Here is a 57671-nt window from a genome sequence, read left to right as displayed (position 1 = left end):
TTTAGTAACTGTTCGCAACGATATAAAGAGATTGTTAAAATCTAATACGCAAAGGTCTAAAAAAATTTCTGTTTTAGATGTTGGTGGTCGTAAATCGCCATATACTATTAATTTACCTGCAGAAATAACTTTATTAGATGTGCCTCAAGAAGAAGGCACACGTGAGGAATTAAATTTAGGGTTTACGTCAGAAATACTTACTAATATTCAGAAAAAACGTAGCAATATTAAAGATGTAATTATAGAAGACATGACTAAATCTACCTTGGCAGATGGTTCATACGATGCGGTTGTTTGTATTGAAGTTATAGAACATGTAGAAGCAGATGACGTTTTTGTTAAAAATATAGCGAATGTTATAGAAGAAGGTGGTTGGGCTTATTTTACAACGCCAAATGGTGATTATATTAAAAACGAAGGTCCAAATAAAAATCCTGATCACGTTAGGCATTATACAAGATTAGAGTTGCAAACCTTATTAGAGAAGTATTTTGATAATGTAGATGTACATTACGCCGTGAAAACAGGAAAATACAGAGTTATGGGATTAAAAAGTTTTAAACTGAGCAATCCTTTTGGTATTTTAAAAACCATATTTGCTAATATAGTTAATAGGTTTCAGTCTAAAGGTGTAGAAAATACGTCTCAAGAAACAGCACATTTAGTTGCAATAGGTTATAAATAAATTGATTAAATAAGTCATTAAAATGCAAATAAAAAAAGCACTGAAAAGATTGTATTATTCAATCAATCCGCCAAAAACTAAGTTTTTAAGTGCAAAAATATGTGATGTTTCACTGAATGTCCTTCCAGGTACATTAAGAAAACATGTCGATCAAGATGATGCCTGGTGGTTTTATTTAACTAAACATCATTCTAATATTTTTGATATTGGTTGTAATATAGGTTATACAGCATTATTAGGTCTAATTCAGAATCCTAATAAGCAATTTCTTTTGGTAGATCCAAACCCTGAAGCATTACAGCAAGCTGCGACAAATTTAATTCAGAATGGTATGGCTAATAAAGCAAACTTTATGTCTGCTTTTGTAAGTGATTCTGTGGATGAAACCATACAATTTTATACTATTGGTTCTGGTGCAGCTGGCAGTATGTATGCTTCACATGCAGAAACGGCCGCGTCTATGGATTCATTTATGGATGTAAAAACTGTGACCTTAGATTATTTATCTGAGTATTATAATTCGCAACCAGATCTAGTAAAGATTGATGTAGAAGGTGCAGAAACTTTAGTAATGCGAGGTGCTAAGAAAATGACTAATGCATCTAAGTGTACTTTCTTTATTGAAATGCATAATGTGGAAAACCTAGGAATGGAAGCCGCTGGTCAAAAAATGATTGATTGGTGTAATGAAATGGATTATAGAGCTTGGTATTTAAAAACAGGCGAATTATTACAAAATGCCGAAGAAATTAAAAACAGAGGAAAATGCCATTTGTTATTATTACCAAAGGAAAAAGATTATCCAGATTATCTAAAAGGAGTTGAGCAAAAGGCTGAACTTCCAAAATCAATTTAATGTTATTTAGATTTTTAACATATTTACAACCCACTCATTATTTTCAGAAGTTTTCAAATAAAAAAACTTCGGTATTTCCTAAAGTTGAAAATTTATCAGAAACTATTTTACAACAATTAACTTTAGATAAAAACTATCAATCAAAAACCGCTCAAAACTACGATTTATCATGGCAGGCTGTGCAAAAAGGGTACATTGGTAATGTAGAAACATATTCAAGTTTTGATGATGTTTCAATACAAGATAACTATCATTTTATCCGAAAATACTTCAATAGAGCATGGGTTTTATATATACTGATTTTTCGTCTTTTCTCATTACATAATCCATTTAAGGAAATCAATGCTTGGTTTAAAACCAAAGGAACAAAACGAGAATTGGTTGGCAAAAATCCAATAATTCATAATGATTGGGAAATCTTTAAATCTGAATTAATTCAAAAAAATGATAAGGTAAGTGTTGTAATACCAACGCTTAATAGATATAAGTATTTAAAAGATGTTTTAAAGGATTTAGAACAACAAGATTATTCTAATTTTGAAGTTATTGTCGTGGACCAGTCAGAACCTTTTGATGCATCGTTTTATGATGGTTTTAATTTAGACATCAACCTTATACGTCATGAAGAAAAGGCATTGTGGTTGGCTAGAAATACAGCAATTAAAAATGCAAAAGGGAATTTTATAGCCTTATCAGAAGATGATGTGCGTATAGAACCTAATTGGATTAGCTTACATTTAAAATGTTTAGATTTTTTTAACGCCAAAGTATCTGCTGGCGTCTTTTATCCTGAAGGAAAAGACATACCAAAAGAACGCTCTTTTTTTGCAATAGCTTCTCAGTTTGCCACTGGTAATGCCATGTTATATAAAACGGTATTTAAAACAGTAGGTTTGTTTGATAGGCAGTTTGAAAAACAGAGAATGGGTGATGGCGAATTTGGTATGAGAGTTTATCTTGATGGTATAAAAAGTGTTTCTAATCCTTTTGCTTCTTGCATAGATATAAAAGCGGGAACTGGTGGTTTGCGCGAGATGGGAAGTTGGGATGCATTTAGACCTTCAAATTTTTTCGCACCAAGACCTATACCAAGTGTTCTATATTACTTTAGACGATATTTTGGTAAAAAAGCATCGCGTTTGGCGATGTTAAGAATGGTACCATTATCGATCTTTCCATATCAATTCAAAAAAAATAAGCCATTATTAATTTTGGGTGCGTTTCTCACTATTTTAATATTACCAATTGTTTTTTATCAGGTATTTAAATCTTGGGGTTTAGCAAGTAAAAAAATAAAAGAAGGCCCTTTAATAGATACGATATAATGCCTTCAGAAAAACAACACATTTTAATTGTAACATCAGAATTTCCACCGCAACCAGGAGGTATAGGTAATCACGCCTATCAGTTAGCATTAGAGTTGTCTAATCATGGTTATTTGGTAAAAGTTATTGCAGATCAACGTTCTTTATATGGTAATGAGGAAAGAGAGTTCGATGCTGAATTACCATTCTCTGTGATTAGAATAAAGCGAGAAGGTTTTAGATTAAAAATGTATCTTAATAGAATTATTAAAACGAATAAACATTTTTCAAATTCTAGCCATGTCATTGCTACAGGTAAATTTTCACTTTGGAATATTGCTTTTATTAGTTTATTTAAGAAAGTAAAAACTATAGCAGTGATACATGGCACTGAAGTTAACTTTAAACCATTTCTTTTAAAGAAATCAATTGCCATAGCTTTAAAGAAAATGGATACCATCGTAGCTGTTTCTAATTACACTAAGGATTTAGTAAATCATTTAAAGAAAAAAGTAGTTGTGATTCCTAATGGTATTAGAACCTCAGATTGGAAGTTGAATACCTTAACTGGTTTTGAATTGGAAGGAAATCCTACGTTAACAACGGTAGGTAGAGTTAGTGCAAGAAAAGGACAGTTAAATGTCATAAAACTGCTACCAGAATTAGTTAAACACTATCCTGAATTACATTATCATTGTGTTGGTATACCTTCAGAGGCAGATCATTTTACTTCTATTGCAGCCAACTTGCAAGTGGAATCTCATATTACATTTCATGGTGCCTTAGATGATAATCAATTGAAACAAACCCTGAGTGAAACAGACTTGTTTGTAATGCTAAGTAGCGAGAGTGCAACAGGTGATGTAGAAGGTTTTGGTATAGCAATATTAGAAGCAAATGCAATGGGTATTCCTGCAATTGGTTCTTTAAATTGTGGTATTGAGGATGCTGTTCAAAATGGAATATCAGGAGTTTTAATAAATTCTAATAATGCTATGGAGTTTAAAGAGGCTGTTGATACAATCATGAATAAAAAAGAAAGCTTTTCTGAAGGAGCTAAAGAATGGGCAAACCATCACAATTGGTCTATAGTTATAAAACGATATATTAAGTTGTTATCATGAGTATATTAACTATAATATCGCATACGGAGCATTACAAGACACCAGATGGAACAATTGTTGGGCTTGGATCAACGGTTACAGAAATTAACAATTTGGTAGACGTTTTTGATTCTATTGTTCATGTGGCAATGCTTCATGATGTTTCTGCGCCCTCTAGTGCGTTGCCTTACACCTCTAATAAAATTACGTTTGTCCCTTTGCCAGCAGTTGGTGGTACTAATGTAATATCTAAACTAGATATTATTTGGAAGGCACCTAAAATGATCGGCATTATAAAGAAGGCATTAGATGCATCAGATTACTTTCAATTTAGAGCACCTACAGGAATTGGTGTTTTTGTTATTCCGTATTTAGTGCTTTTTAATAAAAATAAAGGTTGGTTTAAATACGCAGGAAACTGGAAACAAGAAAATGCGCCTTTAGCTTACAGCTTTCAACGTTGGTTATTAAAAAAACAGAAACGACGTGTGACTATAAATGGGAAATGGCAAGATCAGCAAAATCATTGTCTAACATTTGAAAACCCTTGCCTTACAGAAGCAGAAGTAAAAGCAGGACGAGGTGTTGTAAGTAATAAAAAGTTTGATAATAATTCTGTAGATTTTTGCTTTGTAGGACGATTAGAAGAGGAAAAGGGAATAGGTTTATTGGTAAATGCATTTAAAAACCTGAGTGTAGATTTTCAAAAACAAGTAGGTACAATACATATTGTAGGAGATGGAAAATTACGTGAGTATTTCCAAAATCAGACTAAAGATATTGGTTTGAATTTTGAGTTTTATGGTTATTTATCAAGAAAGGATGTGCATCATATTTATAAAATATCACATGCTATTATTTTACCATCAGCATCAGAAGGATTTCCTAAGGTAATTTCAGAGGCTATGAATTATGGTTGTCTACCAATAGTTTCAAATGTATCTTCTATTTCTAATTATGTTATTGACTCTAAAAATGGATTTTTACTGTCTGAAATAACAGAAGAAGGATTGAAAGATAAAATTCAAAAAATGTTAAATCTATCTGAGGTAATTTATTTGCGTATGATTGCTTCAAACGATTCAAATATTTATAAGTTTACCTACTCATATTATAATGATAGAATAAAAACAGAATTATTATCAATTTAGAATTATAATTAACAATATGTAAGTGGTTGATAATAGTTTGGTTAAATCTATTTTTTTTATGACAAGTACACAAAAAATAATTACATTTATCGAGAGTTTAAAAATGAGCAATTCTAAATGATTTTAAAGAAAATGTTTTGGGTGCTAAAGCGTCATCCATTTTTATATACTACGCGTTTTAAATTGCTGTCAAAGAATGTAAGTGTTGATGATATAGGTAGTTGTACTTATAATGACACTAATAAAAAGGAAGATATTTCTAATTATTATTCTGAGATTAATAACACCATTTTTAAAGACTTTACACCACAGACTGATGTTTTACGTGTTCAAAATTTAAGTGTATGGTTACAAAATAACATAAAAGGTGGACCAGGTTTAAGTGAACCATCTGATAAAGCTCTAAAGATTATGCTCGCGGGTAAAGGCGGTGTTTGTAGTGATATGGCTCAAGTTTTTAATAACTTTTGTGTTATAAACGAAATAAGGGTAAGAGAATGGGGAACTACAAGAGCACCTTTTAATACAGCTTTTGGAGGTCACTCATTTAATGAGTTTTTTAGTAAAGAATTAAACAAGTGGATACTTATAGATCCTTCTAATAGTTTGTTCTTTTATAATAGTGGAGAAGAAACGCCTTTGTCAGTTGTTGAATTATTTCAATTGATCAGAAAGGAGAAGGATATTAGTTATAAATCTTTTAACGATAAGAAAAAGTTAGAAGTTAAAAGTATTCAAAGGAATTATTTAAATCCTAATACAATTCCGTTTTTGATTTGTAATTATTCCAATAAAACGTATGATAAATTCCTAAGGCATACTAGGCCTTATATACCAGTATTTGTAACCCATTTTGCATTATATCTACTAAGGAAAAGCTACCATTATCGTTTCCCATTAGACGATTATAAGATTATTTTTAGTGAAGATTAAAGATTAATCTCGGAAATGTAAGTTGCCTTTTTATGGTATCTTGCGTTAAAATTGAATCAATAATATAGATACTTCCATTTGAAAACTAATATTACTTATATAAGTGCCATTGCTTTTCATTCCGTATTGGGTTTGTTACTTTATTTAAACGAAAGTCTTGGGAAACCTTACTTTTTTATTGCCTTATTTTATTTTTTATACAGAATTATAACTGCTTCAGATAAAAGTAGAACTCTTGAAGTATTAAAGGCATGTGCTTATTTTGTTGGTGCTGAGGTTTTGCTGAGAACTACTAAAGGTTCTATATCATACGAAGCAGGTAAATATTTAGTTATACTATTTGTATTAATGGGTATGTTTTATAAAGGAATCTCTGGTAAAGGTTATCCCTATTTTATTTATCTCTTGTTTTTAATTCCGTCCATTTTTGTGGCTTCAACAACATTGAGCTTCGATGCTAATTTTAGAACTAATATTGCATTTGTTTTAAGTGGACCAGTGTGTTTGGGTTTGTCGGCTTTATTTTGCTATGATAAGCGTATAAGTTACAATCAAATTTCTCAGATAATGCTTTTTATGGTATTACCAATCATTGCACATACAGCATATATTTATTTTTACACACCAAACCTGAAAGATGTTATATCTAGTACAGCATCCAATAGAGCAGCAGCAGGAGGTTGGGGAGCTAACCAGGTATCTGCAATTTTAGGACTTGGTATGTTTTTAATGGCCATACGATTATTTACTAAATCGGCTACATTACCTCTTAAAATTTTAAATGCCTCAATACTTGGTTTAATTACGCTAAGAGCAATTACTACAATGAGTCGTGGAGGTGTAATTACTGCAATTGCAGCTATTGTGATTTACCTCTTTTACTATTATCGTCATTCTAAGGTTAGAAAACGTAATGAAATAATATCTATTTTCGGTTTATTGTGCGTTAGTTTAATGTTAACCTGGTTTGTTAGTGTATCTCAAACAGGAGGTTTAGTAGGGCTGCGTTATGCAAATAAAGACCATTTAGGTAGGGAAAAAGAAAGTTTAACGACTGGTAGAAGTGAGTTATTTGAAGGTGAACTCGAAGGATTTATTTCTAGCCCATTTTTTGGCATTGGATCTAGTAGAGCTAAAGACGAAAGAATTGAGCAAGAGGGACAAGGCGTGACTTCACACAGTGAGTTTAGCAGAACTTTGGCTGAACACGGAATTTTTGGCGTCATAATTTTATTAATACTTATTTTTAAACCACTTGAAATACGCGGTAGAAATAGAGGTAATTATTATTTTTATCCGTTGATGGCTTTCTGGTTTTTAACCATAAACCATATGTCCATGAGACTTGCTATGCCAGCTTTTATATATGCATTAGCCTTATTAAATGTAAAAAATGAAAAACGTCCTTTATATAGGAAACAACTTAAAGAACAAAAAGTCTAATACTTCAAGTATTCAAACATTGGGTGCTTTACTAGAAGGTGAAGGTTATTCATTATACTACGCATCTTCTAAAAGTAATAAAGTTTTTAGGCTGTTAGATATGTTAAAGAGCGTAGTGAAGTTAAGAAACACTGCAGATGTTGTCCTTATTGACACCTATAGTACTCTGAATTTTTATTTTGCTTTAATTGTGAGCCAATTATGTCGATTTTTAGATTTAGAATATATTCCAATTTTACATGGTGGAAATCTACCATCTCGTTTAAAATCTAACCCTAAGTTAAGTGCGCTTATCTTTGAAAATGCTAAACATAATATTGCGCCATCTTTATATTTAAAGAGTGAATTTGAATTGTTCGGTTTTCATAATATTACATATTTGCCTAATGCTATTAAAATTGAAGAATATCCTTTTAAAAACTATAGGTTTGATAACCCAAGATTATTATGGGTGCGTTCATTTTCAGAGATTTATAATCCTAAATTAGCAGTTAAGATTTTGTCTGAATTAAAAAAAATAGAACCAAATGCTACTTTGTGTATGGTTGGTCCTGATACTGACGGCTCATTAAAAACAGTGAAGCAATTGGCTGGAGATCTCAATTTAGATGTAGAATTTACAGGGAAGTTAACGAAACAAGATTGGATTTCCCTTTCTAAGAAATACAATATATTTATTAATACAACCAATGTAGACAATACACCTATCAGTGTTATAGAGGCTATGGCATTAGGCTTGCCAGTGGTTTCTACTAATGTTGGCGGATTACCGTTTTTAATTTCTGAGAATAAAGATGGGTTATTAGTTGCGCCTAATAATGTTGAAGCATTTGTAGAGGCTATTATTAAGATAAAATTTGATAATCAACTTAGAGATCAACTAACAAAAAATGCGAGACAAAAGGTTGAATTTTTTTCATGGCAAACGGTAAAAGTACAATGGGATGCTGTTTTGTTGTAAATAAATGTTAGAAATCAGATCATCTTATTATCTTTATCGCTTATTTATCCCTCAGAATGTCTAAAAAAAAAGGTATCCATTTCGAAGTATCCGAACGTAAAGTTCTTCTCAGAATTTTAGATTTGGTAATGGTTTATTTAGGTGTTTATTGTCTAAGTTTAAATTTCGATTTTGTTTACATTGAAGTAAGTAAGGACAACAGTGTAGCCTTGATTTTATTAGGTGTATACGTTTCAATATTTGCTACCATATTTGAGCTCTATGATTTGCAAAAAGCAAGTAGGCTTGATACGACCTTTCAGAATGTAGTGATTACTGCTTCAATTGTGGTTTTATTTTATCTTTTAACACCTGTGCTCTCTCCTTTTCTACCTTTAGAGAGGATGCAAATTGTTTACCTCTATTTAACCATAATTGTTTCCATACTTTTATGGCGATTTTTATACATTAACTTAATTGAGACTCCGCGCTTTTACAAGCGTGTTCTATTAGTAGGAGAGATTTCTAATATAGATGGATTGATAAATGCTTTAGATACAAAAGATCCAAATTATAAAATAATAGGGTTTATAAATAGTGAGGTATCATCAGATGAATCTGTGAAATTTAAAGGAAGAAGAGAGTTTGACTCAAAAGACTTTCTTAATGTGATTGAAAAGGAAAAAATTTCAGAGATTTTAGTAGCTAGTTTTAATACGGAAGCTATAATTTCAGAAGTTTACCATGACTTGATGCTACTTTTAGAGAGAGGATTTAAGATTAGAGATTATACTCAGGTCTACGAAGAATTACTTCAAAAAGTTCCTGTACAGTTCGTAGGTAAGGATTTTTATAAACATTTTCCTTTTAGTAGAAGTAATGAAAATAAACTGTACATCTTTTTTCAGCGTGCTTTTGATGTTGTTTTTTCGTCTATAGGTTTATTAATTGGGTTACTTATTTCGCCAATCATTTTAATTGGAAATTTATTAGGAAATAAAGGTCCATTGTTTTACACTCAAGAAAGAGTAGGTCGCAATGGAAAACCATTTGAAATCATTAAGCTTAGAACTATGATTGTTAATGCTGAAAAGGATGGCATGAAATGGGCTATAAAAAACGATGCTAGAATTACTGCGTTCGGAATGTTTTTACGCCGTTCTCGATTAGATGAAATCCCTCAATTTTATAATGTTCTAAAAGGCGATATGAGTATTATTGGCCCTAGACCAGAACGTCCATTTTTTGTAAATGAACTAGCCAGAATTATTCCTTTTTACGAAACAAGACATATTATAAAACCAGGACTTACAGGTTGGGCACAAGTGAGTACAAGATACGGTTCTACTGTAGATGACAGCTTAACTAAGTTACAATATGATTTATATTATATAAAGCACAGAAGTATCTTCTTAGACTTGAGTATAGCAATTAAAACCTTAAGTACAATTCTGTACTATAGAGGTCAGTAATTATTTTAGTGAATTGAATTTAATCAGGTAGATGTATCTTATTAATAGCACAGCTAGCAACGGAATTAATCCAATTGCAAACACTTGGATACCACTAATCCAATGAAAAGTCATTAATACTAACATTATAACTAAGAATTTTATATAACGTTGAAACCAACTAGTTAGTTTTGGTTTTAAAACTTGACCTATAACTAATAAATTAAGTGGCATAGCCCATAGTAAGTTATAATTGTATGCCGTAGCAGTATGATCTGTAGCAAACCAAAGTAATAAAATTACAATACCAACGATTCCGGTAATTAAAAATAAAACAACATCTAACCATTTAGTTCTGGTCTTATTTCTGTAATCTTTATATGTAATAAACAAAATCCCTAGCCCAATAAGTCCCATAATTAATAGTGGGCTAAAAATTAAACCCAGCACAAAATTATTGGTCTTATTTCTTTCATTTAGAGTTTTAGAACTTTTAACCAATTTTTCAGAGCCATTTAATGTTGCACTATCAAAAAAGTGCTGAATATAATATGGTAAAAACATATGTTCTGAAACAGAAGCAGTGTTATCAATCACAGAGCCTAAGGCAATATCAATTCCAAAACTTCCCCAAGTATTTAATCCAACGTGGTCATGTATTAATGATCTAAAAGTTTTTGGTTTAAAATCTGGAGGTGTATTAAATTCTAGTTTTCTATTTGTTGCTTTAAGTGTAACATCTCTTATTTTTGTCGCACAATTATCAAAAAAGAAATCATATAAATAACCTCTGTTTTCTGGTTTGTAATTGTTTTCTAAATAATTAAAAAGTCTTTGTTCTTCACTTGCAGAGAGATTTAATACTTGCTCTTCAATTGAGCGATTATATCTTGAATAATGAAGATAAACATCGGCAAAATTGTGTTTGCTAATGAGATAGTTTAATTTCCCTTGAGCGAATTTTAAATAGAAATTTGGTGCACCAAAGTCGTATTCACCATAGCCAAAAACAGCATCAATACCTAAATTTCTATCTTTAATTCTAAACGCGTTATGTCCAAAAGCATCATTTAGAGATTCTCCTGGACCAAAAGTTAATACTGATATTTCTGCATTCTGAGAGAGCTGTAACTGTTGGGAGAAACCTACAGTAAGTAAAAAGAGATTAAATAAAATGGATAGTTTTAATTTCATATAGTAAGTTCTATCTAAAGACACCAAAATCTATTTTTAAAGAGAATACGTTAGAATAGAGCGCAGCACTTTGGTCACCAATATCGGTAAAGGCATAATCTATCTGTATTCCTTTGTATTTAAAACCCACACCGAAGTTGGGTTGAAATGAAACCTGCTCCGAATCGTCAATTTGAATTTCATTTTGAAAATTACCAACACCACCTCTTAAAAATACTAAGTCAGTATAACCAAATTCAAATCCTAATGCAGGATTTATACTGGCAAAAGAGGTTGAAATAATATCATTGTTTTCTGCAAATCGTACATTTAAGTTTGCAGCAGCTTGTAAAGTGTAATCGTAATGAAATATCCACATTTTAGATAGTCCTATTTCTAATTTAGGAATTGTGATTTCTGTTGTTTCGGGTAGTTCTTGGTTTTCTCCATCGATGGCACCACTAATTTGTTCAAATTTTTCTTCATCTATAGACCATGCATTAAATGTGGTGGTAATATCTCTGGCCATTATACCAAACTTCCAGTCATTATTCCCTTCAAATTGAATGCCTGCATCTAAGCCAAAACCCCAAGAAGAGGCGAAATCTCCAATGATTCTTCTAATTATTTTAGCATTTACACCAAAATTTAATCCATCTAAAGGCAATTTTCTTGCGTATGAGAATGTAAGTCCGTAATCTGCTGTGGAGAATGTGCTTATTCTATCATAATTAATATTTCCTTGATCATCAATTAATTGTGTTGTGTCTAAAATATCATCAACACCAAACCTAATAAGTGAAATGCCTAATGCACTTTTATCATCTAATGGCATTCCGTAACCAATATAATTGTAATTAGCTATGTTAGCAAAATAACTAGAATGCATTAATGCGAGTTGTTTGTCTTCGAGATGCACTAATCCTGCCGGATTCCAATATCCGGAATTTACATCAGCAGTATGCGATACAACTGCGTTACTCATACCTAATGCAGCAGCATCTACACCAATACTCATAAATTCATTTGAATATTTTCTTGTAGTTTGAGCCGTAGCTATAAGTGTAGTAAGTGTTAAGAGAATTACAGCGTAATTTTTCAACAGCAATATTTTTTTACAAAGATGCACATTATTTTTCTATCTATTTAACTGTAAATTGCCGTTGTTATTGTTTTCTTTAGGTTCAATTTTAAAAAAAGTAAGTTTACACTAAAATACTTTTATATTTTTACACAAATTATAGTTTATGAGTTTTAAAAGACATATACCAAATATAGTAACGTTACTCAATTTGTTTTCGGGCTGTATTGCGGTAATTTTTGCAGTCTATGGTAATTTTGTTGCTGCTGCTATATTTGTTTTTTTAGGCATATTTTTCGATTTTTTTGATGGACTTTTAGCACGAAAATTAAATGTTCAGAGTCCTTTGGGGATTCAATTAGATTCTCTCGCTGATTTAGTGACAAGTGGTGTTGTTCCAGGCGTAATAATGTTTAAGCTTATTTCTTTAGCTATAAATGCTCCAGAATTTAACGGTAATAAAAATAGTTGGAATTCTGGTTTTGAATTAGAGATGTTAGAGGTTCCTATTTTGCCACTGTTTGGTTTGTTAATTGCGTTAGCTTCTGCTTACAGACTTGCTAAATTTAATTTAGACGAAGATCAGCAAACCTATTTTAAAGGATTGCCAGTGCCAGCAAATACCTTGGTCATTTTATCATTGCCTTTGATTTTAGAATATCAAAATAGCGATGTTATGAATGCTATAATTATTAATAAATGGTTTTTAATAGGGTTAACATTATTAAGTTGCTACCTTTTGAATTCTAATATAAAACTGTTTGCATTAAAATTTAAAAACTGGAAATTTAGAGATAATGCTGTTAGGTATATTTTTTTAATACTGAGCGTTGTACTGTTGATAGTACTCCAATTTGCTGCAATTCCTCTAATAATTGCATTGTATCTAATATTGTCGATAGTTGATAGAAAAAATATTAATTAATAACAAATAACCAATTACATTTACCTTCAATAGTTTATAACTTATGGCAGAAATTCTTTTTACACTTTTAATGCTTGTAATGCTGCAAGCAGTTTTAGGTTTTGATAATTTACTTTATATTTCATTAGAATCTAAAAAAGCACCTTTAGAGGAACAAAAACGAGTTAGGAAAATTGGAATTCTCATAGCCATAGTGTTAAGGATTGTATTGCTTTTTGTTTTAGTAAAGGTTATTGGATTCTTTCAAGAACCATTTTCCTTTTTAACAGGTCATATAGAAAATGTAATAGATTTTGCATTTAATGGTCATAGTATTATCGTTTTAATTGGTGGTGGATTTATAATCTATACAGCTATTAAGGAAATATGGCATATGATTGCCACACCAGATTTAAGTCACGATGTAGAAGGAGGAAACGATAAAAGATCTAAAACTGCGAATGCTGTTATTGTTAGCATAGTTATAATGAACTTAGTGTTTTCTTTCGATTCAATTTTAGCCGCAATAGGCCTTACAAGTGAGATTGAAGATTCTACAACAGCATTTATTGTTATGGCAATTGCTATTGTTGCGAGTGGTTTATTAATGTTGTTTTTGGCTGATAGAATTTCTACATTCTTGGCTAAGAATAGAATGTATGAAGTATTAGGTCTATTCATTTTATTTATCGTTGGAATTATGCTAATTACAGAAGGAGGTCATTTAGCGCACTTAAAAATATTTGGAAATGAAATTGTACCAATGAGTAAAACAACCTTCTATTTTGTAATAGTTGTTTTAGTAATTGTGGATGTTGTACAAGGCCGTTATCAAAAGAATTTGATTAAAGAGAAAGAGCAAGAAACAGCAAATAAATAACAAAATCACTTAGTCGCATGCAAAAGTATAAGCTTAAATATTTAATCTATATTTTCGTTACCATAATGGCCATTCAAATTATAATTGGGTTGGCAGATATATTATTATCAAAAGCGGATAGTGATTTAACGTCTATAACTTCGATATTAATTTCAATTTGCAGTATACCTTTAAGCTTAATAAATAGTAATTTGCCATTTTTTGTGTCGGAAAATCTATTTATGGTTCTTATATATTGGGCAATTAACCTCGTGATACAATCTGTATTTGTTTATGGCGTGTTGTTGGTAATACAAAAATTAAAGAATAGCAATAAATAGATTAGAATGCTATTTTAGTTTTACGTAGTTCAAAATTCTGTCCTAAATATACTTTACGCACCATTTCATCACTAGCTAATTCTTCTGGCTTACCAGCTTTAAGAATTTTACCTTCAAACATTAAATAAGTTCTGTCTGTAATGGCTAGAGTTTCTTGTACGTTGTGATCAGTTATTAGAATCCCGATATTTTTCTTTGTAAGTTTTGCAATGATGCGCTGAATGTCTTCTACAGCAACAGGGTCTACACCAGCAAAAGGCTCATCTAATAGAATAAAACTTGGATCTGTTGCTAGAGCTCTCGCTATTTCGGTTCGTCGTCTTTCTCCACCAGATAATAAATCGCCTCTATTAGTTCTAATATGTCCTAAACCAAACTCTTCAATTAAAGATTCCATTTTTTCATGCTGTTCTTTCTTACTTAATTTAGTAAGCTGTAACACACTTAAAATATTATCTTCTATACTAAGTTTTCTAAATACTGAAGCTTCTTGAGCAAGGTAGCCAATACCATTTTGAGCACGCTTGTACATAGGGTATTTAGTTATATTAGTATCATCTAAATAGATATTACCTCCATTGGGTTTTATGATGCCAACAATCATATAAAAAGAGGTTGTTTTACCTGCACCATTAGGACCAAGTAAACCAACAATTTCGCCTTGATTTACTTCTAGCGAAACGTCTTTTACAACTTTTCGTCCACTATAGGACTTCATTAAATGTTCTGCTCGTAACTTCATAGTATGTGTTAGAACGTTAAAATTAATAAATTCATATGTAATGCGTTGGCTTTAGGTATCATTTATTATAAGTTTAACCATCTTAAGAAATAGTTAGAACTTAAAAAAACAATTAGGCTTTTTTAGTTTTTCTATTTTGCTTTCTAATCACTATCGCAGAGATATAGATACTTACTTGGTATAATAATAAAATAGGAATTGCTACAATAACCTGACTAGCAATGTCTGGAGGTGTAATAATTGCTGAAAGAATAAGTACAACGACAAGCGCATATTTTCTATACTTTCTTAATATTTGTGGCGTTACTAATCCTACTTTAGTTAAGAAATATATAATTATAGGAAGTTCAAAAACAAAACCAGCAGCTAATGAAGATGATCTTACAATAGAATTGTAAGAGCTTAAATCAAAGGCATTAGAAACCTCTTCTGCAAACTCATAATTAGTTAAAAAGTTGAGTGATAATGGCGTAATAACATAGTAACCAAATGCAACTCCTAAAAAGAATAGTAAGGAAGCAATTAAAATAAATCCTCTAGAGCTTTTACGTTCATTATCTTGTAAACCTGGACTAATAAAAGACCATAATTGGTAAAGAACATAAGGGAATGCGATAACCAAACCAGCATAAATTGATGTCCATATATGTGCAGAAAATTGGCCACCAACAGATCTTACTTCAATTTGAAACGGTAATTCATTAGCGCAAAAAGACATGTCCATACCAAAAAAAGTAGATAAGTCACAAAGTGCAACATAGGTAGGGAAATCCATATGTTTAGGTGCCATAATGATACCTACTACAAAATCTTTAAAAATAAAAGCTAATGTTGCGGCTATAACAATACTTGCAACCGCTTTTACTAAATGCCACCTTAATTCTTCAAGATGATCTAAAAAAGACATCTCATCTACTTGCTTTCTCGCCATTATATAATGCCTTCTTTTATTAAATCGTGCAAGTGAACAACACCTGCATATTTACCATTTTGCTCTACTAATAATTGAGAGATATTAAACTCTTCCATAACTTCTTTAGCGTCTATAGCCATGGCATCTTCCGTTATTCGCCTAGGATTGTTGCTCATAATGTCTTTAGCTGTTAACCCTGAAATATCATCACTCTTACTTAACATTCGTCTTAAGTCGCCATCTGTAATAATTCCGACAATTTTTCCGTTTTCTACAACCGCAGTAACACCTAACATTTTTTCTGTAATTTCTACAATAACTTCTTTTAAAGAAGCGTCTAAGCGAACTAAAGGTTTTTGGTTTTGTGAAGATAAATCGTTTACTCTTAAATATAAGCGCTTACCTAATGCGCCTCCTGGATGATATTTTGCAAAATCCTTACTAGAGAATCCTCGTAATTCTAGCAAACAAACCGCTACGGCGTCTCCCATAACCAATTGAGCAGTAGTACTCGTTGTAGGAGCTAAATTATTTGGGCAAGCTTCTTGAGCAACAAACGTATTTAAAATAAAATCTGCTTGCTGTCCTAAAAATGAGTCTTTATTACCAGTAATTGCAATCATTTTATTATTAGCATTCTTAATAAGTGGCACCAAAACTTTAATTTCTGGTGTATTTCCACTTTTAGAAATACAGATTACAACATCATCTTTCAGTATTAATCCAAGATCGCCATGTATGGCATCTGCTGCATGCATAAAAACCGACGGTGTCCCAGTAGAGTTTAAGGTTGCTACAATTTTATTAGCAATAATGGCACTTTTACCAATACCAGTAATTATAACCCTTCCTTTAGACTTATAGATGAGTTCTACCGCATCAGCAAAATCATCAGTTAGTAAATCCGATAAATTATTTATAGCTTTACTTTCTAATTGTATTGTTGTCTTTGCAGTTTTTAAGATAGATTGCTTAGTGTTCAAAACTTATTTTTTAAAGAGTTTTTTAGATATAAAGAATTTGTTATCTTTAAAGTTGTTGCAAATGTATATAAAATACCAATAGGGATTAATGAGTATTGCAGAAATTGACTTACACTCCGCATTAAAAAAGTACTTTGGATTTTCAGGATTCAAAGGTCTTCAAGAAGAAGTTATAAAGAACGTCGTAGCTGGCAATAACACCTTTGTTATTATGCCAACAGGAGGCGGTAAATCTTTATGTTATCAATTACCAGCGCTAATAAAAGAAGGAACAGCCATCGTTGTTTCTCCACTTATTGCACTTATGAAAAATCAAGTAGATGCTATTAGAGCTGTGTCTGAACACGAAGGTGTAGCGCATGTTTTAAACTCTTCTTTGAATAAAACAGAAGTAAAACGCGTTAAGGATGATATTACAAATGGGATCACAAAATTGCTTTATGTTGCGCCAGAATCGTTAACAAAAGAAGAATATGTAGATTTTCTTCGTACGGTTAAGATTTCATTTATGGCCGTTGATGAAGCCCATTGTATCAGTGAATGGGGACACGATTTTAGACCAGAATACAGAAATTTAAAAACAATAATTAAGCGAATAGGTGATGATATTCCTATTGTAGGTCTTACTGCAACAGCGACACCTAAAGTTCAAGAAGATATTTTGAAAAGTTTAGGAATGCCTAAAGCTGTAACTTTTAAAGCATCATTTAATAGACCAAATCTTTATTATGAAGTGCGTCCTAAAACAAAAAATGTTGATGCTGATATTATACGTTTTGTAAAACAGAATGAAGGAAAATCTGGTATTGTTTATTGTTTAAGTAGAAAACGAGTTGAAGAATTAGCTCAAGTTCTGCAAGTAAATGGTGTAAAGGCAGTTCCTTATCATGCAGGTTTAGATGCTAAAACAAGAGTGAAACATCAAGATATGTTCTTAATGGAAGATACAGACGTTGTAGTAGCGACTATTGCATTTGGGATGGGAATTGATAAACCAGACGTGCGTTTTGTTATACATCATGATATTCCTAAAAGTATAGAAAGTTATTACCAAGAAACTGGTAGAGCAGGACGAGATGGAGGAGAAGGACATTGTTTAGCCTACTATGCATACAAAGATATTGAGAAGCTAGAAAAATTTATGGCAGGTAAACCTGTAGCAGAGCAAGAAATTGGGCACGCACTGTTACAAGAAGTTGTTGCTTTTGCTGAGACTTCGGTATCTAGAAGAAAATTTATACTACATTATTTTGGCGAAGAATTTGATAATGCAACTGGCGAAGGAGGCGATATGGATGATAATGTTCGCCATCCTAAAAAGCAAGTTGAATCCAAAGATGAGGTTAAAGTATTATTAGAAACAGTTAAAAAAACCAATGAAAAATATAAGTCTAAGGATTTAGTACAAGTTCTAGTTGGTAATGCAAATGCTCTAATTTCTTCTCATAAAACAGACACACAACCATTTTTTGGAATAGGAAAAGATAAAGATAAAAGATTTTGGATGGCACTAATACGTCAAGTATTAGTTGCTGGTTATCTAAAGAAAGATATTGAAACTTATGGCGTTTTAAGATTAAGTGATGATGGTTTAGCATTTATTTCTAAACCAGAATCTTTTTTAATGGCAGAAGACCATGTTTTTGATGATGAATCTAATGATGGTATTGTAACTAACTCTAAAGGAGGAGGTGTAACAGCAGACGAAAAGTTAATGAAAATGCTTAAAGATCTGCGTAAACGAAATGCAAAACGATTAGGCGTACCTCCATTTGTTATTTTCCAGGATCCTTCTTTAGAAGATATGGCTTTAAAATACCCAATTACAATAGAGGAGTTATCTAATGTTCATGGCGTAGGAGAGAGTAAAGCTAAAAAATATGGAAAGGATTTTGTTGGTCTAATCGCAGATTATGTTGAAGAAAATGATGTGATGCGACCAGACGATATGGTCGTTAAATCGACAGGTACAAATTCTGCAATAAAATTATATATTATACAGAATGTAGATAGAAAATTGCCGCTAAGTGATATCGCGTCTTCTAAAGGTATGGAAATGCCGCAGTTTATAAAAGAGATGGAATCTATAGTTTTCTCTGGCACAAAATTGAATATCAATTACTGGATAGATGATATTTTAGATGAAGATCAGCAAGAAGAGATTCATGATTATTTTATGGAATCTGAAAGTGATAAAATAGACGATGCTATCGAAGAATTCGATGGTGATTATGATGATGAAGAATTACGTCTTTATCGAATTAAATTTATGAGTGAGGTTGCAAACTAAGCCTTAACTTTATATAAATACATTAATCAGTCCGATTGAGTTTAGAAAGGTATTATTCTGAATTTAATCGGATTTTTTTTTTTTTTTACTCCTCCTCGTCAGTTGTGTTCTCAATCACTACTTTTTCAAACAAAAGCTTGTGATTTTTAACTATGATAAGTACACTGTTGAGTGTCGCATTTTCTAGTTTTTTAACGTCACTTTCTTCAACTTGAAAATCTATTTTTGTAATATTTCTACCTTTTATACTAGAGCGGTCAGATTCAAACTCAGGCATATCAGAATCTAATTGTAATTCAAAATTTTCGCCGCTAAAAGTAAGTGTAGCACCAGTTTTACATTTTACATTAAGCTGACCAACAATTACAGTTTGAAAAAAGTAGTAACCACCTAACTCATTTAAACCTGCAAAAAGTACATTATGCTCTGCCACACCATAAGGTTGGTTTTCCACATCTCTTATTATAGCTTCAACGCCGTCGTTAGTTTTAGATTGCGATGATTTATTGCCAAATATTTTAGATATAGAAAATGCCATATTATTTATTTTTTCTCAAAACTAACCTTATTAAGTTAAATCTCAAATTTTATTATAGTCATCAGTCATCAGTCATCAGTCATCAGTCATCAGTCATCAGTCATCAGTCATCTTTTTATCATATTCGCAAAACTTTCATCTAAATTCGGAATTCATAAATCATTGCCTATCTTTGCAACTTCAAACAAAAGAAAACACAATGCAAGACGGTTTATACGCAAAATTTAACACTACAAAAGGTGCTATTTTAGTAAATCTAGAGTTCGAAAAAGCTCCAGGTACAGTTGGTAATTTTGTGGCTTTAGCAGAAGGTAATTTAGAGAATTCGGCTAAACCACAAGGAACACCATATTATGATGGATTAAAATTTCACAGAGTTATTCCAGATTTTATGATTCAAGGAGGTTGTCCTCAAGGAACAGGTACTGGTAATCCTGGTTATAAGTTTGACGATGAGTTTCATCCAGATTTAAAGCATTCTGGTCCTGGTGTATTAGCGATGGCAAACTCTGGTCCTGGTACAAACGGTAGCCAGTTTTATATAACACATGTCGCTACTGATTGGTTAGATGGTAAACATACTGTTTTTGGTAATGTTGTTGAAGGACAAGATATTGTAGATTCTATTGCGCAAGGTGATGCTATAGAAAGTATAGAAATAGTAAAGCAAGGTGAGGCGGCAGAAAATTTTAATGCCATTGAGGCTTTTAGAACTTTTGAAGGTTCTCGTGAAAAACGAATAGCTGCAGAACGCGAAGCTGCAAAAGCAGAATTAGATAAACTAGCTACTGGTTTTGATGTAACAGATTCTGGTTTACGTTATAAAGTGATTCAAAAAGGAGACGGTAAAAAAGCAGAAAAAGGAAATATGGTTTCTGTTCATTATAAAGGGCAATTAGCTGACGGAACTGTTTTTGATTCGTCTTATAAGAGAAATTCGCCTTTAGATTTTCAAGTAGGTATTGGTCAAGTAATTCCTGGTTGGGATGAAGGCATTTGCTTATTAAACGTTGGCGATAAAGCGCGTTTAGTAATTCCTAGTGATTTAGGTTATGGTGCTGCAGGTGCAGGAGGTGTTATTCCACCAAATGCAACTTTAGTTTTTGATGTAGAACTTATGGAGGTTAAAGGATAAAACAATCGTTTTAACGTAACAAAATTTATATAAAATCGTCTCACTTATAGTGAGACTTTTTTTTTGCTTAATATTTAATCAAACCAATCCTTATGAAAACGAAATCACTTTTATTTTTGTCAATAATAGCCTTGTTATTTGTTAGTTGTTCGGGCAACATAGATTATTCTGAAACCTTTAAAAAGGAAACGTCTGGTGGCTATCTTTATAATCAAGATGATTTAATAATGGTTTATTATGAAAATGATAAACTCTTTCTAAATTGGAGAGGAGGTAAAATACAACCTGTTGCTATATCACAAAACGAATTTTTTGTAGCAGATATGTATAAGAAATTTAGGTTTGTACAGCACGCTAAAACTAAAGAGCGTTATTTGTCTATTATACCAGAAGATGGAACTAGTGAAATCACTTACGATTATCTAAAAGTACCAAACGGTTATAAAACACCAAGTGCTTACTTAAACGAAGGAAATTATGATAAAGCATTGGAAGGCTATTTGAAGATTAAACAGCAAGATTCAACAAGCAGTTTTATTGATGAATGGGACTTTAATAGTTTAGGGTATAGTTTTATTAGAAAGCACGAGTATCCCAAGGCTATAGAAATTCTAAAGATTAATGCAGTGCTTCATCCTAACAGTGCAAATGTTTATGACAGTTTAGGAGAAGCTTATATGTTAAATGGTAACGAACGTGAAGCTTATGTGAATTTTAAAAAGACTCTTGAGATTTATCCAGAAAACAAGAAAGCAAAAAGATTTATTGAAGCGAATAAAGAAAAATTCGAAAAATAAACATCTTGTTTTTTAAACTTAAATAATTGCATTAAATTGGTAGTCAACCAAACCAAAACTTATGAAGCAAAAATTACTCAATTTATTATTCGTTATTGGAAATGTAGTTGGTTTAACAGCCCAAGCATACATTACTCCAAATACAGGTTTAACATATACGTTAGATGACCTTGTGGCTGCCAGTCCCTCAACTATTTCTGTTTCTGGTACAACCTATACGTTAACCGATAATCTTACGATTTCTGCATCAGATATTTTTAGTATTGACACAGAAGCAACTTTAGAAATAGGAGCAGATGTTAGAATTACTATTTTTGGAAACATGACGGTAAATGCATCTAATTTTACTTTTACTGCCATAGATTCAAATGCACCTTACGAGGGTTTTAGATTTGAAGAATTCTCTGTTATAGATATTCAAAATTCAACGATTGAATATGGTGGAGGATTACGTGTTCTTACCGAAACATTTACTATTAATAACTGTTTAGTAAGTAATAATGTTTCTGGTATATCTACAGGTGCAGTGATTTCTCTATCTAGAGGAATGGCCCAAATTACCAATAACACTATAAGTTTTAATGATACACCAGCCATTAGCTCTGGCGCAACCAATATGGTTTCTGCTTATATTTTTAATAATTATATAGAAGGCAATAATCAAGAAAATTCTAATAGACCACAAATCAATATAGGAACAACTTTAGCTTCTGAGCCGCTTCAAATTGTACAGAATACTATCATAGGTGATCGTAGCTTAGATATGGTTGGTGGTATTGCTGTTTCTAATTTTGTTGGTGGAACTATTAATGCAATTGTAGATAATAATATTATTAGAGATAACCGTTATGGACTAACAATTCTTGGTAATAATGCTTTTGCATTTATTAGAAATAATGTCATTGAAGATAATGATACACAAGGTATTCCTTTGCAAGGAGGAAGCGGAATTTCATTAAATACATCGTCTGTTGGGTTAGAAGTCGTTGCAAGCGGAAACGAAATACGAAGAAATTTATGGGGAATTACAGTAATTGGAGAAGCAACAATTAATTTGGGTGATGATGTAGATAATGTTGGCCAAAATGTATTTGATGATAACGGAAATGGAGGTATAACCTATGCGCTTTATAATAATACAAGCAATGCCTTAACGGCAATGCATAATTGTTGGGATGAAACTAATACGCCAAACACACTTGCAGATGCAGAGGCTGTTATTGTACATGCTAATGATGATAATTCATTGGGCTTAGTAACTTTTGATCCTGTTGATTGTGCGTTTTTAAGTGTAGAAGATTTAGTTTTCAATAATCTGAAAATTTATCCTAATCCTAACAATGGTAAATTGAATGTCGAAAACAACTCTACATATAAACAAATGCATATTTACGGAATTGCAGGGAAATTAATAACAACAGAGAGTATTCAATTCGGTACTAGCGAAATGCATATTAACTTAAAAACTGGGATTTATATTTTAGAATTTGAAGGCGATAATACTAAAGAAATAAAGAAGCTTGTAGTAGAATAATAAGTTTGAAACCGTATTTATATCAAAACGATTTAAAGATTACCCTTTATAATATCTAGTTTAGCGAAGTACTAATTTTTTAACGATGTCTTTTTTAACGGATTCATTAAGCATCTTTATGATTTTTTCTGTGCCATAACTTAATTCTTCCCGCAAAACACTAGAACTTAATTGTACGTATAGCGTTTCATGTTTAAGCTCAATTGCTGTTGTGTAGTTATTAACGCCATTTCCCATAAGATTAGCCCAAGCTTCACGAACATCTACTTTGTCTAAACCAGACTGCAAATTGTTGGTCTGAACAAATTCTTTTAGAATATCTTGTATAGGTTGGTTATCGTTATTTCGTTTTGCCATAATGCAAAGTTACTTAATTATTAAGTAAATGAATTATTTGGTTAGAATACTGTTGTATTAAACAGCCTGAATTTTAGTGTTAATTTAATCTTGTAAATCTAATTTTATAGATTCGTACCTTTTATATAGGTATATGTCTTCATCGTCATTCATTATTCGTAACTCCTTTTTATCTGCATTTAAAACGGTCTCGCTCCATTTCGCATAAGGTGTAGCATAAAGAATGATTAATTTATTACCATCAATTTTTAACTCAATGTTTTCAGCATCTCCAGAGGTAAAATAAGTATCGTTAATTCCTGGTTTTAGTTTTTTTCTAAAACCTTTTAAACTGTCATTAACAGATAAGTAATCTATAGTTTCGTTGAATTTGTACTCTTTCTTACTGCCATCAGCTAAAGTTGCTACTTGTATTTCCCAATAACCTTCAATGTGCTCAATATAACTTTCAGGGTTTTTAGAACAACTAAAGACTAATAAACTTAAAAGGATAAGAATACTAGTTCTGATATTTATTAGGTTTCTGAAATTTTCAACACGATATTGTTTAGTAACGACAGTTGGGTTTTTCTCTATCATAACTTAAAAATTTTATAAGATTGATGTGTTTGTTTTATAACATCTTCAGTTCGTTCTGCATGCGTATCACTGATGAAGATCTGACCGAAATGTTCGTCATCTACCAGGTTTATTATTTGAGATACTCTATTTTCATCTAGTTTATCAAAAATATCATCTAACAATAGAATAGGAGAGACACCACTTTGTTGTTTTATAAAATCGAATTGAGCCAATTTTAAAGCAATTAAAAATGATTTTTGCTGCCCTTGACTTCCAAATTTTTTAATGGGATAATCATCAATTAAAAATACTAGATCATCCTTGTGAGTACCAACACTTGTGTATTGTAAAGCCTTGTCTTTATTGATGTTTTTGTTTAATAACTCTAGTAAATCGGCATTAAATAAATCACTTTTATATTTTAAATCGATTTGTTCTTTACTTTGACTAATCGCTTCGTATCGCGATTTAAAAATAGGAATAAACGTTTGTAAAAAAGCATCTCGTTTTTTAAAAATCTCACTTCCAAATGTTTGGAGTTGTTCATTATAAATTGCAAGTGTATCCGCATTAAAAGTAGTATTAAGCGCAAAATATTTTAACAAAGCATTTCTCTGAGATAATACCTTATTGTAGCTAATAAGTTCTGTTAAATAACTTTTATCACTTTGTGAAATTACGCTATCAATAAACTTACGTCGTGTATCGCTTCCTTCGATAATAAGATCGCGATCTGCTGGCGAAATTATGACTAAAGGAATAAAACCAATGTGCTCGCTAAATTTATCATAAGCCTTTCCGTTTCGCTTTATTATCTTTTTTTGCCCTTTTTTTAAAGACACTATTATTTTTTCGTCACGATCATTTTTAGTAAATCTGCCATCCACAGCAAAAAAATCAGCATTGTGATTTATATTCTGAACAGCTATAGGATTAAAATAACTTTTTCCAAAAGCTAAGTGGTAAATAGCATCGAGCGCATTAGTTTTTCCGATACCATTTGCACCAACAAAACAGTTGATTTTGACGTCGAAATCGAAAACCTGACTTTCAAAATTTTTATAATTAACTAGTGATAGTGTGTTTAGATTCATGAAAAACGAACGATTTCCTTGATTTTAGTGATGTAGAAAAGCTTTAAGCCTTGAAATTAATTATTCAAAAATAACAAATAAATAGGCTTTTAAATCCCAATAAAAATTTTATTTTTGCGCACGCACAAAATGACAAGTTATGGCAACGTATAATAAAAGAGGCTACAAACCAAAAACTCAAAAAGAGAAGGTAGAGATTGTTGAAGAAGAATCAACAACGGCTGAGGTATTTAATTCTTTAGATGAAGGGGCTTCTAAAGCAGAGGAGTGGGCAGTAAGAAACCAAAAGTATATTATTGGTGCTGTTGCAATAATCGCATTAATTGTTTTGGCAGTTATGGCTTACAATAAATTTGTAGCTGAACCAAAGGAAAAAGATGCAATGAACGAAATGTACACTGCTAAAAAATATTTTAACGATGCTGTTAGTGGTGTGTCTTCAGATTCACTTTACCAAATGTCTTTAGATGGAGGTGAAGGTAAATATGGAATGTTAGATATTATTAATAATTATGGTGGAACACCTGCTGCTAATTTGGCAAATTATTATGCTGGTATGGCGTATTTAAACTTAAAGAATTACGAAAAAGCAATCTCACATTTAGATGATTTTTCTAGTGATGATAAAATGTTAAATCCTATTGCTAAAGGAGGAATTGGTGATGCATTTGTACAGTTAAACCAATCAGATAAAGCATTAGAGTATTACGAAAAAGCTTTTCAAGCTAATGTAAATGATTATACTACACCTTTATATTTATTGAAAGCGGCAAAAGTTGCTATTAGTTTAGGTGATAACAGTAAAGCTTTAGGTTTCTTAGAGCGTATTCAATCTGAGTTCTCTACATCTAACGAAATGAAAGATGCAGAAATTTTAATAGGAAAAGTAGAAGCAAGCTTATAGTATATGGCAACTGCAAATCATAATTTATCGAATTACGATAAAGCAACAATCCCAAGCGCGAAAGATTTTCGGTTTGGGATTGTTGTTTCAGAATGGAATGATAAAATTACCGAAGGTCTTTGGCAAGGTGCTTTTGATGCCTTAACAGATTGCGGAGCACTTAAAGAAAATATTGTACGTTGGAATGTTCCTGGAACGTTTGAACTTACATATGGTGCTGCAAGAATGAGCAAAAGTATTTATGCAGATTCTGGCATGTTAGATGCAATTATTGTTATTGGTTGTGTAATACAAGGTGAAACCAAACATTTTGACTTTGTTTGTGAAGGTGTAACTCAAGGTATAAAAGACTTAAATCTTAAAGGTGATATTCCCGTTATTTTCTGTGTACTCACAGATAATAATATGCAACAATCTATTGATCGTTCTGGAGGAAAACATGGTAACAAAGGTGCAGAAGCTGCTATTGCTGCTATAAAAATGGCAGATTTACGTGGACAATCTTTGTAGTTTTTAGTCTTAGTCTTAGTCTTAGTCTCAGTTTACAGTTTACAGTCTGCAGTCTCAATCCGTAGTAAAAAGTTATAAGTGTAAAGTGAGCAGTTAAATGATACTTGTGTTTTGTAAACAGTTTAGTGTTTGTTGACATATGTTTAATAAAAAAGAAGATTAAAGTTATTTCACTACAATCTTCTTTTATTTTTTTACCAAACTGCTTCCCAACTCTGGCATTCTTTTTGTTAATAATTTTAAGGAATCCTTAAGGGTTAATTCCTTGTATTTTCAGTACTTTTGAGATTAATCAAGTTTAATTTACAAGTCATTTGTTTAATCAAAGAAAAAATAAACGATTTACTTATAAATCTCGACTTCAGGATTCCAATATTGATCAGTCGAAAGTCGACTTTGAAACGAAGTGGAACGAAGCTAATGGTAAGAGTAAACGCAAAGGAAATGTGTTTACATCGCTACCAGTTTTAGTTGTTATCTTAGTTTTAATTTTTGTATTACTTTATATTCTAGAAGGATATATAAAATAAGAGAATTATGGGAATAATGAAATTGAAGAAAAATCGAAAGTATAACTACAAGCCTCGTTTTTACAAAGGTGAAGGAAGTCCTTTTGAACTTAAACACAAATTTGATGATAAAAGAACAACCGTAAATCCGGCAAAGGGTATTAAAGGTAAGTTCAATGCAGCCATTGATGATTATAAACATAATCAAGATTCTAACGTTAATAAACGCGTTCTTATCATTATTGCTGTGTTAGTTATGTTGTTTTTATTTATAATCGGTTTTGATCTATCTATATTCCTCCCAAATAGCTAATGTCAGATATTATTCAACTTTTACCAGACCATGTTGCTAACCAAATTGCAGCTGGTGAAGTGGTACAGCGTCCTGCTTCAGTAGTTAAAGAACTATTAGAAAATGCAATTGATGCCAATGCAACAGAAATAAAACTCATTGTTAAAGATGCTGGTAAAACCTTGGTTCAAGTTATAGATAATGGTAAAGGTATGAGTGTTACTGATGCTCGCCTAAGTTTTGAGCGTCATGCAACATCTAAAATTAGAGCGGCTGAAGACTTGTTTCAACTCAACACTAAAGGGTTTAGAGGAGAGGCACTTGCAAGTATTGCAGCCATTGCTCATGTAGAATTAAAGACTAAATTAGATCGCGATGATTTAGGAACTGTCCTTGTTATTGAAGGTAGTGAAGTGAAATCTCAAGATGTTTCTGTTACACCAACTGGTACTTCGGTTTCAGTAAAACATCTGTTTTTTAATATTCCTGCAAGACGAAATTTTTTAAAATCAGATACAGTAGAATTACGCCACATTACAGATGAATTTCATCGCGTGGCTTTAGCACATCCAAATATTGCATTTGCATTTTATCATAATGGAAGCGACTTGTTTAATGTGCCTCAGGAAAATTACAGACAGCGAGTTGTGCACATTTTCGGAACAAAAACCAATGAAAAATTAGTACCAGTTGAAGAAGAAACAGAAGTACTAAAAATTTCAGGATTTGTTGGTAAACCTGAATATTCTAAGAAAACAAAGTCAGAGCAGTACTTTTTTGTAAATCAGCGTTTTATAAAAAGTCCTTATTTAAATCATGCTATTAAATCGGCTTTTGAAGGTTTGCTAAAAGATGGCTATCATCCTAGCTATTTTTTAAATCTTACAGTAGATCCAAAGTCTATTGATATAAACATTCATCCTACAAAAACTGAAATTAAGTTTGATGATGAACACACGTTGTACGCTATTTTACGTTCAGCAGTAAAACATAGTTTAGGGCAATTTAATATTGCACCAATATTAGATTTTGAACAACAAAGTAGTTTTGATACACCTTACGATTATAAAGATAAGTCAGCTGCTGCACCTTCTATAGAGGTAGATAGAAGTTTTAATCCATTTTCTAATGATTCTCCAGAGCGAAGTGCAAAGCCATCGTATAATAATGGCGGGTTTAAATCGGCACCTGCAGCATCATGGGAAAGTTTGTACGTTGGTTTAGAGTCTAAAGGAAACAATTCGCCATCTGATTTTAGTGAAGTTACTTTTGAGAGTGATCCTAAAAATGAATCTATATTTAGTGATTCAACAATAGAAACCACTAAAACTACTTTTCAACTTCAACAAAAGTATATTGTAAGTACTATAAAATCTGGGATGTTAGTTATTGATCAAAATAGAGCACATCAACGTATTTTGTATGAGAATTTCTTGAAGCATATAACAATACAAGAAGCTACAAGTCAGCAATTATTATTTCCGTTGCAATTGCATTATACGCCTAGTGAAACTAAAATAATAGAAGACTTGAAAGCGAACTTAGAGCATACTGGTTTTGTGTTTTCAGAATTAAATACCGATGGTATAGTGATTACAGGCGTTCCGGTTGGTGTGCCAGAAAGTGAAGTCTCTATTATTTTAGAACAATTAATTAGTGATGTGGAAAACGATGTGCCAGACACTAATTTTAGTGCGTCAGATTTATTAGCAAAATCTATGGCTAAGAGCTTGGCAATAAAAAATGGACAATCGTTAAATAGCACAGAGCAAGAACATATGGTAAATAGTTTATTTGCTTGTAAGGAACCTAATGTATCACCAACCAATAGACCAACGTTTATTACAATGGCAGTTGATGATATTGAGAAAAAATTTATGTAGTATATGAGATTTAGTATTACTGATGCGGTAAAGCATTTAATTATTATAAATGTTGTAATGTTTGTTGGAAAACTCACACTTGGTGATGGTCATTTATTTGATGAATTGTTTACCATGTATTTCCCAACAAATGATTTGTTTAAACCATGGCAAGTTATAACGCACATGTTCATGCATGGGAGTCCTGCACATTTACTTTTTAATATGTTTGCTCTTTGGATGTTTGGTACTCCAGTAGAAGAGCGTTTGGGTACTGCGAAGTTTTTATTTATATACTTTTCAGCTGGTTTTGGTGCTTTGTTGTTTCAGTTAGGTTATTATTACTTTGACTATTATTCTGCAATGCAAACTTTAGGAAATTTGAATATGAGTACAAGTTTGTTGCATGAAATAATGAATATTAATGCAATAGATGGTGATATGATAAGAGGAGAGATTTTGCAAGAAAAAATGATTCCACTATTAAATGACGCCAATTTCTCTACGTCTATTTCTGCAGCTCAATTTAGTGCTTTATTTGATTTAAATGTTCTGAATTTAAGTGCAATGGTTGGAGCATCTGGTTGTATTATGGGAATTATGGCGGCCTTTGGGATGATGAATCCTAATGCTAAGTTAATGATGATATTTTTACCAATTCCTGTTAAAGCAAAGTATTTTATTCCAGGATTAATTATTTTAGATATCATCTCAGCATTTACTGGTCAATCGTTTTTTAGTCCAAGTAATACAGCATATATGGCTCACGTTGGTGGCGCTGTATTAGGTTTTATTGTAATGTGGTATTGGAAAAAAAGTGACAAGGATAAATACCGTTGGAATTAAATATGAGTACAGTTGAAAATTTAAAATACAAGTTTAAGAACTTAGATGTATTTGGCAAAATCATTGCCATTAACGTACTTGTGTTTTTAATTGGCTTGGTATTTAAATCGTTATTGCGATTTAATGTTTATTTCTATTTTGAATTACCATCTGGCTTTATGAATTATTTATTTCAGCCATGGTCATTAATAACGTATGGTTTTTTGCATAGCGGTCCTTTTCACTTGCTATTAAATATGTTGTTTCTTTTTTATTTAAGTAGAGTGACTACCAATCTATTTAGATCAAAAATGATTCTTAATATTTACTTTTTAGGAATTATTTTTGGAGGTTTAGCGTATTTGGCCGTTGCCAATCTTTTACCAGTAAACTTTATAGGTGAAAATGATGTGCTAGTTGGTGCATCTGCAGGTGTTAGTGCGCTATTGCTATTTGTGGCAGTCTATATTCCTAACACTGAGATAAGGTTATTTAATGCCTTCAATGTAAAATGGAAGCATATTGCAATGGTTATTGTTGGATTGGATTTGTTTAGAATGCTGTCTGGTCTTAATCAAGGTGGTTATGTAGCGCATTTTGGAGGCTATTTGTTAGGATATATCTATGCTACTAGATTATTGAAAGGTACAGATATTGGCCTAGGTTTTGAGCGCTCTATGGATAGTTTTATGAGTTTGTTTAAACCAAAATCTAATCTAAAAACAGTACATCGTAAAAAGAACAAAAAGGAATACGCTGGTAAGACTAAAGATGAGTTTAATTCGTTTAATAATCAGAAGAAAATAGATTTAATTCTCGACAAGATTAGTAAAAGTGGATATGAGAGCCTCACAAGCGAGGAGAAGGAATTTCTGTTTAAAGCAGGTAAATAATTAAATAGTGAAAGGTTTAAAATTTGGTAGTAAAATATTGTTTTTCATCAATTCGTTGGTGGCATTTTTACTGCTTATTTCTTACATTTTACCTTACATACCTCCTAAAAGTTTTGCAACTTTATCAGTACTGAGTTTAGGTGTTCCGTTACTTATTATACTTAATGTAGTTTTCTTTGTATTTTGGCTATTACGAGTAAAAAAACAAATGCTATTATCGCTTGTAGTTCTGCTTCTCGGCTGGAATTATATTGGTTCTATGTATAAATTCTCAGCGTCTTCTGCAATAGAGGATGAAGATAATTTTACAGTCATGTCTTTTAATGTAAGATTGTTAAATCGGTACGGTTGGCTACCGAGTGAAACAATAAAAGAAGAGGTTATTAAATTAGTAACCACTGAAAGTCCTGATATAATGTGTTTTCAAGAATACCGTCGTGGAAACGCCATTAAGTTAGATGGTTACTATAGTTTTAATGCTACGTATACCTCAGGAATTAAAGGCGGACAATCTATTTTTTCTAAATATCCTATTATCAATTCCGGATCATTAGAATTTCCTAATACATATAACAACGCCATTTTTGTTGATGTCGTAAAACAAAAAGATACTTTAAGAGTGTATACGTTGCATTTACAATCTTCTGGCATTGATACTGATGTGGATAAATTAAAGAATGAAACATCAGGTCATTTATTTAAGCAAGTGGGATCTACATTTAAGGCGCAACAAGATCAGGTTGATTTATTTTTAGCTCACAAAGCTAAATCTCATTATAAAACTATAGTTACAGGAGACTTTAATAACACAGCCTATTCTTACATCTACAGAAAGGTTAAAGGAGATGACTTAAAAGATACGTTTGAAGAAGCTGGAAATGGTTTTGGTAGAACTTATGATTTTAAATTCTTCCCAATGCGTATTGATTTTATTTTGGCGCACGACGATTTTACAGTAAATGGTTTTAAAACCTTTGAAGAAAAACTCTCAGACCATTATCCCATAAAAGCAACCTTAAAACTACATTAAGCTGCAGTCTGTAATATCTGCAATAATGTGAATCACTAATCCTAAGCCTAGTAATCTCGTCTTTTTAGGTATGAGCATCAATAAATAAATTACAATGACATAGTAGGAGTGGAGCGGATGAAAATTAATACTACAGCGGTTTGGCTCAAATATTGGATTCGCTAAGAGATGATCTAAATCTATGAGCATTCCTAAAATCATAATACCATAAGCCTTTAACCAATAGGTTTTATAAAAAAGTAATGCTATAACTAATGGTAAACCAAAATGTATTCCATAATGTACAATTGGCTGAAGCATAATTAGTTATTTGATTGTGATTACCTGTTGTTGTAAATACATTTCTGTATTTGGCCCTTCGTTAAACAAAAGATCTAAAATGCTAAGATTAGAAATAAATCCATGTTTTTCTGTAAACACTTGTGTGTATGGCTGCAGTGAGTGTATTTGTGTATTGCGTTTTACTAAATTTCTATAATCAACTTTGCCAGTAGGTTCTTTTTCAAAGAATGTAGTGTGATTTGGTGCTAGGCCAAGTTGAAGGCAATTTTTAATAACATCAAAGCATTCTAAATTAAAATCTAAGATAAAATCAAATTTCTGCTCAAAGAGAAGCATTAAATCATCAATATAAAACTCGAAAAAAGGTGACATGCTATACGCAGACTGTAACGACTTTAAATGAAGAATTTGCCAGTGTTCCTCATTCGCAATTTTTACATCCTTATATAATTGTCTGTTCTTTTGAGAATAACTAACCGGAACCGTCAGTGCTAATTTTCCATTTGCGCCATAGATTTCCATTCGGTTTCTATAAGATTGCTTTTGGTAATTATCACTTACTTCAAAATAAACAGAATCAGAATTTACCATTGCCCAAAAATTAGCAATATTTGGAAAATAACTTGGATATATTAGAGTATTCAAATCTTAGCTTTCCTTTGCCTTTTTCTTTTTACGCCATTTATTAAAGAATGTGATTCCTAAAATAAGAATTATAAAAGGAATTAAATAAGATGTACGAGCGCCACTTCCGCTTACAGTAGTAAAAATTCTATCCCAACGTGGTCTCCAATTCTTTATTCCTTTATTGATGCCGTCTAAACTCATCCAAATAAATACAGGCTTACCAAAAACATGATCGTAAGGTACAAATCCCCAAAATCTACTGTCAATAGAATTGTGTCTGTTGTCACCCATCATCCAATAATAATCTTGATTAAAAGTATAAGATGTCGCAACTTGGTCATCAATAAAAATTTGATTACCTCTCGTCACAACTTTATGACCTTCATATTCTCCAATGGCACGCTTGTAGATAGAAATATTTTCAGTATTAAGTTGAACTGTAGCTCCAGCTTTCGGGATCCACATTGGTCCAAAATTGTCAATATTCCATTTATAATTAGGATCTCTTGGGAAAATTTCTCCATCGACACCAGCAGGTGTTTTTATTGCAGTTATAGTTTCAACTTCAGGATGCGATTTTAACCTTGAAATAGCTTCTGCTGTTGCAGCTGGAATTCTATATGATCCTTCTGTTGTGCCGTAGCCTAAACCATCTGTTATATCGTGTTTTTCTAATATGTCTATAATTCGAGCGGGTTGTAATTGTCTTTTAAAAACAATATCATAAGAAAATTGTATATGCGCTCTTGGTGGCAATTTATTCTGTTTGCCATTAATAAATACATAGCCATTTCTAATCTCTAACGTATCACCAGCAACACCTACGCATCGTTTTACTAAATTGGTTTTTTTGTCAATTGGTTTATAGTAATTTCGGTCTGGATTAAAGTCATCCATAGTCAACAACGTATCTGCTGGTTGATTGAAAACTACAATATCATTACGTTCTATGCTCTGAAAACCAGGTAATCTAAAATAAGGTAACTGAAGTTTGTTTTTCCAAGAGGTGTTACGTTCTTCATAATTATCATCAAATAAATACGATTTGGTGTTTAATTTTGGAATAGTATCGTGTACCATTGGAGCTCCAACAGTTGTCATTGGTACTCTTGGTCCATAATGCAATTTACTTACAATTAGAAAGTCGCCAACAAGTAATGACTTTTCTAATGAAGATGAAGGAATTACAAAAGGTTGAAAGAAATAGGTATGAACGATGGTAGCCGCTACAATAGCAAATAGGATAGAGGTAATCCATTCACCTGTCGATGTTTTAGGCGTAAGTGTTCTATCTTTAACGTAGTCAACATCTGCAACATAATTTAAATAATAGAGGTAAAATCCTAGGGTAACGATACATAATAAAGCATCTAACTTGGTATCTTTTCCAAATGCGCGTGCTGTTTCCACCCATGCAGCAGGAATCATTATTAGGTTCACAATAGGAAGAAACATTAAAATTACCCACCACCAAGGACGTGTAATTATCTTCATTAATATAACTGCGTTATAAACAGGTATAAATGCTTCCCAAGCTTTTCTGCCTGCTTTCACATATAATTTCCATGTGCCTAAACCATGAATGATTTGTAATACGAGTAAAAAGATAAACCACTGTGTCCAGTTCATAATGCAATATTTAATCTAGTAGGTTGAAAATTATTTCAATTTGTTTCAAAACTTTGGTAAATTAACCAATGTTTAACACATCTTTCATAGTAAAGACGCCTTTTTTGTCTTTAATCCATTCAGCAGCAATTACAGCTCCCATCGCAAACCCTTGTCTACTATGTGCTGTGTGTGTAATGTTTATAGAATCAATTTCTGAGTTGTAGGTAACCTCGTGCGTGCCAGGAATGTTTTCAATGCGTTTAGCATCAATAAAAATCTCGTTAGGTTCTGGTGACTCTAATGTCCAGTTGGTATAGTGAGAATTTTTTATAACTTCTTCAGCTAAAGTTATTGCAGTACCACTTGGAGCATCAAGTTTTTGAGTATGATGAATTTCTACCATCTCGGTAGAATACTCATTAAATCCAGACATTAATTCACTTAGTCTTCTGTTAATTTCGAAAAAGATATTTACACCTAAACTAAAGTTAGAGGCATATAGAAATGTACCATCATTGTCCTTACAATACGTAACAATATCATCATAGTGTTCAAGCCAACCTGTCGTGCCTGAAATTACAGGAATTCCTGCGTCTAAGGCTTTCTTAATATTATATACAGCAACAGAGGGAATGCTAAAGTCTATAGCGACATCAGCATTTTTAAAATCATAATCAGAGTCTTTATCAGAAACCTTCAAAGTAATACTGTGACCACGATTTACAGCGATAGCCTCAATACTTTTGCCCATTCTACCATAACCGAGTAGTGCTATTTTCATATTAAAAATTAAAGTTAAGTGTTAAGCCTAAGTCCGATGCGTTTTCCATTTTATTATATTGAAAATGCGGACTTAAACTTAGATTATCATCCACATTGAATTGAAGTAAATGTGCATCAATATTGGCATCCAAAATATTCAGAGCATAAAAACCTAATGTAACTAGGAGTGAAAGATCTTTATTTCGTCTTGCTTGTGTTTGCGCTCTAACAAGTGCGTCAGTAGAAATGTTAGGTGAATCACCATCGCCATAGAACTCGTCATCCTTAAAACCAGCTAGACGTCTTTTATAAGCATCTCTATAACGGTCGAGTTGTTTAGTGTTAAAATCATAAACTAAAACACCTCCTGCGATTGCGCCCCAAACAATTGGAATTTTCCAATACCTTTTATTATAAGCCTGGCCTAATCCTGGAAGTACAGCTGATAAAAATGCTGCTTTAGCAGGACGTAGCGGATCTATTGGAGTCTTTACCAATGTATCCATTGCAATAACGACTTTATCATTAACAGCAATACTTGTGCTGTCCGTTTCTATTTGAGAATATGAGAATAGAACAGAAACAAAGCACAATAAAATTGCCAAGAAATGCTTATTTGTTCTCACGCTGAACTAATTTTTTAATACGATTAAAATCTTCTTCAGAATGAAATGGAATAGTAATTTTTCCGCTTCCATTTTTAGCAACTTTCACATCTATTTTATGACCAAAATATTCCGAAAATTCTTTAACCCCCTTTTTTATGTGTTTAGGGATTTCAATTTTAGTAGATTCTACTTCAATATCAGTCGGATTAGTACCTAAATTTTTAACTAATTGTTCTGTAGCTCTAACAGATAGTTTGTTAGTTATAATTTTTTCATAGACTTCAAGTTGATCAACTTGGTCTTCAATATTAACCATCGCTCTTCCATGACCCATACTAATAAATCCATCACGAATACCAGTTTGAATAATTGGATCTAATTTAAGTAAACGCAAGTAATTAGCAATTGTAGAACGCTTTTTACCTACACGTTCGCTCATTTGCTCTTGTGTTAAATTGATTTCGTCAATTAGGCGTTGGTATGATAAGGCAATTTCAATAGCATCTAAATCTTGGCGTTGAATGTTTTCAACCAATGCCATTTCTAAAGACTCTTGGTCATTAGCAATTCTGATGTAAGCAGGTATGGCTTCTAGACCAATTAATTTTGAAGCCCTAAAACGACGCTCACCTGATACTAATTGATAGTTGTTAAAAGCTAATTTTCTAACTGTTATAGGTTGTATAACACCTAATTCACGGATAGAAGATGCTAATTCTCTTAGTGACTCTTCGTTAAAATTAGTTCTAGGTTGAAATGGATTAACTTCAATACTAGCAAGCTCTAATTCTACAATATTGCCCACAACTTTATCTGCGTTTTTATCTTCTGCAGAATTAATATCATTTTCAGGATCTTTCAATAAAGCAGAAAGACCTCTACCTAAAGCTTGTTTTTTAGTTGCTTTCGCCATTATAATTCATTTTTCTTTATCAACTCTTTTGCTAAACTTAAATAATTTGCAGCACCTTTACTACTAACATCATAATTAATGATGCTTTCACCATAACTTGGCGCTTCTCCTAATCTGACATTTCGTTGAATAATAGTTTCAAAAACCATATCACTAAAATGCTTTTGTACTTCTTCTACCACTTGGTTAGAAAGTCTTAATCGAGAATCAAACATCGTTAAAAGCATGCCTTCAATGTCTAACGCTTCATTATGTATTTTTTGTACACTTTTAATAGTATTTAACAGTTTGCCTAATCCTTCAAGAGCAAAATATTCACATTGTATTGGTATTATAACAGAATCTGCTGCAGTTAATGCATTTAAGGTTAATAAGCCAAGTGAAGGTGCGCAGTCTATTAAAATATAGTCATAATCTTCTTTTAGCTTAGTGATAGCTTTTTTTAGCATGTATTCACGCGCTTCTTTATCTACTAACTCAATTTCAATGGCTACAAGGTCAATATGTGCAGGTATAACATCTACGTTTGGTGCATTAGAGGTCACAATGGCAGCTTTAGCATCTGCAGAGTGCTCAATTAATTGATAAGACCCAATCTCAACATTATCTACATCAATCCCTAAACCAGAACTCGCATTGGCTTGCGGATCTGCGTCTATAAGTAATACTTTTTTCTCTAACGCTCCTAGTGAAGCTGAAAGGTTTACAGAGGTTGTAGTTTTGCCTACACCTCCTTTTTGGTTTGCTATTGCAATGATTTTACCCATCAAATGATTCGGTTTGTTATAAGGGTTTAAAATTACGATTATTTACGAGTTTATAAAATTGAAGTTGTTAACATTAAATTAAATTGTTTATCAGCCTTTGAGCATATACAGAACTTTAATTTTAATCAAGATAAAGATTAGGAAAAGCGGTTTTAATTGGTCTAAAGAGCCTTTAATTTTTGCTCATTTAAAAATTGCAGAACTTTATTGAAATAGTTGTCTCCACCAACTTTCCATACGTTTACGTGGTTAGCTGAATCTATTTCTATAAAATCTTTATCGTCGCTTTTTATATTTGAAAAATTGTTCTTTCCATAATCTATTTTAATCCGATCATCTTGATTGCCGTGAACGACAAGTACAGGTTGTGTAATATTTTCACAATATTTTAATGGGTTAGCATCATTAGGGTCAAATTCTGCAATGCTTCCAGCTCTGTTAACTAAATAATTTGAAAAAGGAGTGAAATTAAATCCAGCATGAAGTTTGAAATAATCATTAACAATTGTTCTAAAATCTGAGAATGTACTTTCAATAATTCCAAATTTTATGCGCTGATCAAAGCCCATGGCTTGCAAACCGATGGCGCCTCCAAGCGATTGTCCCCAGATGCCAATATGGTCTAAGTTTTCTTCGGTAGATAGATAATCAATAACTTTTTTAATGTCTTTCTTTTCATTTACACCAAACGTACAGAATTGTCCTTCACTTTTGCCATGTGCTCTGGAGTCTAACGCAACAGAATTATAGCCTTTCTCTGCCAAGTAGGTACTTAAATCGAAAAAGGTATCCTTGTTTGAGCGAATACCATGTAGTAAAATTATTGTTCCGTAAGTGGAGTCTATACTAGAAAGAGTTAATCTCGCAGATAGTTTTATGCCGTCAAAAGAAGAAATGCTTAGTTCTTTTCTCTGTATGTTTTTCTCTGATATTGAGGCTACATCGAAATCTATATTTTTATTCCTTTTAATTAAACCAACAATAGGATTTCTAATTTCAGTTATTAATCTTGGTATAAAAAAGTGAATTAGAAATAAGCTTAAAACTGAAAATAAAAGAAATAGTCTTTTTAATATTTTAAGGCTACGGATTTTTGATGTTCTATTCATCAATTAAAATCTCTAAAATCTGAATTGCAGCATCACTAATTTTTGTTCCTGGACCAAAAACGGCAACGGCACCAGCGTCAAATAAATATTGATAATCTTGCTTTGGGATTACACCACCAACAATAACCATAATGTCATCGCGTCCATATTTTTTTAGTTCGTCTATTACTTGAGGAACTAGGGTTTTATGTCCTGCTGCTAAGGAAGATACACCTAATATATGAACGTCGTTTTCTACGGCTTGTTTAGCGGCTTCTTTTGGTGTTTGAAACAGTGGTCCTATGTCTACATCGAAGCCTACATCTGCATAGCCAGTGGCTACAACTTTTGCCCCTCTATCATGACCATCTTGACCCATTTTGGCAATCATAATTCTTGGTCTTCTGCCGTCTTGTTCTGCAAATTGATTCGCTAGTTCTTTAGCTTTTAAGAAGCTTTTATCGTCTTTTATTTCTTTACTATACACGCCTGAAAATGATTTTATTTGTGCTTTATGTCGTCCGAATTCAGCTTCTAGAGCATCGCTTATTTCTCCCAAGGTGGCTCTATTTCTAGCTGCAATTACTGCTAAAGCTAATAAATTATTATCCTGTGACTTAGCTGATTCTGTTAATTTTGCTAATGCGTCATTAACAGCATTGGTGTCTCGCGTGGATTTAATATGCTCTAAACGTTCTATTTGCTGCAATCTAACGGTTTGATTGTCTACTTCAAGCGTAGATATTGGGTCTTCTTGTTCTAGCTGATATTTGTTAACACCAATAATGATATCTTGACCAGAATCAATTCGTGCTTGTTTTCGTGCCGCAGCTTCTTCAATTCTAAGTTTCGGTATTCCAGCTTCAATTGCTTTGGTCATTCCGCCTAAATCTTCAACTTCTTGAATGAGTTCCCAAGCTTTATTTGCGATATCATCAGTTAATTTTTCAACGTAGTAACTTCCAGCCCAAGGATCTACGGTTTTTGTAATTTGTGTTTCTTCTTGTAGGTATATTTGGGTGTTTCTTGCGATTCTTGCCGAGAAATCAGTTGGTAATGCTATCGCTTCATCTAATGCATTAGTGTGCAAACTTTGAGTGCCTCCGAAAGCTGCGGCAGATGCTTCGATACATGTTCTGGCCACGTTGTTAAATGGATCTTGTTCAGTAAGGCTCCATCCAGATGTTTGACAGTGCGTTCTTAGCGCTAAAGACTTTTGATTTTTAGGATTAAATTGTTTTACAAGTTTTGCCCATAACATACGAGCAGCTCGCATTTTTGCAATTTCCATAAAATGGTTCATGCCAATTGCCCAGAAGAAAGATAGACGAGGAGCAAAGGTATCTATGTCCATGCCAGCGGCAAGCCCTTTTCTAATATATTCTAAACCATCTGCTAAAGTGTATGCTAATTCTATATCGCATGTTGCACCAGCTTCTTGCATGTGATAGCCAGAGATGCTAATGCTATTAAATTTTGGCATATTTTTACTTGTGTACTCAAAGATATCTGAGATAATCTTCATGGAAGGTGTAGGAGGGTAGATGTAGGTGTTACGCACCATGAATTCTTTTAAAATATCATTTTGAATTGTACCTGCAAGCTGTTCTGGTGTTACGCCTTGTTCTTCTGCTGCAACAATATAAAACGCTAGAATTGGCAAAACAGCACCATTCATGGTCATTGAGACCGACATTTTATCTAATGGAATCTGATCGAAAAGTATTTTCATGTCTTCTACAGAATCTATGGCTACACCAGCTTTACCGACATCGCCAACAACGCGTTCATGATCAGAGTCATAGCCTCTATGTGTTGCTAAGTCAAAAGCCACTGATAAGCCTTTTTGTCCTGCCGCAAGATTACGTCTGTAAAAGGCATTACTTTCTTCTGCTGTAGAAAAACCTGCATACTGTCTAATGGTCCATGGTCTGCGCACATACATAGTTGAGTATGGTCCACGTAAATACGGAACGATCCCAGCAACGAAATCAAGGTGTTCGATGTTTTTGATGTCGTCTTTTGAGTATAACGATTTTACAACGATGTCTTCGGCTGTTAAAAAATCGCTAACTGGCCTAGGGTGTTGATTGTTAGTTGTTGATCCTAGCTCTAAATGTTGAAGATTTTTTCTACTCATTATAGTATCATTTTTTCTAGATAAGGGTCAAAATTGACTTCAAAGGGTGTTGAGAGGTTTATGAATACGGTTTTGTTGTTTGAAGATACAAAATAAACATGCTGAAAAGCTTGATGATTAAGTTTTGTGTTTTCAATTTTATAAATAGCCTTAAATATTTGAGTGTTTCCTGAGACGTTATGTTTAGCTGTGATTTTTGTGTAGTTAAGATCTGTCATGCTAGAAACTTGATCTTGGTTTTGTCTAATTATTCCTAGTAAAAATTTAGCATCTTGTCTTGTAATGGGTGTAAAAGGAATACTATTGATGGTGTAGGTTGAATTAGATATGCTATCAAAAAACACATAATGATTGCCTTCCATTTCTCGCATTATTTTTAATCGCGTATGTTCTATTTCTAAGTCAGTATTATCCACAACTAATGAGTCTAGAAGTGAGGTGTAGTCCACCATATTGTAACGTTTAAAACTTTCTGGAAGCCCAATTTTTATTCCGTCATCTTCAAGTAAATGTTGCTTACTTATAATAAGATCTGACGCATTGGTTTGTGTCCAGTCTTGAATCTCCTTTGCGACTTCATAACATGATGTGAAAAATAGTAGGAAAATACTAATTTTTAGTACTATTGATTTTTTCAATACCATGTTTTATTCTTTGTTTAATCTATTGATTTCCAAATTTTCAGATAGCCTTTTTTGAATGATTGGTTCAATTAAAGTTTTGCGCTTATTAACTTTTAAAAATGGACTGACTTCTAAATCATTTTTCATTTTGTCTGCTAAATTAGGATGCTTATTTGTACCTAAAAGCACAAGTTCTTCGGCATTAAAATTAGCCTGTTCTTTAGTTGCGCTTTCTTTAATTTTTCGTTGAATAGTACCTTCTTTTAATTGACTTAAAAAACCACCTTGCTCTTCAATATCTTTAAAAAGGAGAAGTGCTTTTTCTGCGAATTGTTTCGTGATATTTTCGATATAATAAGCGCCATCAGCAGCATTATTTACCTTATCGAAATAGCTCTCATTTTTTAAAACTAAAAGTTGATTTCTTGCAATACGATCTCCGAACTCATTAGACTCATGAAACAATACATCGTAAGGAAGGTTATAAACTACATCTGTACCACCTAGTATTGCACTCATGCACTCAGTAGTAGTTCTAAGCATATTTACATTGTAATCGTAAATGGTTTTATTTCGTTTACTTGGCGTTGAGATAATTCTACAATCTGTATTAATACCATATTCGGCAGCCAAGGTTGACCATAATAAGCGTAAGGCTCTTATTTTTGCAATTTCGAAGAAATAGTTTGAACTAATAGCGGTACAAAAAGTAACATAAAGCGATGTTTTGGCATCCTTAGTTAGTATTTTATCAATGCTATTTAAATATTCGTTGCAATGCGCTAAACCGTATGCTAATTGTTGAATAATGGTAGCTCCTGCATTTTGATATAAGTCTAAATCAATACTAAATTGATTGGTTGATTTTACAATAGCTTCAAATTTTATATGATCACCTTTTAGATTTGCATACCAATTGCCAGTTTGGGCTAGATTACCAATAATATCTGTGTGAATAGTTACTTGTGATCCGTTTGAAATATGATGTGTGTAATCTAATATCTTCTGTGTGAATTCTTCTGAGAGAAAATCACATTTAATATCAATACTTACTGCGCTTAAATCAATATTTTTGAATAATTCTTCAGGTGTAATATGATCAGCCTTGATATGAAAAATTATATTTTCTGCACCACGACTTATCGCATCTATTGCTTTAAGATTGCTGTCTTTAGCTGTATTGACTTGAATAAATTGGCTAATTGCCCAAGTAGTTTTTGGATTAATAGAAGTGTCTGGCAGCGATTCAAATTCATCTGAATGATAGAAAGGTTTTACATCAATACCTTCATTGTTTTTCCAAATTAAAGTATCGTTGTAGTCCGCTCCTTTTAAGTCTACCTGTATTTTTTGTTTCCATCCTTTTGAAGAAACACCTTCAAAATCACTAAATAATGAGTTACTCATCTTTCTTTTGTTTTGCTATGCTGTCTTCATATTCAATAATAAATATGTCTTCATTAGGCTTTTTCATGTAGTAGTTTTCACGTGCTGTGCGTTCTATGCCTTCATCTGTACTCAACTCTTTTATGGCCTTATCATCTTTTGCCATTTCATTTCTGTAATGTTCTTTTTGGTATTCTAACTCTTCTATATCTGAATTTAATTCATGATGAAATATCCATGAATGCGCATCAAAAAACAGCATCCATACTGCAAATACAGCCAGAACAATAATATAGATGTTCTTGAATGGTTTTAGATATTTAGAGTTTAAAAATTTCATTAGAGGCGCTCGTTAATAATAGTTTTAACGATATCTACAGCTACCGAATTATACTTATTGTTTGGCATTATAATATCCGCATACTCTTTCATAGGTTCAATGAATTGTTGATGCATTGGTTTTAATGTATTTTGATAGCGTTGTAAAACCTCGTTGATATCTCTACCGCGTTCTGTTATGTCTCTTTTTAATCTACGAATTAAACGCTCATCAGAATCTGCATGAACAAATATTTTTATATCAAAAAGATCTCTTATTTCTGGATGAGAAAGAATAAGTATTCCTTCTACAATCATTACTTTTCTTGGTTGTGTAACTATAATATCTCCTGTTCTATTATGTTTTACAAATGAATATACAGGTTGGTTTATGGATTTACCTTCTTTAAGCTGTATAAGATGTTGTTCTAACAATTCAAAATCTATAGATCTTGGATGATCAAAATTTATTTTTACACGTTCTTCAAAGCTTAAATGCGAGGTGTCTTTGTAATAAGAATCTTGAGAGATAACACCTACTTGACCTTCAGGAAGTTCCTTTAAAATTGTATTTACTACTGTGGTTTTTCCGCAGCCTGTACCACCTGCAATTCCTATTATAAGCATATTTTTATCTTAATTTATTTGAGTTTGACAAATTTAGCTATTTAAGTATAAAGCATACTTATAACTTAGAAACTTTCTCAGGTGTAACAAAATTATCTATTTTATTCTCCCAACTATTATTTATAAAATTGGTAACATCTGCAACTTCTTTATCAGAGAGTCCTAAAGCTGTCATATTGCCATTATATGTGATGCCATTGACTACAATTTCTCCAGTTAAGCCGTATTTAATGGCTTTTATACTTTTTGCTTGATTGTCTTTTAGAAAATCTGAGTTTGCTAAAGGCGGAAAGACTTTCGTTACACCTTTACCATTGGGTAGATGGCAGGAAACACAAAAATCATCATATATAACGCTGCCTCGTGTTATACTTTCTTTAAGAGAGGATTGATCCTGGTTTTCAGAAATGTAGTTCTGTTTTTTTTGCTTCGAATCACAAGATGTTAGCGAAAGTAGAAGTGATATAATTAGAATGTAGTTTTTCATTTTCTTGTCAATTTTACAATACCTAAATTTTCTATTGCGACATAAATGTAACCGTCAGGTCCTTGTTTAACACATCTTACACGACCTAAACCATCTAAAAGGCGTTCTTCTTTTATAACTTTATTGTCTTTAATAGTGCACATATTTAAATACTGAAACTTTAGAGAGCCAATAAGTAAATTTTTACTCCAGTCTCCATATTTATCGCTATTTATAAACACCATTCCGCTTGGCGCTATTGATGGATCCCAGTAATGAATTGGTTGTTCCATACCTTCTTTCTCGGTAATCTCAGTGAATTTTGTACCACTATAATTAACGCCATGGCTAATAATTGGCCAACCATAATTTAGTCCTTTTTTTATAACATTTATTTCATCGCCTCCTTTTGGTCCATGTTCATTAGTCCAAATTTCTTTAGTTTCAGGATGTAGTGTCATGCCTTGAGGGTTTCTGTGACCATAAGAAAAGATTGCCGTTTTAGCATTATCTTCATCAACAAACGGATTGTCTGCAGGTATTGTACCGTCATCATTGATCCGGTATATCTTACCGCAATCTTTAGTTATATCCTGAGGATTTTCATCTCTATTTCCACGATCGCCAATTGAGAAAAAGAGAAATCCATTATCATCAAAAATTAAACGTGACCCAAAGTGTTGCCCTTTTGTAGAATTAGGTGCAGCTTTATACAATACTTCTAAGTTGATTAAGCTATTGTCTTTAATTTGCGCTCTAGCAATAGCCGTATTTCCTCCGGAATCTTCTCCATCAGAAGAGGCGTATGAAAAATAAAGCCAACCATTGCTCTTATAGTCTGGGTGTAACAAAATATCAAGTAAACCGCCTTGGCCTCGGTTGTAAATTTTTGGGAGTCCTGAAATTGTAGTTTTTTTATTATCCTTAAAATGGATTAACTCTCCCGATTTTTCCGTGATTAAAATAGAACTATCGGGTAAGAATGTAAAACCCCAAGGAATAATGAGGTTATCTACAATGATTTCATGGCTATTTTCTTTATTAATTGGGTTTTTATCTTGAGCACAAGCTATTGTACTGAATAGAATAAAGCAAAAAGCGAGGCGTTTTAAATTCATAATTTTTAAAAGAAAAAAGATTAGTTTTTAAAGTTAATTAAATGTTGCTAGATTTTAAAGAAAAACTCTATATTTGCATTCCGAAATTGGGAAACCTAAATTCGGGGTGTAGCGTAGCCCGGTTATCGCGCCACGTTTGGGACGTGGAGGCCGCAGGTTCGAATCCTGCCACCCCGACTTTCAATAAAAAAAGCTCAGCAAATGCTGAGCTTTTTTTATTATATTAGCTTAATACCATTTAAAGTGAATTCCTGATGCTACTACAACACCAACCAAAATTACTAGCACTAGAATTATAAACCGTGCTCCAAATTTTGTTTTTTCATCTTTTTGGAAAATATAATCTCCTCTTTCTTCATCTTCTTCTTTTACAAATTTCATCTTATTTTTGTTTTTATTTGTTAATATAAATTGTTTTCTTGTTTACAAAGGCAAGCATGCCTTCTTTAGATAATTCACGTCCATATCCTGAAATCTTAGTACCACCAAAAGGTAGTCTTGGATCTGATTTTACCATTTCATTGATAAAAAATGCACCATCTTCAATTTCTGAAATACGTTTTGATGCTGCTTCATAATCTGAAGTGAACACCATAGTCCCTAATCCAAATTTTGAGTTCGAAGCTACTTTATAAGCTTCATCTTCGTTTTTCACTTTAATTACGGCTGCCATTGGTCCAAAGGTTTCTTCTTTAAATACTGGCATTTCAGCAGTAACATCAGTTAATATTGTGGGTTGATAATAAGCGCCATCTCTTTTATTTCCTAGGAGCACATTTGCGCCTAACGCGATAGATTTTTTTACCTGTTCTTCTAATTCTTCGGCTAAATCTTCTCGAGCCATACATGATATAGTTGTGTCAGTATGTGTAGGGTCTCCATATTCTAAGTCTTTTACTTTAGATGTAAATTTCTCTATAAATTCATCATAAATAGTTTCTTCTACTATAAAACGTTTGGCTGCTATACAACTTTGACCAGAGTTCTGCATTCTAGCTTTAACTATAGTATCAATATGCTCATCTAAATCCGCATCATTTAGTATAATACAGGCATTGTTTCCACCCAATTCTAATAGTGATGTTTTTAAATTCTTGCCAGCAAGTTCTGCGATTTTTCGTCCCGCCTTCTCGCTTCCTGTTAATGAAACTGCCTTAACGATGTCATTTTTCAATAAATCTTCAACAGTATCATGGTCCGTAACTAAGGTTTGAAAACAACCTTTAGGAAAACCTGCATCAATAAATAATTTTTCAATCGCAACGGCACAGCCAGTAACATTAGAAGCATGCTTTAATAAACCAACGTTGCCTGCTGTTAAAGTGGGAATCGCAAACCGGAATACTTGCCAAAATGGGTAATTCCATGGCATAATGGCTAAAATACAGCCCAATGGGTCGTAGCTAATAAAGCTTTCAACCGCTTCAGTCTTTATAATATCATCTTGCAGAAACTGATCTGCATTTTTTATATAAAAATCAATTAAAAGAATACATTTTTCGATTTCGGCTACACTTTCCTTAACAGGTTTCCCCATTTCGGAAGTAATAAGTTGACTTAGATTCGATTTGTTCTCAAAAGTTACATTTGCTAGAACCTTTAATAACTCTATACGTTCTTCAATCTCATAATTTTTCCAAGATTTGAAAGTTCGATCGGCTAATTCTAATTTTTCATTTAAGGTGTCTTTCGATTCTAATTTATATGTCTCAAGTTGATTACCATTATAAGGATTATATGTTTTTATTGTTTCTGCCATGTTTTATCGTTTTCCTCAAAATTAAATTATTCACTCAGTATGGTTTAGTTTAAAAGCTAAAATGTTTAACGTAAATGATAATTATCAAAACAGCTAAAATCGTTATGTATAGAGTTAAGCATAGGCAAAAGTTGCTTATATCTTTGTGTCACAGCAAAGCGCTGAAAATTATATTAAATTAAAAAATAACATTATGAGTAATAACGGAAATACAGTTTTAGGAATTTTAGCAGGAACAGCAGTAGGTACAGTTTTAGGTATCTTGTTTGCGCCAGATAAAGGAAGTATTACAAGACAAAGAATTGCAGATGAAGCTGCAGCAAAGAGAGATTTGATGGCTGAAAAAGCATCTGAAATAAGAGACTCATTAGGCGATACGATTTCCTCACAGAAAGAAAATTTAGATCACCAAGTTGAATCTATTGTTTCTAATGCTAGCTATAAAGCTGAGGACGTAATAACTACACTAGAATCTAAATTAAAAGATTTAAAAGCTAAGAACAAGAACTTACAGAAAAAAGCCTAATTGATGAGTGTTTTTAACGACATAAACGATACAACTAATAAAGCTTCTCATATTGGTGAGCGTTACGTAAAAGCGTCTCACCAATATTTTAAATTGAAGATTTTTCAACAATTAACCTTGTCATTAAGTCTAATGACAAAAGTATTGGTTGTTGGTAGTTTGGTATTTGCGGGATTAGTATTTCTTTCTATTGCATTAGCATTAGAAATAGGTAAGTCAGTAAACAGTTTTGCTCTAGGTTTTTTAATAGTTGGCGTTATTTATGTGGTTTTATCGTTGGCTCTTTATATGATGAGAACAAAATTTAACTCAGCAATAATTAAAAGAGTAGGACTTAAATTTTTTAATTAACATGAAGACATATACAAATTTTGACGATATCGATAATGATTTAAAACGTTTTAAACTAGAACGCGATATAGCATGGGAAGAACTGAAACTAGTAAAAGCAGACTTCAAGGAAGACTTGCAACCATTAAATTGGGTGAGCACTGCCTTAAAGCTTACTGGTAAATACAGTTTTATAGCTATTATAAGGAAATGGTTATTTAAAAAATGATATTAAATAACCTCCACCTTAGTTGGTGTTTGCATCTTGAATTCGTTTGGAGATACATTATATTTTTCTTTAAAAATTTTAGAAAAATAACTCCTGCTAGTAAAGCCAATTGTGTAGACTACTTGAGAAATATTTAAATCGGTAGTTTTAAGTAAATCTCGCGCTTGCTCTAATCTTACATGACGAATAAATTCAGTAACTGTACGTGTATATAAAAATTTAAAACCATCTTGAAGCTTGGCTTGAGATAAACCAGTTTCATTAGATAAATCTTCCAAATTATAAGATTTTGAAGGGTTCTTTAATATTTTCTCTCCAACTTTTCGAATTCGTTTCAATTCACTTTTCACTAATGAAGTGGGTAATTCTACCCCTTGGGATTGTTTAATATATTGTTGAATATGTAACGATAATATCTCATAAACTTTGGCTTCCATTTTTAAAATACGCAACATTCCTTTTGTTTTAATGTTATGTAATTTTTTAACGTGGTCTGCCATTTTTAAGTTTAAGGTGCCATGATGTGAAAATCTATTATCATGATCAGTGTCAACAAATACTTCTTGTAACTTTTTATTCAAGGTAGAAACTTTGGTAGTTCGTTTCTTCAAAAAGTCTTTTCTAACTATTTGAATAATATTCGTTTCAATTCTCACACCTTCTTTAAAATGCAAACAATTAATACCATCAGTTTTATTAGTAAAAATTAAAGTTTGAAATTGTTCTATTAAAGCTTCTCGACTTTGAATACCAAATCGATGTAAAAATTCGCCTTGAAGATTATAAATAAATCGAATAGGATTGAATTCTGTAGCTTCTATTCTTAGTACAACTTCGCTTAAAAATTCAATATCATAAATCATTAAATTTACGCCCCAATCAAATGGTATTACTTTAACAGTGCCGTTTGCTTTTTCATTATTAACAACAAGAGTGCTTTCTCCCCAACGCTCTAATATTTCGCCTCCAATATTATTTTGTAGTTGTTCTATGATGTCTTTAGTGTTTTCCGCACTAATTAATATTTCTGTCATTTCTTATGTGTCTAATAATGTGGTTAAATCAATGTAAGTATACTTTATCTCCCCAATATGCTCATAGACATCCTTGCCCTTTTTAATATCGTCCCAGTATAATTTACTATCTAAATCTTTGGTGTTGTATTCATCTAATAGGTTAGAAGAAAACAGAAGGTATTCGTCAGTTTTGATATCATTTTTTAATAAACGATGCGCTACAATAACATCTTCACCAATAAGTTTTATATGCTTGCCTATTTGCACTGAATCAATTTCTTCAGAATAATGCAATATAATTTTTAAGCCTAATGTTTTTGGTATGGATTTACTGCCACTTTTATGTTGATGTTTAATTTCTAATTTTCGTAGCTGTTTGTAAAACTGAGTATAGAAGTATTTACATTGACGTATTAAATCTTTCAATTTGGGTAATTCCCCTCGCTTATAAAACAATACGGCATCACCTTCAATTTCTGAGACTCTTAATCCTATTTCATTAGAATAGATTATTTCGTTTAAAAGCGAGGGAATGACTTTAGAGTTTAACTCATTATCCGTTTCACTCATAAATTGTGTAAACCCACTAATGTCGGGTATGCAAATTAGCATTGCTTCATATCGTTTGTAAAGATTTAAGTAAAGATAGATTTAAAATATTTAACTTTTAATGTTTCTTCTGCATTTAAGTTAATTTTTAAATCTTATGAGCAAAGTGAGTTATATGCATCAATATATATTTGAAGGAACCAAAAATATAACTGAAATGAAAATATACGAAGCCATAAGAAATGACCATGACATTCAAAGAGCACTTTTAGACAAGCTAACTCAGACGTCTGGCGATACAAAGGAGAGAACACAGATATTTAAAGAATTAAGGATGGAACTCGAATTGCATGCCAACGCAGAGGAGCACCATTTTTACAAACCCTTAATTCCTGTAGATATGATGCAAGAGCATGCAAGACATGGTATTGCTGAACATCATGAAATTGACGAGTTAATTGAGCAATTAGAAAAAACGGAAAAAGACTCTTCTGCATGGTTAAAAATAGCAAAGGATTTAAAAGAGAAAGTGGAGCATCATCTAGAAGATGAAGAACATACATTTTTTCAATTATCTGGTAAAGTTTTAACCGAAAAAGAAAAGAATGAACTCGGTACTAAATACAACAACTTCATGGAAGAGCATCGAAAAAAGTAATTGTGATGACGTTGGTTTTTATTTGAGTTAAAACAAAAATCTTATGCATTAAACCTTCAGGGAAATAGATGATATTTTTGTGAAGTAAGAGATAAAAAGAGATGGGAAGTGGTACACATCTAAAAAATAAAGTACCATTAATTTTAAACATATATAAAATGAGTACTTACACAGAACAAGTAGGAAAAAAACTAAACAATTTATTAGAAAAAACATACGATGCGGAAAAAGGATTCACGAAAGCAGCAGAAAATATAGAGCATGCTTCATTAAAGACTTATTTTAGAAATAAAGCACAAGAGCGTCTAAATTTTGGAAGAGAACTAAAAGAAGAAATTAGAAGTTTCAACCAAGATGTAGACAAAGGAGGAAGTATTACAGGTTCTGCTCATAGAGCATGGATGGATGTAAAAAGTTTATTCTCGGCTAATGACGAAGAGTCTATGTTAAATGAAGCAATAAGAGGAGAAAAAGCAGCCATAGAAGAATATGAAGATGTGTTAAATGAAACAAGTCTTCCTATGAGTACAAAATCAATTCTTCAGTCTCAAAAATCCGCAATTAATAACGGGTTAGCTAAAATTAACGCGTTAGAAGATATTTATTAATAGCAAAGTTGGTTAGGTTAAGTAGAAAAGGGTGTCATTTGAAAAAATGATGCCTTTTTTTTATATATAAACGTTTCTATATGAGTTAGTAATCTATGCGTTTGTGTTAAAGAGTTACCATAATCAAGCTTATCTTTACAGTAAGAAATTAGACTAGCTAATTTTAGTATTAATTTAAAACCAAAACATATGTTACGTTGGACAATCACATTTATCATAATCGCAATTATAGCAGCCGTATTAGGCTTCGGAGGAATCGCAGGAGCAGCAGCAGGAATCGCTAAAATTATCTTTTTTATTTTTATAGTATTATTTGTACTGTCATTATTAAAAGGATTAATTAAGAAATAAACTTTTAACCCATAAATAAAACAAGCCTAGAGTTTAAAAGCTCTAGGCTTTTTTTTTGGTTTTCACTGAAAACCGTGATAATTTAAGACATCATAATATTTAATATTGCAATACCAAATCGCACAAAACAGTAAAACATTACTTTTGTGACTAGAATATTAAAGTAGTAATGCAAATTAAAAATCCAATTTTTCTTTTATTTATAATTTTATGCTTTCTTGGTTATAGCCAAGATGATATTAATTTTAAGGCCTTTGGCCACATGCCTCAAGTTGTAAGCAATCACCTTCATGTTAACTTAAACGCTGCAGAATCGCAACAAGTTAGGTTTCAATATTTGGATACTATCGCTCAAATTTATTTAAAATCTGGTCATGCAGATTCACTGATGCATTATGGACAGTTGATTAAAAGTGAAGCGTTTTATAAGGATTCAACGTTTCAAAATATAAAAAATATTAGGCTAAGAGCATTGTATTTTGAAGGTGTAGCTGCTCAAAAAATGGGATTATTTGATGAAGCTATAAAATCTTATATTCTAGGTATAGAACAATCTACTTCAGAAAATAATATTCAAAATTATTTAAAATTACAGCTTGCTGAAACATATTTAAATAAAGGAGAATTTCAAAAATCACAGGCATTATTAGAGGAATTGCCACAAACTAAAAACGATCAAGATTTTTATTTGAGAAATATCATCGTAAAAAGTCTTTATTTAGTCTTAAATGAAGAATATGATTTGGCTGAAGCGATGATTGATAATGCACTATCTGAAAATTTCTTGTCTAATTTTCCAAAAGAAAAACTACAATTACAACTCAATTTATCTGAAATTGAATTAAGACAAGGCAATTTTAATACGTTGATTAATAATACGGAAAGTATTAAGGTGGCAGCATTAAACGAAGGTTTTTATGATCTCTTTATAGAGGCAACTTTAAAGTTAGGATATGCTTATGCCATGTTAAAAAACTATGATGTTTCTGAAATGGCATTAAGTACAGCTTACATAAATACCATTCAATGGAATCGATTAGAGTTGCAACAAAAAGTAATTAGTGCTCTAGTTAAGTTATATAATGTTAAAGGCGATTTTAAGAATGCTTATAGCCTAATGACACAATATCAGTCGGTAAGTCATGAAATTGCAGAAAAGCAAAATCAAAGATTGGTAAAAGATTTAGAGGTAAAATATGAAACCCTAAAAAAGGAAAAAGAAATTGATCTATTACAAGAAGACCAAATAAAACAAGAAGCCGAGATTAAGCGTCAATCCACTATTAAATATGCCTTTCTTATTGGATTTATTGTGATTTTAATTCCGGTAATTTTGTTGTTAATTGTGTATTATCAAAAACTTCAAACCCAAAGTTTACTGAATAAACAGCAAGAAGCTATTAACCAGCAAGAAGTAAAAACCTTATTGCAATCGCAAGAATTAGAATTGGCAAAAAATGCAATTGCTGTACAATCTAAAGAACGCGATAGAATTGCAAGAGAATTGCATGATAGTATCGGAGGTAATTTAGCAGGTATAAAATTAAAAATGAATAGTTTAGGCGATCATCAACCAGAGTTTAGACAAATTTTAAACCAGCTCGACGATACTTATAACCAGGTTAGAGAGATATCGCATAGTTTAATTCCTAAAGAATTTGAAACGAATGCCTTTACAGATTTAGTCAAAAATTATATTCAAAATATTAGTGAAGACGCATCAGTAGATTTACGTTTTGATGCTTATCCAAAGGACGTAGTAAATTCAATTGCTGTGCCACTTCAAGTTACTTTATTTAATATTGTAAAAGAATTAATTACTAACGCTCTAAAACATGCGAAGGCAGAGGAGGTTAATATTCAATTAACAACTTTACCAGAAGAAAAAAGTATTGAGCTTATTTATGAAGATGACGGTATAGGGTTTGATTTAAACTCTAACAGTAAAGGCATAGGTCTAAATAATATAGAAACTAGAGTTTCGGAATTTAATGGAACAATATCTATAAATACAGCAGAAAATAGAGGCACAGTAATTAGTATAAGTTTACCACAAACATAACGTATGAAGACACCCTTTTCAATAATCATTGCAGACGATCATTCCATGTTTTTAGATGGATTAACCAGTATATTAGCTGAGGAGTCATCAATTAATATTATTCTCACTGCAAAAACAGGTACTCAAGTTTTAAAATATTTAAGAATCAATGCGGAGGAAAAAATTGATTTGGTAATTACAGATATAAACATGCCAGAAATGGATGGCGTAGAATTAAATGCAGCTATAAAAGAAGAGTTTCCAAAAATAAAAACGTTAGTGGTTAGCATGCTAGAAGATGCTAAAAAAATAAAGACCTTAACGGAAGCAAATGCTAATGGTTATATTTCAAAAAATGCTGAAAAAACCGAATTACTTAAAGCAATAAAATCCATATTGGAAGGGCAGAATTATTTTTCGCCTCGTATAAAGCAGGTTTTAATGGAAGCCATGTTTTCAGAAAAATCTGAACCAGAAACCTCTTTAAGTAAAAGAGAAACCGAAGTTTTAAAACTCATTGCTCAAGAGTTTACAACACAAGAAATTGCAGATCAATTATTTTTAAGTAAACATACTATTGAAAGTTACCGTAAAAATTTGATCTCTAAATTGGGTGTTCGTAATTTGGCAGGACTAACACGCTACGCTGTAGAAAAAGGAATGTTAGATTAATTACTAAAACACATTTTTTATATAACTATTGAATAATAACAGGCCATTGCGCCTGTTTTTTTGTGCCATAAAATCGCTATCCCTGAAAACAGGGTAATCAATTTTACTACTTACCGTCTGTTGTACACTTGCTTATTTACTGAAATTTGTATCATAAATAATAACATAATTAACCATTAAAAATTAGAACTTATGATTTACGGAATTTCATTAATCCTTTTGAGTATTATCGCAGTACCATCACTTATTTTATCAAAAAAACCTAACGCACAAGAGTTGTTAGACAAAGTAGCACCTTACCAAGGTTGGATTGGTATTGTCTTTTGCTTCTTTGGAGTTTGGGGAATTATCTCAGCCTTCCTTAATATGGGTTGGTTAACTGTGGCACCTGTATGGTGGATTACTTTATTAGCGGGTAGTTTTGTTGAAGCAACACTTGGTTTTATGCTAGGTTTTGGAATGATCAATAAACTATTGTTAAGTAAAAATGAAGCAGCTAAAGAAAAAGCAGCAAAATTGAGAGAGAAATTAGCGCCTAAGCTAGGAAAATTAGGGATTCTTGGTCTAATCGTTGGCGGTTGGATGATTGCAGCATCGTTTATGTTCACAGTATAATCCATTAAAATTACTAAAATCTACCATTAACTTTTAAACTATTTATATCATGAAACAATTAATATTAGGAATGCTATTATGCTTATCAACATTTGCTATGGCTCAAGAGAATACAAATCAACGCTCTATAACATCTTACGGTTCTGTAGTTATTGAGTCTGAAGAACAGTTATATAAAACAGACGTTACGTTATCCTTAGAGAACAGTTATTATGCTGAGAATCCATGTACAACACTTGATGAATTAAAAACAAAATATTTTGAGGCAATTAAGAAACTTGGAATAGACACATCTAAGTTTATACAAGATGATTTAGCATATGCAGCAACTGGCTACAGAAAAGGAGGGACCGTATTTCACTTTGAAACAACAGATAAAGAAGAGATATTAAAAGTAACAGGTATTAACATGACGCAAGTAATGCCATCTTACGTTCAAGTAAAAGATGTTTTATCAGAAAAACAAATAGAAGAATTGGCAAAAAGTGCACTTCTAAATGCAAATAAAAATGCAGAATTATTGGCAAAAACAGCTGGCGAAGAACTAGATAGAATTTATTCTATTAATAGTTATGATTTAGATGGTAGCTCGTATTGGAGAACACCAAATTCAGGACCATCATATTTAAGACTAACAGTAGTTTACCTTTTAAAGAATTAAGCATTTGGCATCACTTAGTTAGTGATTTATTAGTTAGGGTTGAAGTCTGCGACGCATTTGTTCCCAAAGGTGCTCGCAGACTTTATATGTTTTAAAAAATGAAGTCGTTACTCTACACGTTTATAATTTTCAGAATAGATTTTATGTCCATCTTCATCTAATTCAATTTGTTCAAATCTATTTTCTGATAATTCCAATTCAAAATTAAATTCATGCTGTTCTTTAATAACTTCATTCATAAAGGAAGAACCAAAATCTAATGATTCAGTGAGGTGGCCATCATCGTAAGTATAAGATCCATACCCGAAAAACTCAATTGAATCTGATTTTAATAGCTTACACCACATTACTTTACTATCTGTGTACATCTTAATTTGTCTAGAAATGGTATTGTTAGAAAACGAGTCTACAACAACATTGTCTTTATAATTATAAAATTCTACAAGTTCCCAAGTTCCTTTTAAGCTTGGTTTATTAATAATAATTTTTGTTCCTTCGGTTGAAGTTTCTAATTCACGCTCTGTTTTGTTCTTACATCCAAAAGTAAGTAACAACGTCATGCTTAATATTAAAAAATTTACTTTCATAATTTTATTGGTTTAGCTGTTAAACCCTTATAAATTACGAAATTAATAATAGACTACGCTTTTATTTATAATAATTATACAACTATAGATAGTGTTGATAACTTCTCTGTAAGGTTCTACACAAAAAACCTACTTTTGTTTTAAGTAATAAAATTCAAGAAAATGGCAGATACAATTGAAAAAGTAAAGTGTTTAATTATAGGTTCGGGACCTGCAGGATATACAGCTGCAATTTATGCGTCTAGAGCTAATATGGACCCTGTTTTGTACCAAGGAGAACAACCAGGAGGTCAATTAACTACAACTAATGATGTTGAGAATTTTCCTGGATATCCAGAAGGAATCACAGGACCAGAAATGATGATGCAATTGCAAAAACAAGCTGAGCGTTTTGGTACAGATGTACGTCATGGTTGGGTATCTAAAGTTGATTTTTCTGGAGATATACATAAAGCTTGGATTAATGGAGAAAAGGAAATCCACGCAGATACTGTAATTATTTCTACAGGAGCCTCAGCAAAATATTTAGGATTACCATCAGAGCAAAAATATTTAAAATTAGGTGGAGGCGTTTCTGCTTGTGCTGTTTGTGACGGATTCTTTTATAGAAATCAAGAAGTAGTCATTGTAGGTGCAGGAGATTCTGCTTGTGAAGAAGCACACTACTTATCTAAACTTTGTAAAAAAGTAACGATGTTAGTAAGACGTGATGAGTTTAGAGCCTCTAAAATTATGGCACAACGTGTTATTAATACAGAAAATATAGAAATCCTCTATAATACAGAAACGGATGAGGTTTTAGGAGATGGACAATTAGTGCATGGTGTTAGAGTTTTTAATAATAAAACAAACGAAAAGCACGATATTGAAGCTACAGGTTTCTTTGTGGCAATTGGTCATAAACCAAACACAGATATCTTTAAAGGAATTTTAGATTTAGATGAAACAGGCTATATCATTAACGCACAACCAGGAACAAGTAAAACCAATGTAGAAGGTGTATTTGTAAGCGGAGATGCTGCAGATCATGTCTATAGACAAGCAATTACTGCCGCAGGTACAGGATGTATGGCAGCACTAGATGCTGAACGTTATTTGGCAGCTAAAGATTCTGATTTTGAAGTTGCAACTTCAACGTACAATTAGACTTAGATATTGATATTTATAAAAAAAGCCAAAGTAAATTTACTTTGGCTTTTTCTATATAAAAAGGTATGTATTTAGCGCTTCTTTTTTTGCAATTTAGAAGTGTCATCAAATTTAGTAATTATAATTGATGGGCTTCCGTACAAATAGATTTCAGAATCGCCTGTCGATGCAATTGTAATACTTTCTGTAGCAGATATAGTCAAATCACTAGAATCTTCTAAACTTGCATCCACAGCTTTTACGTCAAATTTTGAACCATTAAAATTGGTTGAATTATCTAATCGTATTACCGAGTTGTTTGTGTTTCCATCTATTACTGCGTCTGCACGTTGGTATAAATCAAAGTTCGATGTTTTAGATGTAATTAAAGCATCTAATTTGCTATTGTCGCTTAGTTCAATTCTAGTAGAATCTGCCGTTAAGTTTAATCTAGTCTTAGACTTACCTGAACTTTTATAATCAAATGTTCTGGCTATAATATTTAAATAGGCTCTAGAATTATCAGAAGTAACTAACGTAACATCTTCAAGCTCCATAGAGGTTAATGATCTAATTTCTCCATCACCTTTTGTTTCTATAGTATGAAGTCCG

At 32.1% G+C, this 57671-nt stretch carries 63 protein-coding genes and 1 tRNA gene (2 of these 64 running past the window's edge); 34 read left to right on the top strand and 30 right to left on the bottom strand.

What is annotated here, in order from left to right:
• From ACJBCC_RS09210 to ACJBCC_RS09170, 9 genes are all read left to right on the top strand, one after another.
• Positions 1 to 685, top strand: partial view of a bifunctional 2-polyprenyl-6-hydroxyphenol methylase/3-demethylubiquinol 3-O-methyltransferase UbiG gene (locus ACJBCC_RS09210; RefSeq protein ID WP_299101292.1) — the 3' portion only. 53 nt of this gene lie to the left of the window's left edge; only the last 685 of its 738 coding nucleotides appear in the window; its start codon lies off the left edge, out of view; it ends in the stop codon at positions 683 to 685.
• 22 nt (positions 686 to 707) lie between these two features.
• The gene (locus ACJBCC_RS09205; protein ID WP_407557015.1) at positions 708 to 1541 is read left to right on the top strand and encodes an FkbM family methyltransferase; all 834 of its coding nucleotides are present in this window, start codon (positions 708 to 710) and stop codon (positions 1539 to 1541) included.
• Positions 1541 to 2866 carry a glycosyltransferase family 2 protein gene (locus ACJBCC_RS09200; RefSeq protein ID WP_299101296.1) on the top strand — a complete coding sequence of 442 codons (1326 nt, stop codon included), beginning with the start codon at positions 1541 to 1543 and terminating at the stop codon, positions 2864 to 2866. Before ACJBCC_RS09205 ends, ACJBCC_RS09200 begins: the two co-directional genes overlap by 1 nt.
• Positions 2866 to 3969, top strand: a complete 1104-nt coding sequence (locus ACJBCC_RS09195; protein WP_299101298.1) for a glycosyltransferase family 4 protein — start codon at positions 2866 to 2868, stop codon at positions 3967 to 3969. Before ACJBCC_RS09200 ends, ACJBCC_RS09195 begins: the two co-directional genes overlap by 1 nt.
• Positions 3966 to 5099, top strand: coding sequence for a glycosyltransferase (locus ACJBCC_RS09190; protein ID WP_299101300.1), 1134 nt, complete (start codon positions 3966 to 3968; stop codon positions 5097 to 5099). The genes ACJBCC_RS09195 and ACJBCC_RS09190 overlap by 4 nt, the downstream gene beginning before the upstream one ends.
• A gap of 117 nt (positions 5100 to 5216) precedes the next feature.
• Complete coding sequence (locus tag ACJBCC_RS09185) at positions 5217 to 6032, top strand: transglutaminase-like domain-containing protein (protein WP_299101302.1); 816 nt, start codon at positions 5217 to 5219, stop codon at positions 6030 to 6032.
• A gap of 78 nt (positions 6033 to 6110) precedes the next feature.
• The gene (locus ACJBCC_RS09180) at positions 6111 to 7475 is read left to right on the top strand and encodes an O-antigen ligase (protein ID WP_299101304.1); all 1365 of its coding nucleotides are present in this window, start codon (positions 6111 to 6113) and stop codon (positions 7473 to 7475) included.
• On the top strand, positions 7426 to 8436 hold the full coding sequence (locus ACJBCC_RS09175; RefSeq protein WP_299101306.1) for a glycosyltransferase family 4 protein: 1011 nt from the start codon (positions 7426 to 7428) through the stop codon (positions 8434 to 8436). The genes ACJBCC_RS09180 and ACJBCC_RS09175 overlap by 50 nt, the downstream gene beginning before the upstream one ends.
• A gap of 56 nt (positions 8437 to 8492) precedes the next feature.
• Positions 8493 to 9887: a sugar transferase gene (locus ACJBCC_RS09170; protein ID WP_299101308.1), complete on the top strand. Its 1395-nt coding sequence runs from the start codon at positions 8493 to 8495 to the stop codon at positions 9885 to 9887.
• Here the strand turns inward: ACJBCC_RS09170 and ACJBCC_RS09165 are convergent, their stop codons facing one another.
• Together ACJBCC_RS09165 and ACJBCC_RS09160 are read right to left on the bottom strand one after the other, a co-directional pair.
• Positions 9888 to 11060, bottom strand: a complete 1173-nt coding sequence (locus ACJBCC_RS09165; protein WP_299101310.1) for a DUF4105 domain-containing protein — start codon at positions 11058 to 11060, stop codon at positions 9888 to 9890.
• Positions 11061 to 11070: 10 nt separating this feature from the next.
• The gene (locus ACJBCC_RS09160) at positions 11071 to 12141 is read right to left on the bottom strand and encodes a PorV/PorQ family protein (RefSeq protein WP_299101312.1); all 1071 of its coding nucleotides are present in this window, start codon (positions 12139 to 12141) and stop codon (positions 11071 to 11073) included.
• Between the two features lie 145 nt (positions 12142 to 12286).
• Between ACJBCC_RS09160 and ACJBCC_RS09155 the strand changes: the two genes are divergently transcribed.
• Entirely contained in the window at positions 12287 to 13045 is a 759-nt protein-coding gene (locus tag ACJBCC_RS09155) for a CDP-alcohol phosphatidyltransferase family protein (RefSeq protein WP_407557014.1), read from the top strand.
• Between the two features lie 43 nt (positions 13046 to 13088).
• Entirely contained in the window at positions 13089 to 13904 is an 816-nt protein-coding gene (locus tag ACJBCC_RS09150) for a TerC family protein (protein ID WP_299101316.1), read from the top strand.
• Between the two features lie 321 nt (positions 13905 to 14225).
• Here the strand turns inward: ACJBCC_RS09150 and lptB are convergent, their stop codons facing one another.
• The 3 genes from lptB to ACJBCC_RS09135 all read right to left on the bottom strand — a co-directional run bounded on the left by lptB (position 14226) and on the right by ACJBCC_RS09135 (position 16862).
• Entirely contained in the window at positions 14226 to 14966 is a 741-nt protein-coding gene (gene lptB / locus ACJBCC_RS09145; protein WP_407557013.1) for an LPS export ABC transporter ATP-binding protein, read from the bottom strand.
• A gap of 112 nt (positions 14967 to 15078) precedes the next feature.
• Complete coding sequence (gene tatC / locus ACJBCC_RS09140) at positions 15079 to 15897, bottom strand: twin-arginine translocase subunit TatC (protein WP_407557012.1); 819 nt, start codon at positions 15895 to 15897, stop codon at positions 15079 to 15081.
• Entirely contained in the window at positions 15897 to 16862 is a 966-nt protein-coding gene (locus ACJBCC_RS09135; protein WP_299101322.1) for an SIS domain-containing protein, read from the bottom strand. The genes tatC and ACJBCC_RS09135 overlap by 1 nt, the downstream gene beginning before the upstream one ends.
• A gap of 88 nt (positions 16863 to 16950) precedes the next feature.
• Between ACJBCC_RS09135 and recQ the strand changes: the two genes are divergently transcribed.
• Positions 16951 to 19152, top strand: a complete 2202-nt coding sequence (gene recQ, locus ACJBCC_RS09130; protein ID WP_299101324.1) for a DNA helicase RecQ — start codon at positions 16951 to 16953, stop codon at positions 19150 to 19152.
• An 85-nt stretch (positions 19153 to 19237) separates the two neighbouring features.
• On the opposite strand, the gene ACJBCC_RS09125 is transcribed toward recQ, so the two are convergent.
• The gene (locus ACJBCC_RS09125) at positions 19238 to 19690 is read right to left on the bottom strand and encodes a hypothetical protein (protein WP_407557011.1); all 453 of its coding nucleotides are present in this window, start codon (positions 19688 to 19690) and stop codon (positions 19238 to 19240) included.
• Positions 19691 to 19889: 199 nt separating this feature from the next.
• On the opposite strand from ACJBCC_RS09125, the gene ACJBCC_RS09120 reads away from it, so the two are divergent.
• The 3 genes from ACJBCC_RS09120 (at position 19890) to ACJBCC_RS09110 (ending at position 23156) form a co-directional block, all read left to right on the top strand.
• Positions 19890 to 20825: a peptidylprolyl isomerase gene (locus ACJBCC_RS09120; RefSeq protein ID WP_299101766.1), complete on the top strand. Its 936-nt coding sequence runs from the start codon at positions 19890 to 19892 to the stop codon at positions 20823 to 20825.
• A gap of 92 nt (positions 20826 to 20917) precedes the next feature.
• A complete protein-coding gene (locus ACJBCC_RS09115) occupies positions 20918 to 21622 on the top strand; it encodes a M48 family metallopeptidase (RefSeq protein ID WP_299101328.1) in 705 nt (234 codons plus the stop codon).
• Positions 21623 to 21683: 61 nt separating this feature from the next.
• Entirely contained in the window at positions 21684 to 23156 is a 1473-nt protein-coding gene (locus ACJBCC_RS09110) for a T9SS type A sorting domain-containing protein (protein ID WP_407557010.1), read from the top strand.
• Positions 23157 to 23216: 60 nt separating this feature from the next.
• On the opposite strand, the gene ACJBCC_RS09105 is transcribed toward ACJBCC_RS09110, so the two are convergent.
• From ACJBCC_RS09105 to recF, 3 genes are all read right to left on the bottom strand, one after another.
• Positions 23217 to 23513 (bottom strand): DUF721 domain-containing protein, encoded by a 297-nt coding sequence (locus ACJBCC_RS09105; RefSeq protein ID WP_299101332.1) that lies wholly within the window; start codon positions 23511 to 23513, stop codon positions 23217 to 23219.
• Positions 23514 to 23597: 84 nt separating this feature from the next.
• Positions 23598 to 24092 carry a lipocalin family protein gene (locus ACJBCC_RS09100; RefSeq protein WP_299101334.1) on the bottom strand — a complete coding sequence of 165 codons (495 nt, stop codon included), beginning with the start codon at positions 24090 to 24092 and terminating at the stop codon, positions 23598 to 23600.
• Positions 24089 to 25168, bottom strand: coding sequence for a DNA replication/repair protein RecF (gene recF / locus ACJBCC_RS09095; RefSeq protein WP_299101337.1), 1080 nt, complete (start codon positions 25166 to 25168; stop codon positions 24089 to 24091). The genes ACJBCC_RS09100 and recF overlap by 4 nt, the downstream gene beginning before the upstream one ends.
• 139 nt (positions 25169 to 25307) lie before the next feature.
• Here recF and ACJBCC_RS09090 point away from each other — a divergent pair, with 139 nt between their 5' ends.
• The 7 genes from ACJBCC_RS09090 to ACJBCC_RS09060 all read left to right on the top strand — a co-directional run bounded on the left by ACJBCC_RS09090 (position 25308) and on the right by ACJBCC_RS09060 (position 31993).
• Complete coding sequence (locus ACJBCC_RS09090; RefSeq protein ID WP_407557009.1) at positions 25308 to 26072, top strand: tetratricopeptide repeat protein; 765 nt, start codon at positions 25308 to 25310, stop codon at positions 26070 to 26072.
• Between the two features lie 3 nt (positions 26073 to 26075).
• Entirely contained in the window at positions 26076 to 26582 is a 507-nt protein-coding gene (gene ribH, locus ACJBCC_RS09085) for a 6,7-dimethyl-8-ribityllumazine synthase (RefSeq protein ID WP_407557008.1), read from the top strand.
• Positions 26583 to 27119: 537 nt separating this feature from the next.
• Entirely contained in the window at positions 27120 to 27404 is a 285-nt protein-coding gene (locus ACJBCC_RS09080) for a riboflavin synthase subunit beta (protein WP_407557007.1), read from the top strand.
• Positions 27404 to 29266: a DNA mismatch repair endonuclease MutL gene (gene mutL / locus ACJBCC_RS09075; RefSeq protein WP_407557006.1), complete on the top strand. Its 1863-nt coding sequence runs from the start codon at positions 27404 to 27406 to the stop codon at positions 29264 to 29266. Before ACJBCC_RS09080 ends, mutL begins: the two co-directional genes overlap by 1 nt.
• A 3-nt stretch (positions 29267 to 29269) precedes the next feature.
• Positions 29270 to 30091 carry a rhomboid family intramembrane serine protease gene (locus tag ACJBCC_RS09070; RefSeq protein WP_299101347.1) on the top strand — a complete coding sequence of 274 codons (822 nt, stop codon included), beginning with the start codon at positions 29270 to 29272 and terminating at the stop codon, positions 30089 to 30091.
• Positions 30092 to 30093: 2 nt separating this feature from the next.
• Positions 30094 to 30963 (top strand): rhomboid family intramembrane serine protease, encoded by an 870-nt coding sequence (locus ACJBCC_RS09065; protein WP_299101349.1) that lies wholly within the window; start codon positions 30094 to 30096, stop codon positions 30961 to 30963.
• 7 nt (positions 30964 to 30970) lie between these two features.
• A complete protein-coding gene (locus ACJBCC_RS09060; RefSeq protein ID WP_299101351.1) occupies positions 30971 to 31993 on the top strand; it encodes an endonuclease/exonuclease/phosphatase family protein in 1023 nt (340 codons plus the stop codon).
• Here the strand turns inward: ACJBCC_RS09060 and ACJBCC_RS09055 are convergent.
• The 15 genes from ACJBCC_RS09055 to ACJBCC_RS08985 all read right to left on the bottom strand — a co-directional run bounded on the left by ACJBCC_RS09055 (position 31985) and on the right by ACJBCC_RS08985 (position 45329).
• Positions 31985 to 32293 carry a DUF6122 family protein gene (locus ACJBCC_RS09055; protein WP_299101353.1) on the bottom strand — a complete coding sequence of 103 codons (309 nt, stop codon included), beginning with the start codon at positions 32291 to 32293 and terminating at the stop codon, positions 31985 to 31987. The two genes, ACJBCC_RS09060 and ACJBCC_RS09055, sit on opposite strands and share 9 nt — an antisense overlap.
• 6 nt (positions 32294 to 32299) lie before the next feature.
• Entirely contained in the window at positions 32300 to 32920 is a 621-nt protein-coding gene (locus ACJBCC_RS09050; protein WP_407557004.1) for a WbqC family protein, read from the bottom strand.
• A 3-nt stretch (positions 32921 to 32923) separates the two neighbouring features.
• The gene (gene lepB / locus ACJBCC_RS09045) at positions 32924 to 34531 is read right to left on the bottom strand and encodes a signal peptidase I (protein ID WP_407557002.1); all 1608 of its coding nucleotides are present in this window, start codon (positions 34529 to 34531) and stop codon (positions 32924 to 32926) included.
• 61 nt (positions 34532 to 34592) lie between these two features.
• Entirely contained in the window at positions 34593 to 35294 is a 702-nt protein-coding gene (gene dapB, locus ACJBCC_RS09040) for a 4-hydroxy-tetrahydrodipicolinate reductase (protein WP_407557001.1), read from the bottom strand.
• Position 35295: 1 nt separating this feature from the next.
• Positions 35296 to 35901 carry a DUF5683 domain-containing protein gene (locus tag ACJBCC_RS09035; RefSeq protein ID WP_407557000.1) on the bottom strand — a complete coding sequence of 202 codons (606 nt, stop codon included), beginning with the start codon at positions 35899 to 35901 and terminating at the stop codon, positions 35296 to 35298.
• A complete protein-coding gene (locus ACJBCC_RS09030) occupies positions 35888 to 36796 on the bottom strand; it encodes a ParB/RepB/Spo0J family partition protein (RefSeq protein WP_407556999.1) in 909 nt (302 codons plus the stop codon). The genes ACJBCC_RS09035 and ACJBCC_RS09030 overlap by 14 nt, the downstream gene beginning before the upstream one ends.
• A complete protein-coding gene (locus ACJBCC_RS09025; protein WP_407556998.1) occupies positions 36796 to 37563 on the bottom strand; it encodes a ParA family protein in 768 nt (255 codons plus the stop codon). The genes ACJBCC_RS09030 and ACJBCC_RS09025 overlap by 1 nt, the downstream gene beginning before the upstream one ends.
• 161 nt (positions 37564 to 37724) lie before the next feature.
• Positions 37725 to 38672 carry an alpha/beta hydrolase gene (locus tag ACJBCC_RS09020; protein ID WP_407556997.1) on the bottom strand — a complete coding sequence of 316 codons (948 nt, stop codon included), beginning with the start codon at positions 38670 to 38672 and terminating at the stop codon, positions 37725 to 37727.
• Positions 38665 to 40791, bottom strand: a complete 2127-nt coding sequence (gene scpA, locus ACJBCC_RS09015) for a methylmalonyl-CoA mutase (RefSeq protein WP_407556996.1) — start codon at positions 40789 to 40791, stop codon at positions 38665 to 38667. The genes ACJBCC_RS09020 and scpA overlap by 8 nt, the downstream gene beginning before the upstream one ends.
• Entirely contained in the window at positions 40791 to 41429 is a 639-nt protein-coding gene (locus tag ACJBCC_RS09010) for a hypothetical protein (protein ID WP_407556995.1), read from the bottom strand. The genes scpA and ACJBCC_RS09010 overlap by 1 nt, the downstream gene beginning before the upstream one ends.
• 9 nt (positions 41430 to 41438) lie before the next feature.
• Positions 41439 to 42821, bottom strand: coding sequence for a methylmalonyl-CoA mutase subunit beta (locus tag ACJBCC_RS09005; protein WP_407556994.1), 1383 nt, complete (start codon positions 42819 to 42821; stop codon positions 41439 to 41441).
• Positions 42814 to 43140, bottom strand: coding sequence for a septum formation initiator family protein (locus tag ACJBCC_RS09000; RefSeq protein WP_299101374.1), 327 nt, complete (start codon positions 43138 to 43140; stop codon positions 42814 to 42816). Before ACJBCC_RS09000 ends, ACJBCC_RS09005 begins: the two co-directional genes overlap by 8 nt.
• Positions 43140 to 43745, bottom strand: a complete 606-nt coding sequence (gene udk, locus ACJBCC_RS08995; protein ID WP_299101377.1) for a uridine kinase — start codon at positions 43743 to 43745, stop codon at positions 43140 to 43142. The genes ACJBCC_RS09000 and udk overlap by 1 nt, the downstream gene beginning before the upstream one ends.
• A 58-nt stretch (positions 43746 to 43803) precedes the next feature.
• Positions 43804 to 44232 carry a c-type cytochrome gene (locus ACJBCC_RS08990; protein ID WP_407556993.1) on the bottom strand — a complete coding sequence of 143 codons (429 nt, stop codon included), beginning with the start codon at positions 44230 to 44232 and terminating at the stop codon, positions 43804 to 43806.
• Positions 44229 to 45329 carry a PQQ-dependent sugar dehydrogenase gene (locus ACJBCC_RS08985; RefSeq protein WP_299101381.1) on the bottom strand — a complete coding sequence of 367 codons (1101 nt, stop codon included), beginning with the start codon at positions 45327 to 45329 and terminating at the stop codon, positions 44229 to 44231. The genes ACJBCC_RS08990 and ACJBCC_RS08985 overlap by 4 nt, the downstream gene beginning before the upstream one ends.
• Positions 45330 to 45431: 102 nt before the next feature.
• Between ACJBCC_RS08985 and ACJBCC_RS08980 the strand changes: the two genes are divergently transcribed.
• A tRNA-Pro gene (locus tag ACJBCC_RS08980) sits at positions 45432 to 45506 on the top strand.
• Between the two features lie 51 nt (positions 45507 to 45557).
• Here ACJBCC_RS08980 and ACJBCC_RS08975 read toward each other — a convergent pair.
• The gene (locus tag ACJBCC_RS08975; RefSeq protein ID WP_299101383.1) at positions 45558 to 45710 is read right to left on the bottom strand and encodes a hypothetical protein; all 153 of its coding nucleotides are present in this window, start codon (positions 45708 to 45710) and stop codon (positions 45558 to 45560) included.
• A gap of 13 nt (positions 45711 to 45723) precedes the next feature.
• Positions 45724 to 47088 carry an NAD-dependent succinate-semialdehyde dehydrogenase gene (locus ACJBCC_RS08970; RefSeq protein WP_299101385.1) on the bottom strand — a complete coding sequence of 455 codons (1365 nt, stop codon included), beginning with the start codon at positions 47086 to 47088 and terminating at the stop codon, positions 45724 to 45726.
• Positions 47089 to 47281: 193 nt separating this feature from the next.
• On the opposite strand from ACJBCC_RS08970, the gene ACJBCC_RS08965 reads away from it, so the two are divergent.
• The 3 genes from ACJBCC_RS08965 to ACJBCC_RS08955 are packed head-to-tail and all read left to right on the top strand — an operon-like array spanning position 47282 to position 48173.
• Positions 47282 to 47614: a YtxH domain-containing protein gene (locus tag ACJBCC_RS08965; RefSeq protein ID WP_299101387.1), complete on the top strand. Its 333-nt coding sequence runs from the start codon at positions 47282 to 47284 to the stop codon at positions 47612 to 47614.
• 3 nt (positions 47615 to 47617) lie between these two features.
• A complete protein-coding gene (locus ACJBCC_RS08960) occupies positions 47618 to 47965 on the top strand; it encodes a hypothetical protein (protein ID WP_299101389.1) in 348 nt (115 codons plus the stop codon).
• A 1-nt stretch (position 47966) separates the two neighbouring features.
• Complete coding sequence (locus ACJBCC_RS08955) at positions 47967 to 48173, top strand: DUF6327 family protein (protein ID WP_407556992.1); 207 nt, start codon at positions 47967 to 47969, stop codon at positions 48171 to 48173.
• A 2-nt stretch (positions 48174 to 48175) separates the two neighbouring features.
• Here the strand turns inward: ACJBCC_RS08955 and ACJBCC_RS08950 are convergent, their stop codons facing one another.
• Together ACJBCC_RS08950 and ACJBCC_RS08945 are read right to left on the bottom strand one after the other, a co-directional pair.
• The gene (locus tag ACJBCC_RS08950) at positions 48176 to 49207 is read right to left on the bottom strand and encodes an AraC family transcriptional regulator (RefSeq protein WP_299101393.1); all 1032 of its coding nucleotides are present in this window, start codon (positions 49205 to 49207) and stop codon (positions 48176 to 48178) included.
• Positions 49208 to 49210: 3 nt separating this feature from the next.
• Complete coding sequence (locus ACJBCC_RS08945; RefSeq protein ID WP_299101395.1) at positions 49211 to 49759, bottom strand: DUF2652 domain-containing protein; 549 nt, start codon at positions 49757 to 49759, stop codon at positions 49211 to 49213.
• 196 nt (positions 49760 to 49955) lie between these two features.
• Between ACJBCC_RS08945 and ACJBCC_RS08940 the strand changes: the two genes are divergently transcribed.
• The 7 genes from ACJBCC_RS08940 (at position 49956) to ACJBCC_RS08910 (ending at position 55344) form a co-directional block, all read left to right on the top strand.
• Positions 49956 to 50396: a hemerythrin domain-containing protein gene (locus ACJBCC_RS08940; protein WP_407556991.1), complete on the top strand. Its 441-nt coding sequence runs from the start codon at positions 49956 to 49958 to the stop codon at positions 50394 to 50396.
• A 158-nt stretch (positions 50397 to 50554) separates the two neighbouring features.
• Positions 50555 to 51004: a PA2169 family four-helix-bundle protein gene (locus tag ACJBCC_RS08935; RefSeq protein WP_299101399.1), complete on the top strand. Its 450-nt coding sequence runs from the start codon at positions 50555 to 50557 to the stop codon at positions 51002 to 51004.
• 189 nt (positions 51005 to 51193) lie between these two features.
• Positions 51194 to 51355 carry a DUF1328 family protein gene (locus ACJBCC_RS08930; protein WP_299101401.1) on the top strand — a complete coding sequence of 54 codons (162 nt, stop codon included), beginning with the start codon at positions 51194 to 51196 and terminating at the stop codon, positions 51353 to 51355.
• Positions 51356 to 51524: 169 nt separating this feature from the next.
• A complete protein-coding gene (locus ACJBCC_RS08925) occupies positions 51525 to 53417 on the top strand; it encodes an ATP-binding protein (RefSeq protein WP_407556988.1) in 1893 nt (630 codons plus the stop codon).
• Positions 53418 to 53420: 3 nt separating this feature from the next.
• Positions 53421 to 54068: a response regulator gene (locus ACJBCC_RS08920; RefSeq protein ID WP_407556987.1), complete on the top strand. Its 648-nt coding sequence runs from the start codon at positions 53421 to 53423 to the stop codon at positions 54066 to 54068.
• A gap of 192 nt (positions 54069 to 54260) precedes the next feature.
• Positions 54261 to 54683 carry a hypothetical protein gene (locus tag ACJBCC_RS08915; protein ID WP_407556986.1) on the top strand — a complete coding sequence of 141 codons (423 nt, stop codon included), beginning with the start codon at positions 54261 to 54263 and terminating at the stop codon, positions 54681 to 54683.
• A gap of 49 nt (positions 54684 to 54732) precedes the next feature.
• Positions 54733 to 55344 carry an SIMPL domain-containing protein gene (locus tag ACJBCC_RS08910; RefSeq protein WP_299101409.1) on the top strand — a complete coding sequence of 204 codons (612 nt, stop codon included), beginning with the start codon at positions 54733 to 54735 and terminating at the stop codon, positions 55342 to 55344.
• A gap of 107 nt (positions 55345 to 55451) precedes the next feature.
• On the opposite strand, the gene ACJBCC_RS08905 is transcribed toward ACJBCC_RS08910, so the two are convergent.
• A complete protein-coding gene (locus ACJBCC_RS08905; protein ID WP_407556985.1) occupies positions 55452 to 55931 on the bottom strand; it encodes a hypothetical protein in 480 nt (159 codons plus the stop codon).
• A 162-nt stretch (positions 55932 to 56093) separates the two neighbouring features.
• Between ACJBCC_RS08905 and trxB the strand changes: the two genes are divergently transcribed.
• Positions 56094 to 57077: a thioredoxin-disulfide reductase gene (gene trxB / locus ACJBCC_RS08900; protein ID WP_299101412.1), complete on the top strand. Its 984-nt coding sequence runs from the start codon at positions 56094 to 56096 to the stop codon at positions 57075 to 57077.
• A 74-nt stretch (positions 57078 to 57151) separates the two neighbouring features.
• Here trxB and ACJBCC_RS08895 read toward each other — a convergent pair whose 3' ends face one another.
• Positions 57152 to 57671 carry the 3' portion of a GIN domain-containing protein gene (locus tag ACJBCC_RS08895; RefSeq protein ID WP_407556984.1) on the bottom strand. 317 nt of this gene lie beyond the right edge of the window, so only the last 520 of its 837 coding nucleotides appear in the window; the start codon falls outside the window, past its right edge — the gene reads right to left on this strand; its stop codon occupies positions 57152 to 57154.

The organism is Winogradskyella sp. 4-2091 (assembly GCF_045765065.1).
Lineage (GTDB): Bacteria > Bacteroidota > Bacteroidia > Flavobacteriales > Flavobacteriaceae > Winogradskyella.
This window is presented reverse-complemented; position numbering and strand designations above follow the sequence as displayed.

Coding starts and splice junctions, on each gene's coding strand:
- ACJBCC_RS09205 (WP_407557015.1), top strand. CDS start 708: ATGCAAATAAAAAAAGCACTGAAAAGATTGTATTATTCAATCAATCCG.
- ACJBCC_RS09200 (WP_299101296.1), top strand. CDS start 1,541: ATGTTATTTAGATTTTTAACATATTTACAACCCACTCATTATTTTCAG.
- ACJBCC_RS09195 (WP_299101298.1), top strand. CDS start 2,866: ATGCCTTCAGAAAAACAACACATTTTAATTGTAACATCAGAATTTCCA.
- ACJBCC_RS09190 (WP_299101300.1), top strand. CDS start 3,966: ATGAGTATATTAACTATAATATCGCATACGGAGCATTACAAGACACCA.
- ACJBCC_RS09185 (WP_299101302.1), top strand. CDS start 5,217: ATGATTTTAAAGAAAATGTTTTGGGTGCTAAAGCGTCATCCATTTTTA.
- ACJBCC_RS09175 (WP_299101306.1), top strand. CDS start 7,426: ATGAAAAACGTCCTTTATATAGGAAACAACTTAAAGAACAAAAAGTCT.
- ACJBCC_RS09170 (WP_299101308.1), top strand. CDS start 8,493: ATGTCTAAAAAAAAAGGTATCCATTTCGAAGTATCCGAACGTAAAGTT.
- ACJBCC_RS09165 (WP_299101310.1), bottom strand. CDS start 11,060: ATGAAATTAAAACTATCCATTTTATTTAATCTCTTTTTACTTACTGTA.
- ACJBCC_RS09155 (WP_407557014.1), top strand. CDS start 12,287: ATGAGTTTTAAAAGACATATACCAAATATAGTAACGTTACTCAATTTG.
- ACJBCC_RS09150 (WP_299101316.1), top strand. CDS start 13,089: ATGGCAGAAATTCTTTTTACACTTTTAATGCTTGTAATGCTGCAAGCA.
- lptB (WP_407557013.1), bottom strand. CDS start 14,966: ATGAAGTTACGAGCAGAACATTTAATGAAGTCCTATAGTGGACGAAAA.
- tatC (WP_407557012.1), bottom strand. CDS start 15,897: ATGGCGAGAAAGCAAGTAGATGAGATGTCTTTTTTAGATCATCTTGAA.
- recQ (WP_299101324.1), top strand. CDS start 16,951: ATGAGTATTGCAGAAATTGACTTACACTCCGCATTAAAAAAGTACTTT.
- ACJBCC_RS09125 (WP_407557011.1), bottom strand. CDS start 19,690: ATGGCATTTTCTATATCTAAAATATTTGGCAATAAATCATCGCAATCT.
- ACJBCC_RS09120 (WP_299101766.1), top strand. CDS start 19,890: ATGCAAGACGGTTTATACGCAAAATTTAACACTACAAAAGGTGCTATT.
- ACJBCC_RS09115 (WP_299101328.1), top strand. CDS start 20,918: ATGAAAACGAAATCACTTTTATTTTTGTCAATAATAGCCTTGTTATTT.
- ACJBCC_RS09110 (WP_407557010.1), top strand. CDS start 21,684: ATGAAGCAAAAATTACTCAATTTATTATTCGTTATTGGAAATGTAGTT.
- ACJBCC_RS09105 (WP_299101332.1), bottom strand. CDS start 23,513: ATGGCAAAACGAAATAACGATAACCAACCTATACAAGATATTCTAAAA.
- ACJBCC_RS09100 (WP_299101334.1), bottom strand. CDS start 24,092: ATGATAGAGAAAAACCCAACTGTCGTTACTAAACAATATCGTGTTGAA.
- recF (WP_299101337.1), bottom strand. CDS start 25,168: ATGAATCTAAACACACTATCACTAGTTAATTATAAAAATTTTGAAAGT.
- ACJBCC_RS09090 (WP_407557009.1), top strand. CDS start 25,308: ATGGCAACGTATAATAAAAGAGGCTACAAACCAAAAACTCAAAAAGAG.
- ribH (WP_407557008.1), top strand. CDS start 26,076: ATGGCAACTGCAAATCATAATTTATCGAATTACGATAAAGCAACAATC.
- ACJBCC_RS09080 (WP_407557007.1), top strand. CDS start 27,120: ATGGGAATAATGAAATTGAAGAAAAATCGAAAGTATAACTACAAGCCT.
- mutL (WP_407557006.1), top strand. CDS start 27,404: ATGTCAGATATTATTCAACTTTTACCAGACCATGTTGCTAACCAAATT.
- ACJBCC_RS09070 (WP_299101347.1), top strand. CDS start 29,270: ATGAGATTTAGTATTACTGATGCGGTAAAGCATTTAATTATTATAAAT.
- ACJBCC_RS09065 (WP_299101349.1), top strand. CDS start 30,094: ATGAGTACAGTTGAAAATTTAAAATACAAGTTTAAGAACTTAGATGTA.
- ACJBCC_RS09055 (WP_299101353.1), bottom strand. CDS start 32,293: ATGCTTCAGCCAATTGTACATTATGGAATACATTTTGGTTTACCATTA.
- lepB (WP_407557002.1), bottom strand. CDS start 34,531: ATGAACTGGACACAGTGGTTTATCTTTTTACTCGTATTACAAATCATT.
- dapB (WP_407557001.1), bottom strand. CDS start 35,294: ATGAAAATAGCACTACTCGGTTATGGTAGAATGGGCAAAAGTATTGAG.
- ACJBCC_RS09030 (WP_407556999.1), bottom strand. CDS start 36,796: ATGGCGAAAGCAACTAAAAAACAAGCTTTAGGTAGAGGTCTTTCTGCT.
- ACJBCC_RS09025 (WP_407556998.1), bottom strand. CDS start 37,563: ATGGGTAAAATCATTGCAATAGCAAACCAAAAAGGAGGTGTAGGCAAA.
- ACJBCC_RS09020 (WP_407556997.1), bottom strand. CDS start 38,672: ATGAATAGAACATCAAAAATCCGTAGCCTTAAAATATTAAAAAGACTA.
- scpA (WP_407556996.1), bottom strand. CDS start 40,791: ATGAGTAGAAAAAATCTTCAACATTTAGAGCTAGGATCAACAACTAAC.
- ACJBCC_RS09005 (WP_407556994.1), bottom strand. CDS start 42,821: ATGAGTAACTCATTATTTAGTGATTTTGAAGGTGTTTCTTCAAAAGGA.
- ACJBCC_RS09000 (WP_299101374.1), bottom strand. CDS start 43,140: ATGAAATTTTTAAACTCTAAATATCTAAAACCATTCAAGAACATCTAT.
- udk (WP_299101377.1), bottom strand. CDS start 43,745: ATGCTTATAATAGGAATTGCAGGTGGTACAGGCTGCGGAAAAACCACA.
- ACJBCC_RS08990 (WP_407556993.1), bottom strand. CDS start 44,232: ATGAAAAACTACATTCTAATTATATCACTTCTACTTTCGCTAACATCT.
- ACJBCC_RS08985 (WP_299101381.1), bottom strand. CDS start 45,329: ATGAATTTAAAACGCCTCGCTTTTTGCTTTATTCTATTCAGTACAATA.
- ACJBCC_RS08975 (WP_299101383.1), bottom strand. CDS start 45,710: ATGAAATTTGTAAAAGAAGAAGATGAAGAAAGAGGAGATTATATTTTC.
- ACJBCC_RS08970 (WP_299101385.1), bottom strand. CDS start 47,088: ATGGCAGAAACAATAAAAACATATAATCCTTATAATGGTAATCAACTT.
- ACJBCC_RS08965 (WP_299101387.1), top strand. CDS start 47,282: ATGAGTAATAACGGAAATACAGTTTTAGGAATTTTAGCAGGAACAGCA.
- ACJBCC_RS08960 (WP_299101389.1), top strand. CDS start 47,618: ATGAGTGTTTTTAACGACATAAACGATACAACTAATAAAGCTTCTCAT.
- ACJBCC_RS08955 (WP_407556992.1), top strand. CDS start 47,967: ATGAAGACATATACAAATTTTGACGATATCGATAATGATTTAAAACGT.
- ACJBCC_RS08950 (WP_299101393.1), bottom strand. CDS start 49,207: ATGACAGAAATATTAATTAGTGCGGAAAACACTAAAGACATCATAGAA.
- ACJBCC_RS08945 (WP_299101395.1), bottom strand. CDS start 49,759: ATGAGTGAAACGGATAATGAGTTAAACTCTAAAGTCATTCCCTCGCTT.
- ACJBCC_RS08940 (WP_407556991.1), top strand. CDS start 49,956: ATGAAAATATACGAAGCCATAAGAAATGACCATGACATTCAAAGAGCA.
- ACJBCC_RS08935 (WP_299101399.1), top strand. CDS start 50,555: ATGAGTACTTACACAGAACAAGTAGGAAAAAAACTAAACAATTTATTA.
- ACJBCC_RS08930 (WP_299101401.1), top strand. CDS start 51,194: ATGTTACGTTGGACAATCACATTTATCATAATCGCAATTATAGCAGCC.
- ACJBCC_RS08925 (WP_407556988.1), top strand. CDS start 51,525: ATGCAAATTAAAAATCCAATTTTTCTTTTATTTATAATTTTATGCTTT.
- ACJBCC_RS08920 (WP_407556987.1), top strand. CDS start 53,421: ATGAAGACACCCTTTTCAATAATCATTGCAGACGATCATTCCATGTTT.
- ACJBCC_RS08915 (WP_407556986.1), top strand. CDS start 54,261: ATGATTTACGGAATTTCATTAATCCTTTTGAGTATTATCGCAGTACCA.
- ACJBCC_RS08910 (WP_299101409.1), top strand. CDS start 54,733: ATGAAACAATTAATATTAGGAATGCTATTATGCTTATCAACATTTGCT.
- ACJBCC_RS08905 (WP_407556985.1), bottom strand. CDS start 55,931: ATGAAAGTAAATTTTTTAATATTAAGCATGACGTTGTTACTTACTTTT.
- trxB (WP_299101412.1), top strand. CDS start 56,094: ATGGCAGATACAATTGAAAAAGTAAAGTGTTTAATTATAGGTTCGGGA.